51 protein-coding genes, 1 tRNA gene and 3 pseudogenes (2 of these 55 cut by a window edge) are annotated in these 54,615 nt (G+C 71.8%); 16 read left to right on the top strand and 39 right to left on the bottom strand.

Going from position 1 to position 54,615, the window contains the following annotated elements; genetic code table 11:
- Positions 1-187 carry the 5' portion of an FmdB family zinc ribbon protein gene (locus M8J73_RS09290; protein WP_079054728.1) on the bottom strand. The gene continues 38 nt to the left of window position 1, outside the view, so only the first 187 of its 225 coding nucleotides appear in the window; the start codon lies at positions 185-187; its stop codon lies off the left edge, out of view.
- Positions 188-688: 501 nt separating this feature from the next.
- Here M8J73_RS09290 and M8J73_RS09285 point away from each other — a divergent pair.
- The 3 genes from M8J73_RS09285 (at position 689) to M8J73_RS09275 (ending at position 5,403) form a co-directional block, all read left to right on the top strand.
- Positions 689-2,821 (top strand): transglycosylase domain-containing protein, encoded by a 2,133-nt coding sequence (locus M8J73_RS09285; RefSeq protein ID WP_055541953.1) that lies wholly within the window; start codon positions 689-691, stop codon positions 2,819-2,821.
- A 46-nt stretch (positions 2,822-2,867) separates the two neighbouring features.
- Complete coding sequence (locus tag M8J73_RS09280) at positions 2,868-4,157, top strand: polysaccharide deacetylase family protein (RefSeq protein ID WP_055541949.1); 1,290 nt, start codon at positions 2,868-2,870, stop codon at positions 4,155-4,157.
- Positions 4,158-4,263: 106 nt separating this feature from the next.
- Positions 4,264-5,403, top strand: coding sequence for an amidase domain-containing protein (locus tag M8J73_RS09275; RefSeq protein WP_055541950.1), 1,140 nt, complete (start codon positions 4,264-4,266; stop codon positions 5,401-5,403).
- 24 nt (positions 5,404-5,427) lie between these two features.
- Here the strand turns inward: M8J73_RS09275 and M8J73_RS09270 are convergent, their stop codons facing one another.
- The 4 genes and pseudogenes from M8J73_RS09270 to M8J73_RS09255 all read right to left on the bottom strand — a co-directional run.
- Complete coding sequence (locus tag M8J73_RS09270; RefSeq protein WP_055541951.1) at positions 5,428-6,054, bottom strand: DUF4383 domain-containing protein; 627 nt, start codon at positions 6,052-6,054, stop codon at positions 5,428-5,430.
- A gap of 83 nt (positions 6,055-6,137) precedes the next feature.
- The gene (locus M8J73_RS09265) at positions 6,138-7,595 is read right to left on the bottom strand and encodes a hypothetical protein (RefSeq protein WP_249828453.1); all 1,458 of its coding nucleotides are present in this window, start codon (positions 7,593-7,595) and stop codon (positions 6,138-6,140) included.
- A 113-nt stretch (positions 7,596-7,708) separates the two neighbouring features.
- Complete coding sequence (locus tag M8J73_RS09260; protein ID WP_249828452.1) at positions 7,709-8,485, bottom strand: DUF4097 family beta strand repeat-containing protein; 777 nt, start codon at positions 8,483-8,485, stop codon at positions 7,709-7,711.
- 159 nt (positions 8,486-8,644) lie between these two features.
- Positions 8,645-9,256 (bottom strand): annotated as a pseudogene (locus tag M8J73_RS09255) (IS200/IS605 family accessory protein TnpB-related protein); the annotation flags it as partial.
- A gap of 56 nt (positions 9,257-9,312) precedes the next feature.
- Between M8J73_RS09255 and M8J73_RS09250 the strand changes: the two are divergent.
- Positions 9,313-9,384, top strand: a tRNA-Val gene (locus M8J73_RS09250).
- 93 nt (positions 9,385-9,477) lie between these two features.
- On the opposite strand, the gene M8J73_RS09245 is transcribed toward M8J73_RS09250, so the two are convergent.
- The 3 genes from M8J73_RS09245 to M8J73_RS09235 all read right to left on the bottom strand — a co-directional run bounded on the left by M8J73_RS09245 (position 9,478) and on the right by M8J73_RS09235 (position 11,572).
- On the bottom strand, positions 9,478-10,170 hold the full coding sequence (locus M8J73_RS09245) for a hypothetical protein (RefSeq protein WP_249828451.1): 693 nt from the start codon (positions 10,168-10,170) through the stop codon (positions 9,478-9,480).
- A gap of 177 nt (positions 10,171-10,347) precedes the next feature.
- The gene (locus tag M8J73_RS09240; protein ID WP_055541470.1) at positions 10,348-10,701 is read right to left on the bottom strand and encodes a DUF8825 domain-containing protein; all 354 of its coding nucleotides are present in this window, start codon (positions 10,699-10,701) and stop codon (positions 10,348-10,350) included.
- Between the two features lie 79 nt (positions 10,702-10,780).
- Positions 10,781-11,572 (bottom strand): MBL fold metallo-hydrolase, encoded by a 792-nt coding sequence (locus tag M8J73_RS09235; RefSeq protein WP_055541469.1) that lies wholly within the window; start codon positions 11,570-11,572, stop codon positions 10,781-10,783.
- 213 nt (positions 11,573-11,785) lie between these two features.
- Between M8J73_RS09235 and M8J73_RS09230 the strand changes: the two genes are divergently transcribed.
- On the top strand, positions 11,786-12,715 hold the full coding sequence (locus tag M8J73_RS09230) for a LysR family transcriptional regulator (RefSeq protein WP_249828450.1): 930 nt from the start codon (positions 11,786-11,788) through the stop codon (positions 12,713-12,715).
- A 79-nt stretch (positions 12,716-12,794) separates the two neighbouring features.
- Here the strand turns inward: M8J73_RS09230 and M8J73_RS09225 are convergent, their stop codons facing one another.
- The gene (locus M8J73_RS09225) at positions 12,795-13,706 is read right to left on the bottom strand and encodes a ketopantoate reductase family protein (RefSeq protein ID WP_249828449.1); all 912 of its coding nucleotides are present in this window, start codon (positions 13,704-13,706) and stop codon (positions 12,795-12,797) included.
- A gap of 158 nt (positions 13,707-13,864) precedes the next feature.
- Between M8J73_RS09225 and M8J73_RS09220 the strand changes: the two genes are divergently transcribed.
- A complete protein-coding gene (locus tag M8J73_RS09220; RefSeq protein WP_055538912.1) occupies positions 13,865-14,095 on the top strand; it encodes a DUF2277 family protein in 231 nt (76 codons plus the stop codon).
- Positions 14,096-14,184: 89 nt separating this feature from the next.
- Here the strand turns inward: M8J73_RS09220 and M8J73_RS09215 are convergent, their stop codons facing one another.
- From M8J73_RS09215 to M8J73_RS09195, 5 genes are all read right to left on the bottom strand, one after another.
- Positions 14,185-14,796: a DedA family protein gene (locus M8J73_RS09215; protein ID WP_055538911.1), complete on the bottom strand. Its 612-nt coding sequence runs from the start codon at positions 14,794-14,796 to the stop codon at positions 14,185-14,187.
- Between the two features lie 355 nt (positions 14,797-15,151).
- Positions 15,152-15,604, bottom strand: coding sequence for a DoxX family protein (locus M8J73_RS09210; protein ID WP_055538910.1), 453 nt, complete (start codon positions 15,602-15,604; stop codon positions 15,152-15,154).
- An 83-nt stretch (positions 15,605-15,687) separates the two neighbouring features.
- The gene (locus M8J73_RS09205; protein WP_055538909.1) at positions 15,688-17,772 is read right to left on the bottom strand and encodes an FAD/NAD(P)-binding protein; all 2,085 of its coding nucleotides are present in this window, start codon (positions 17,770-17,772) and stop codon (positions 15,688-15,690) included.
- Between the two features lie 167 nt (positions 17,773-17,939).
- The gene (locus M8J73_RS09200; RefSeq protein WP_055538908.1) at positions 17,940-19,580 is read right to left on the bottom strand and encodes an alkaline phosphatase D family protein; all 1,641 of its coding nucleotides are present in this window, start codon (positions 19,578-19,580) and stop codon (positions 17,940-17,942) included.
- Between the two features lie 144 nt (positions 19,581-19,724).
- On the bottom strand, positions 19,725-20,369 hold the full coding sequence (locus tag M8J73_RS09195; RefSeq protein WP_055538907.1) for an HNH endonuclease family protein: 645 nt from the start codon (positions 20,367-20,369) through the stop codon (positions 19,725-19,727).
- Between the two features lie 619 nt (positions 20,370-20,988).
- On the opposite strand from M8J73_RS09195, the gene M8J73_RS09190 reads away from it, so the two are divergent.
- Together M8J73_RS09190 and M8J73_RS09185 are read left to right on the top strand one after the other, a co-directional pair.
- The gene (locus M8J73_RS09190; RefSeq protein WP_055541400.1) at positions 20,989-21,570 is read left to right on the top strand and encodes a TMEM165/GDT1 family protein; all 582 of its coding nucleotides are present in this window, start codon (positions 20,989-20,991) and stop codon (positions 21,568-21,570) included.
- Between the two features lie 167 nt (positions 21,571-21,737).
- A complete protein-coding gene (locus M8J73_RS09185) occupies positions 21,738-22,403 on the top strand; it encodes an HAD family hydrolase (RefSeq protein WP_055541399.1) in 666 nt (221 codons plus the stop codon).
- Here M8J73_RS09185 and M8J73_RS09180 read toward each other — a convergent pair.
- The 3 genes from M8J73_RS09180 to M8J73_RS09170 form a co-directional block, all read right to left on the bottom strand.
- Positions 22,400-22,540, bottom strand: coding sequence for a hypothetical protein (locus M8J73_RS09180; protein ID WP_157873281.1), 141 nt, complete (start codon positions 22,538-22,540; stop codon positions 22,400-22,402). The genes M8J73_RS09185 and M8J73_RS09180 overlap by 4 nt on opposite strands.
- A gap of 49 nt (positions 22,541-22,589) precedes the next feature.
- Positions 22,590-22,931 (bottom strand): antibiotic biosynthesis monooxygenase family protein, encoded by a 342-nt coding sequence (locus M8J73_RS09175; RefSeq protein WP_055541398.1) that lies wholly within the window; start codon positions 22,929-22,931, stop codon positions 22,590-22,592.
- A 552-nt stretch (positions 22,932-23,483) separates the two neighbouring features.
- Entirely contained in the window at positions 23,484-24,485 is a 1,002-nt protein-coding gene (locus M8J73_RS09170; RefSeq protein ID WP_055541397.1) for a peptidoglycan-binding domain-containing protein, read from the bottom strand.
- A 251-nt stretch (positions 24,486-24,736) separates the two neighbouring features.
- On the opposite strand from M8J73_RS09170, the gene M8J73_RS09165 reads away from it, so the two are divergent.
- A complete protein-coding gene (locus M8J73_RS09165) occupies positions 24,737-26,926 on the top strand; it encodes an MDR family MFS transporter (protein ID WP_055541396.1) in 2,190 nt (729 codons plus the stop codon).
- Here M8J73_RS09165 and M8J73_RS09160 read toward each other — a convergent pair.
- Positions 26,883-27,413 carry a GNAT family N-acetyltransferase gene (locus M8J73_RS09160; RefSeq protein WP_249828448.1) on the bottom strand — a complete coding sequence of 177 codons (531 nt, stop codon included), beginning with the start codon at positions 27,411-27,413 and terminating at the stop codon, positions 26,883-26,885. The two genes, M8J73_RS09165 and M8J73_RS09160, sit on opposite strands and share 44 nt — an antisense overlap.
- Positions 27,414-27,887: 474 nt before the next feature.
- Here M8J73_RS09160 and M8J73_RS09155 point away from each other — a divergent pair, with 474 nt between their 5' ends.
- Complete coding sequence (locus M8J73_RS09155) at positions 27,888-28,613, top strand: hypothetical protein (protein ID WP_055542504.1); 726 nt, start codon at positions 27,888-27,890, stop codon at positions 28,611-28,613.
- Positions 28,614-28,618: 5 nt separating this feature from the next.
- Positions 28,619-29,257, top strand: a complete 639-nt coding sequence (locus M8J73_RS09150) for a hypothetical protein (RefSeq protein WP_063799324.1) — start codon at positions 28,619-28,621, stop codon at positions 29,255-29,257.
- Positions 29,258-29,371: 114 nt separating this feature from the next.
- Here M8J73_RS09150 and M8J73_RS09145 read toward each other — a convergent pair whose 3' ends face one another.
- Positions 29,372-29,776: a DnaJ family domain-containing protein gene (locus M8J73_RS09145; RefSeq protein WP_055542505.1), complete on the bottom strand. Its 405-nt coding sequence runs from the start codon at positions 29,774-29,776 to the stop codon at positions 29,372-29,374.
- A 118-nt stretch (positions 29,777-29,894) separates the two neighbouring features.
- Here M8J73_RS09145 and M8J73_RS09140 point away from each other — a divergent pair, with 118 nt between their 5' ends.
- Complete coding sequence (locus tag M8J73_RS09140; protein ID WP_055542506.1) at positions 29,895-30,290, top strand: hypothetical protein; 396 nt, start codon at positions 29,895-29,897, stop codon at positions 30,288-30,290.
- 82 nt (positions 30,291-30,372) lie between these two features.
- On the opposite strand, the gene M8J73_RS09135 is transcribed toward M8J73_RS09140, so the two are convergent.
- Both M8J73_RS09135 and M8J73_RS09130 read right to left on the bottom strand, forming a co-directional pair.
- A complete protein-coding gene (locus tag M8J73_RS09135; protein WP_249828447.1) occupies positions 30,373-31,044 on the bottom strand; it encodes an O-methyltransferase in 672 nt (223 codons plus the stop codon).
- A 152-nt stretch (positions 31,045-31,196) separates the two neighbouring features.
- Positions 31,197-32,477 (bottom strand): DUF2330 domain-containing protein, encoded by a 1,281-nt coding sequence (locus M8J73_RS09130; protein WP_055542672.1) that lies wholly within the window; start codon positions 32,475-32,477, stop codon positions 31,197-31,199.
- 452 nt (positions 32,478-32,929) lie between these two features.
- Between M8J73_RS09130 and M8J73_RS09125 the strand changes: the two genes are divergently transcribed.
- Complete coding sequence (locus tag M8J73_RS09125; protein ID WP_372503920.1) at positions 32,930-34,963, top strand: bifunctional glycosyltransferase 87/phosphatase PAP2 family protein; 2,034 nt, start codon at positions 32,930-32,932, stop codon at positions 34,961-34,963.
- 26 nt (positions 34,964-34,989) lie between these two features.
- Here the strand turns inward: M8J73_RS09125 and M8J73_RS09120 are convergent, their stop codons facing one another.
- The 6 genes from M8J73_RS09120 to M8J73_RS09095 form a co-directional block, all read right to left on the bottom strand.
- Entirely contained in the window at positions 34,990-35,355 is a 366-nt protein-coding gene (locus tag M8J73_RS09120; RefSeq protein ID WP_249828445.1) for a hypothetical protein, read from the bottom strand.
- Between the two features lie 79 nt (positions 35,356-35,434).
- Positions 35,435-36,310 carry a glycine betaine ABC transporter substrate-binding protein gene (locus M8J73_RS09115; protein ID WP_055543307.1) on the bottom strand — a complete coding sequence of 292 codons (876 nt, stop codon included), beginning with the start codon at positions 36,308-36,310 and terminating at the stop codon, positions 35,435-35,437.
- A 67-nt stretch (positions 36,311-36,377) separates the two neighbouring features.
- On the bottom strand, positions 36,378-37,013 hold the full coding sequence (locus M8J73_RS09110; protein ID WP_055543308.1) for a hypothetical protein: 636 nt from the start codon (positions 37,011-37,013) through the stop codon (positions 36,378-36,380).
- A 249-nt stretch (positions 37,014-37,262) separates the two neighbouring features.
- Positions 37,263-37,724 carry a hypothetical protein gene (locus M8J73_RS09105; protein ID WP_249828444.1) on the bottom strand — a complete coding sequence of 154 codons (462 nt, stop codon included), beginning with the start codon at positions 37,722-37,724 and terminating at the stop codon, positions 37,263-37,265.
- 303 nt (positions 37,725-38,027) lie between these two features.
- The gene (locus M8J73_RS09100) at positions 38,028-39,263 is read right to left on the bottom strand and encodes a cytochrome P450 (protein WP_055542342.1); all 1,236 of its coding nucleotides are present in this window, start codon (positions 39,261-39,263) and stop codon (positions 38,028-38,030) included.
- 133 nt (positions 39,264-39,396) lie between these two features.
- Positions 39,397-40,620, bottom strand: coding sequence for an esterase/lipase family protein (locus M8J73_RS09095; protein WP_055542343.1), 1,224 nt, complete (start codon positions 40,618-40,620; stop codon positions 39,397-39,399).
- 371 nt (positions 40,621-40,991) lie between these two features.
- Between M8J73_RS09095 and M8J73_RS09090 the strand changes: the two genes are divergently transcribed.
- Positions 40,992-42,161: a steroid 3-ketoacyl-CoA thiolase gene (locus M8J73_RS09090; protein WP_055542344.1), complete on the top strand. Its 1,170-nt coding sequence runs from the start codon at positions 40,992-40,994 to the stop codon at positions 42,159-42,161.
- Here the strand turns inward: M8J73_RS09090 and M8J73_RS09085 are convergent.
- Together M8J73_RS09085 and M8J73_RS09080 are read right to left on the bottom strand one after the other, a co-directional pair.
- Complete coding sequence (locus M8J73_RS09085; RefSeq protein WP_249828443.1) at positions 42,145-42,435, bottom strand: DUF397 domain-containing protein; 291 nt, start codon at positions 42,433-42,435, stop codon at positions 42,145-42,147. The genes M8J73_RS09090 and M8J73_RS09085 overlap by 17 nt on opposite strands.
- A complete protein-coding gene (locus M8J73_RS09080) occupies positions 42,395-43,243 on the bottom strand; it encodes a helix-turn-helix domain-containing protein (RefSeq protein ID WP_055542345.1) in 849 nt (282 codons plus the stop codon). Before M8J73_RS09080 ends, M8J73_RS09085 begins: the two co-directional genes overlap by 41 nt.
- 93 nt (positions 43,244-43,336) lie before the next feature.
- On the opposite strand from M8J73_RS09080, the gene M8J73_RS09075 reads away from it, so the two are divergent.
- Complete coding sequence (locus M8J73_RS09075) at positions 43,337-43,771, top strand: ATP-binding protein (RefSeq protein ID WP_055542346.1); 435 nt, start codon at positions 43,337-43,339, stop codon at positions 43,769-43,771.
- Positions 43,772-43,965: 194 nt separating this feature from the next.
- Here the strand turns inward: M8J73_RS09075 and M8J73_RS09070 are convergent.
- From M8J73_RS09070 to M8J73_RS45220, 5 genes and pseudogenes are all read right to left on the bottom strand, one after another.
- A pseudogene (locus tag M8J73_RS09070) lies at positions 43,966-44,148 on the bottom strand (Fic family protein); the annotation flags it as partial.
- A gap of 308 nt (positions 44,149-44,456) precedes the next feature.
- Positions 44,457-45,170 carry a hypothetical protein gene (locus M8J73_RS09065; protein ID WP_063799313.1) on the bottom strand — a complete coding sequence of 238 codons (714 nt, stop codon included), beginning with the start codon at positions 45,168-45,170 and terminating at the stop codon, positions 44,457-44,459.
- 114 nt (positions 45,171-45,284) lie between these two features.
- Complete coding sequence (locus tag M8J73_RS09060; RefSeq protein WP_249828442.1) at positions 45,285-45,992, bottom strand: hypothetical protein; 708 nt, start codon at positions 45,990-45,992, stop codon at positions 45,285-45,287.
- A 205-nt stretch (positions 45,993-46,197) separates the two neighbouring features.
- On the bottom strand, positions 46,198-46,890 hold the full coding sequence (locus tag M8J73_RS09055) for a response regulator transcription factor (RefSeq protein WP_249828441.1): 693 nt from the start codon (positions 46,888-46,890) through the stop codon (positions 46,198-46,200).
- Complete coding sequence (locus tag M8J73_RS45220; protein WP_249828440.1) at positions 46,878-48,638, bottom strand: sensor histidine kinase; 1,761 nt, start codon at positions 48,636-48,638, stop codon at positions 46,878-46,880. The genes M8J73_RS09055 and M8J73_RS45220 overlap by 13 nt, the downstream gene beginning before the upstream one ends.
- Positions 48,639-48,925: 287 nt before the next feature.
- Between M8J73_RS45220 and M8J73_RS09045 the strand changes: the two genes are divergently transcribed.
- The gene (locus tag M8J73_RS09045) at positions 48,926-49,375 is read left to right on the top strand and encodes a hypothetical protein (RefSeq protein ID WP_249828439.1); all 450 of its coding nucleotides are present in this window, start codon (positions 48,926-48,928) and stop codon (positions 49,373-49,375) included.
- A gap of 242 nt (positions 49,376-49,617) precedes the next feature.
- Here M8J73_RS09045 and M8J73_RS09040 read toward each other — a convergent pair whose 3' ends face one another.
- The 5 genes and pseudogenes from M8J73_RS09040 to M8J73_RS09020 all read right to left on the bottom strand — a co-directional run.
- Positions 49,618-50,070 (bottom strand): aggregation-promoting factor C-terminal-like domain-containing protein, encoded by a 453-nt coding sequence (locus M8J73_RS09040; protein ID WP_055542260.1) that lies wholly within the window; start codon positions 50,068-50,070, stop codon positions 49,618-49,620.
- A 308-nt stretch (positions 50,071-50,378) separates the two neighbouring features.
- Positions 50,379-51,191: pseudogene (locus M8J73_RS09035) on the bottom strand (ECF transporter S component); the annotation flags it as partial.
- A 335-nt stretch (positions 51,192-51,526) separates the two neighbouring features.
- On the bottom strand, positions 51,527-53,335 hold the full coding sequence (locus tag M8J73_RS09030) for an ABC transporter ATP-binding protein (RefSeq protein WP_249828438.1): 1,809 nt from the start codon (positions 53,333-53,335) through the stop codon (positions 51,527-51,529).
- Entirely contained in the window at positions 53,332-54,576 is a 1,245-nt protein-coding gene (locus M8J73_RS09025) for an energy-coupling factor transporter transmembrane component T (RefSeq protein ID WP_505016637.1), read from the bottom strand. The genes M8J73_RS09030 and M8J73_RS09025 overlap by 4 nt, the downstream gene beginning before the upstream one ends.
- Positions 54,569-54,615 carry the 3' end of an SCO2322 family protein gene (locus M8J73_RS09020; protein ID WP_055540342.1) on the bottom strand. The gene runs 688 nt beyond the window's last position, so only the last 47 of its 735 coding nucleotides appear in the window; its start codon lies off the right edge, out of view; the stop codon is at positions 54,569-54,571. The genes M8J73_RS09025 and M8J73_RS09020 overlap by 8 nt, the downstream gene beginning before the upstream one ends.

Genomic DNA, 54,615 nt, shown 5'->3' with positions numbered 1-54,615 from the left:
CGCCGCCGCCCGCCCGGGGCGCGGGGGCGGCAGCGGAGGCCGAGCCGCCCACCGCGACCGTCGACAGGAGCTTGACCGTGTCCTGGTGACCCGAGGGGCAGTCCGCGGGGGCGGACGACTCGGCCATCGGGCGGCTCAGTTCGAAAGTGTCGCCGCAGGTCCGGCAGCGGTATTCGTAGCGAGGCATGTGCTCAGGCTATCCGGCGGCGGGCCGCCGTCAGCAGGACTTGTTTTCGACGGGTCGGTCACACTGGCCAAATTTTCACGCTGCCGACCGGGGCGGTTGTGAAAGTGACTGATAATTTGTGGTCGCTGTGTGGAGACCGGACGGCCGGGGGACCGGGGGACCGGGGGACTCACAGCCGCGGGTGTGGCGGCTGTGACGGTCCACGCGGGCGATGCCAAGTGGGAGGGGGGACAGTCATGACCGCTGTCCTGTGTCGATCGGGAGCCACGTCCCCCGGTCGCTATGTCGCCGTGGGCGGGCGAAAGGTTGCCGCGTTCCGCCGGATCGTCGCCGCGCAGCACATGAGCCGTCCCCGCAGCGGAGCGCGCCATGGGCAGCGCTGAAGGAGAGGGTCGTATGCGCCGCCGCCGGGGAGCGGCACACGAGCGCCGGGAGCAGGGGCTCCCGGAGTCCGAGTTCACGATGGAGCTGAAGGCCCCGCCCCCGCCGGCGGACGAGACCATGGAGCTCAAGGCACCGCCGCCCCCGCCGGCCGACGAGACCATGCAGCTGCGCGTGCTCGAACCGGGCATGCTCGACAGCCGGCCCGAGCAGTCGGCGACGGGCGGCAGGCGGGACAGGCGCAAGGCGGCCCGGCCGTCGTTTCGCGCCAGATTCCTGGCCGCCGTGGGCCCGCGCCTCGCCCCCTTGGCCCCGTATGCCCGCCGAATACGCCCGCAGTACCCGCGCCCCGGCCGTACCGACTGGCGACGCTGGGTGCCGTCCTGGCGGCAGTCGCTGGGCGCCGGAGGGCTCGCCGTGGGGTTCAGCACCATGCTGCTGACCATCGCCTACGCCGCCACGGACATACCCGAGGACCTCAACACCTTCGCCACCCAGCAGGACAATGTGTACTTCTGGTCCGACGGCACACCGATGGCCCGTACCGGCTGGGTGCGGCGCCAGGCGATGCCGCTGAAGGACGTCCCCGAGGATGTGCGCTGGGCGGTCCTCGCGGCGGAGAACGCGAGCTTCTACTCCGACCCCGGCATATCCTTCAGCGGTATCACCCGGGCCCTGGTGCGCACCGTGGGTGAGGGCGACACCCAGGGCGGTTCGACGATCACCCAGCAGTACGTCAAGAACGTCTATCTGACCCAGGACCGCTCGCTCAGCCGCAAGTTCGACGAGGCGATGCTCGCCCTCAAGCTCGACAACCAGATGAGCAAGGACGAGATCCTGGAGGGCTACCTCAACACCAGCTGGTTCGGCCGCGGCACCTACGGCATCCAGCGGGCCTCCCAGGCGTACTACGGCAAGGACGTCAGCGAGCTGAACGCGAGCGAGGCCGCCTTCCTCGCCTCCCTCCTCAAGGGCGCCGGCCTGTACGACCCCTCCCTCAGCCGGTCCAACCACGCCCGGGCCGTCGTGCGTTGGGAGTGGATTCTGGACCGGATGGTCGAGCTCGGCAAGCTCTCCGAGAGCGAGCGTGCCAAGTACCAGAAGTTCCCCGAGCCGCTGAAGCAGTCGAACCAGTACGACACCGGCAAGCAGAGCGACTACCTCGTGGAGCTGGCCGCCCAGTACGCGAAGAAGGCCGGGAACATACCGGACCAGGAGTTCGACATGGGCGGCTACCAGATCTACACGACCTTCGACCGCAAGCGGCAGACCGACCTGACCGCCGCCGTCACCAAGGCCCGCGAGGGCGTCGCGAAGGACAGCCCCAAGAAGGCGAAGTCCGCCCACTTCGGAGCGTCCTCCGTCGCCGCCGACGGACGGATCCTCGCCGTCTACGGCGGCCCCGACCACCGCAGACAGGGCTACAACGAGTCCAACTCGACCACAGTCCCGTCCGGTTCGGCGTTCCTGCCGTTCGTCTACGCCGCAGCCCTGGAACACGGCGTCGTCAAGGAACGCGACGGCCGGTCGACACCTGTCACCCCGCAGACGCTCTACAACGGTGACGACGGAGTCGTCATCACCACGCCCGAGGGCCCCTACTGGGACCGCAACGGCAAACGGGTCCGCGCCCGCAACGACGGCAAGCGGTCCTACGGCCGGATCACCCTGCACGACGCGCTCGCCAAGTCCGTGAACTCCCCGTTCATGCAGCTCGGCATGGACACCGGTCTGAACAAGGTGCGCTCCACCGCCGAGGCGGCCGGACTGCTGCCGTCCAGCTTCGGTGCGCAGGTGCCCGCCCTGTCCGTCGGCAGCGCCACACCCAGCGCGATCCGCATGGCCAGCGGCTACAGCACGTTCGCCGCGGACGGCCGCCACACCGAGCCGTACTCGGTGCGGAAGATCACCCACAACGGATCCAAGGTCGGGATGTCCACACCCAAGCGGAAGCGGGCGGTGGGCGCGGCGGTGGCCCGGCAGGTCACCGAGGCGCTCACGGACGCCTTCCGCAGCGACCACCCCGCCTCGCCCGGCGCCGCCTCCTTCGAGGTCGCGGGCAAGGGCGGGACGACCCAGGACGACAAGGCCGCCTGGTACGTCGGCACGGCGGAGAAGGTGTCGACCGCGGTCGTCCTGTACCGGATCGACCTGTCCAAGAGCCTGGAGCCGTTGCGGCTCGACGGCATCGCCGGAACCCCGGGATCCGGCGTGCCCTACGACATCTGGTCCCGTGCGACGAGCGTCGGCTGACGCCCGATGAGGACCCGACCCGCCACCCTCGCAGAATGAGCCGCACATGAAGCCTGGCAGCAAGTCACACAAGGGCCGCCGCCGCAAAGCACGTCAGCCCCGTCGCACCACCCGGCCGCAGTTCCTGACCCTGGCCGCGCTGCTCGTCGTCGCCTCCCTCGTCGGCGGCTACATGGTGCTGAACCGTACGACCAGTACCGCGCCGACCGCGTCGTCCTCCGGTGGCAGGGACGGCAAGGGCAACTCCGCCAAGAACGCCGAACCGAAGTGGGACGGCAGGACCAAGGTCATCGGGGACGGCTCCACGTCGTACACCGGCCCGCAGAAGGGCCAGTTGAAGGCCGTACCGCTCAAGCGGGGTGAGAAGCCCCCGCAGTTCGTCGTGTTCTCCTGGGACGGCGCGCTGGCCGGCGACGACAACCTCTTCGATCACTACCGGCAGATGGCGAAGCGCTACAACGCGCACATGACGTTCTTCCTCACCGGCATCTACCTGCTGCCGAAGGACAAGCGGAACCTCTACGACCCGCCGCAGCACGACAAGGGCTCCGCCGCGATCAGCTACGCGACCGACGACCACATCCGCACCACCATCGAGGAACTCGGCGAGGCCTGGCGCGAGGGCAACGAGATAGGCACCCACTTCAACGGCCACTTCTGCGGTGCGAAGGGCGGCGGCGACTGGAGCGTCGCGGAGTGGAAGCGGGAGATCGAGGAGTTCAACTCCTTCCTGGAGAACTGGAAGACCAACACCGGCTTCACCGACATGGACCCGCTGCCCTTCGACGTCAAGGCCGTCACCGGCGGCCGCGCGCCCTGCCTGGAGGGGCAGAAGAACCTGCTGAAGGCGGTCAAGGGCTTCGGCTACCGCTACGACGCCAGCTCCCCGGGCGCCTACCAGGTGTGGCCCGCCAAGAAGGAGGGCGTCTGGGACTTCCCGCTGCAGATGCTCCCGTTCAACGACGAATACCAGGCGCTGTCGATGGACTTCAACTTCCTCTACAACCAGTCGGACGGCAAGACCGACGGTGACCCGGCGATGTACCAGACCTGGCAGAGGGAGACCATCGACACCTACATGTCCGGCTTCAACCGCGTCTACTACGGCAGCCGCGCACCGCTGTTCATCGGCAACCACTTCGAGCAGTGGAACGGCGGCATCTACATGAACGCCGTCGACGAGATCATCAAGAACGTCTGCACCAAGAAGGACGTGAAGTGCGTGTCCTTCCAGGAGTTGGCCGACTGGATGGACGTACAGAAGCCGTCGACCCTGGCGAACCTGCGCAATCTGGACCCCGGGCAGTCGCCGGACTGGGCGACAGTGGTCAAATAGTCTTCCCGTTCTCCGACTTGTTATTCCCCCCGACCTACTTCGCTTGAGGAGGTCATGTAAAGATTCGGACCCCGGGTACGACCAACTCGGGGGCAAGGAGAATGCAGTGAGATCAAGGACGTTGAGCCTCGCAGGCTCGACCGTCGCGGCGGCCGTACTGGCCACCGCGCTGCTGCCGATGACCGCCGCGCAGGCCGCCGGGTCGACCCCCAAGGTCACGAAGGCGACCAAGGACGCGTTCGGGCGGGTCGCGGACAACGTGATCACCGACCGCACGGCCGTGCTCGTCGGTGGTGGGGCGGCCCGCAAGTCGCTGAAGCCCACCGGTGGCGTCAAGCTGTCCAGCGCCCAGAAGAAGGTCGAGGACGGCAAGCTGAGCGCCCTGCGCGCCACCAAGGCGCGTCTCGCGGCCCTGGGCGAGGCCTACACCTCGGCCGACACCGCGGTCACCGTCGACAGCACCAAGGTCAAGGGCACGAAGGCCACGGTGAAGATCACCGAGCGGACGAGCCTCAAGTACAAGAAGATACGCGGCGACGAGCCCGCCTCCACGGGCTTCGAGGCGCACCACCAGCTCACCTTCACGGCGTCCGGTGGCACGTGGCAACTGACCGCCATGAAGGGCACGGACGGCGGCGCCCAGCGCATCAACGACCCCGTCGCCCCGGCGGCGGACGCCAAGCTGAGCCGTACGCCCATGGCCGTCCACCAGGCTCCGAAGGCCGCCACCAGCTGGCCCGCTCCTGCCGCGCCGAAGACGATCAACGGCGGGAAGTACAACTACCAGGCGATGGTGGCGTACACCGAGAAGTACTGGAAGAACTACAACCCGGCCTACCGCAAGTACAACTCGATGGGCGGCGACTGCACCAACTACCTCAGCCAGGGTCTCCTGGCGGGCGGCTGGCAGCAGATCTCCAAGGTGACGCCCGAGGAGTACGACACCTGGTACTACGCCTCGAACGGTACGGCCGACGCGTGGATCGGTGTCAACGAGTGGTCCTGGTTCACCCAGACCGCGAAGCGCACCACCCCGCTGGCGAACGTCTACCAGCTGGACCTCGGTGACGTGCTCCAGGTCGACTTCAACCGGGACGGCGACAAGGACCACTCGATGATGGTGACCTTCCGCAGTTCCAGCGGTGTGCCGTACCTGACGTACCACGACGCGGACACCTACCGCCGTTCGGTGGCGAGCATCATCGCCTCGTACCCGAACGCGTACTACTACGCGTACCGCACCTGATCCGGCCGACTCCCGTCGGGCCTCTCAGGAGCCCGTGCCGGCGCCCTCTCCGCCTTCGGTGAGGGCGCCGGCCCTTTTCCGCCTGCCCTCCTCGGTCTCGGCCCGCACCCGGCTCTCCCGCTCCGCCTGGGCGGGATGGCGGGCCCGCCAGTACGGGCTCTCGTGCGGCAGCGCCGAGCCGACCCTGCCGTACATCCCGAACGTCATCAGCAGGACACCGACGACAAAGCTGAACAGGACGTTCTGGATGCGGAAGGCGAGGAAGTTGGAGTCGGTGTCCAGCAGCGCCATGTTGCCGAAGCCGCTCAGGATGAACAGGACGCCCAGCGTCATGTTCAGCGTGGAGGCGAAGTTGCCGCCGATCACCATGCCGACGAGCAGCAGCAGCCCCACCGCGATCGACAGGACGCTCAGCGTGCCGTTCGTGTTCAGCCCCGCGACCTCGTCGCCGTGCGTGTCGAACCAGCCGACCTTGTCGATCAGGCCGAGGATGCCGAAGGCGACCAGGAACAGACCCATCAGGCCCGCCCCGACCCGGTAGACCCGGCTCAGCCGGTGGTCGACGGGCAGATGCTCGTCGATCTTGATCCGGCGCCGGGGACCCGCGTGCTTGCCCTGGGACCGCAGGGAGTGCGTGGCATGCGTGGCCATATCCGCCTCCTAGGCGTGAGCGGAGGCCTCCGTACCCCTTCAGCATCCGCCGGGGTGCCCCGGCGGGCAAACCGGCCCCGCCGTCAGGCGCTCCCGCCGCGCTCCTTGCGGATCTGGTCGACCACATGGGACACCGTCTGCCGCACGGACTCCGTCTCGGTCAGGAAGTGCCAGTAGTCGGGGTGCCGGCCCTCCAGCGTGGCGACCGCGCGGTCCAGCCGGGCCACGGAGTCGTCGAGCGGGCGGGCGTGCCGGGGATCGGGCGTGGAACGGCCCGCCATGGCGAGCCGCTGCGCGTCACGGATGGCGAACCGGGTGCGGTCGATCTCCTGCTGGGGGTCCTTCTGCACCGCGTTCAGCCGCCGCAGCCGGTCGCCCGCCGCGGAGACCGCCTCGTCCGTCCGGTTCAGCAGCGCCCGCACGGTCGACAGCAGCGCCGTCGCGTCCGGCCAGCGCTGCGCGTCACGCGCGGCCCGCGCCTCACGCAGTTTCAGCTGCGCCTGCTCGACATCGGCCGCGGCCTGGTCCGGCACCTGCTGGAGGTCCTGCCAGCAGGCCGCCACGAATCTGCGCCGCAGCTCGCTCAGCATCTGCGGCACCTGCCCCGCCCGGGTGCCCAGTGCCTCCGCGCGGGTCCGCAGCGACACCAGCCGGTGGTCGATCTCGGCGGCCTTCTCCGGCAGCCGCTCGGCCTCCGCCCGTACCGCCTCCGCCTCCCGCACGACCCGGTCGGCGCGCTCCAGCGTCTCCGCCACGCCATGCCGGCCGGCCCCCTGGTTGAGCTTGGTCAGCTCCGGGGCGAGCGCGGCGAGCCGCGCGGCGAGGTCGTCCGCCTTCAACCCCGACTCCCGTACGGCGTCCAGGGCGTTGGAGGCGGCGAGCAGGCCCTGCCGGGCGCGCTCCACGGCCGGGGCGAGCCGGGCCAGCTGTGTCTCGGCCTTGCCGAGCAGCGGGCCCAGCCCCTCGGCGAAACGGTCCAGCTCCTGCTTGACCCGCCCCAGCTCGTCCTTGGCGGCGGTCAGCTCGGTCCGGGCGCGGGCGGCGGCGGACGCCTCCAGGTCGTCCCGGTCGAGATCATGGGCGTCGACGGCGGCGATGTACCGGCCGCTGACCTCGTCGATCCGCCGACCGAGCGCCTCGAAGCCGGAGACCGCCTGGCGGGCGGCGGGGGAGTCGTCCACCGCGGTGATGGTCTCCATGGAGATCCGCAGGTCGCGTTGGGCGGTGTCCAGCTCGTAGAACGCGGCCGCCGCCGCGTCCTTCGCCGCCTGCGCCTCGGCCCGCTGCCCTTCCGCCCGCCCGCCGAACCACCGCCGGGTCCCGCCCCCGGCGAACGCGGCGGGCAGCGCCAGCGCGGCGAGCAGGGGCAGACCGAGGAGCAGGAGGGAGTCGCGGGCGGCGGAGCGCCGGGGGGCGCGGGGGGAGCGGGCGTGGCCGGGCCGCTGACGCGAGGGGCCGGCTGCTCGTCGTGGTGCACGGCTTTGGGGTTGTCGTGCGCTGGGCGCAATCGGCGTGTACGGCTCTGCTGGTGTCGCCGTCACATCCCTCTCCCGTGCTGTCATCCGCCCTGACCGGTGCCATTCTCCCACCGGTCAAGGACGAAAACACGGGCTGATCGGTTCAGGGACGAAATCGCCGGGGCGGGGGTGGGTGATCAGCCGGCGTTCCGTACGGTGACCGAGCCGTCCTCGGTGTGGGCCTTCACCACATGGGTGCTGCCGGAGTCACGGGGCACGGACACGGCCACGGAACCGTCGTCGCTCCCGGTCGTCACCCGGTACGCGGCCTCGCGGGGCAGCCCGATGGTGATGGAGCCGTCGTCGCTGCGGGAGTCCACCAGGTCGGGCACCGCGCCGAGTTCGAGCTTGACCGAGCCGTCCTTGGTGCTGGCCCGGACGCTGCGCGACTCGACGCCGAGCGCGTGCACCGAGCCGTCGTCGCTGTGCATCTCCAGCGGACCGCTGCTGTCGCTGACCCGCACCGCGCCGTCGGCGGTCCGGATCTTCAGCGACTGGGTGAACCCTTTCGCGCGCACGCTCCCGTCCCCGTCCTCCACGACGACGGCCACGCCGCGCGGCACCTCGATACGGTGCCTGGCGGAGCAGTCCGCGACGATGCCGGAGCACTTCAGCCGCAGCTTCAGCCGGTCGTCCTTCATCTCCCACGTCACCCGCGGGTCACCGCCGACCACGACCCGGCCCTCGAACCACCGGGTCACCTCGACCTCGTCCACGTCCGCCGCGACCAGTTCCAGCGCCGAGTCGTCCGAGTCGACGGTGAGCGTACGGCCCTGAAGGGCGAAGGCCCGGTGCTCCGGCTCCCGGTCGTCCCCGGCGTCCGCCCCGCACGCGGCGACGGACGCCATGAGCGCGACGGCGAGCCCGGCGACGGCCACCGTTCCCGTGCGTGACCTACGAGCCGTACGAGCCATGACGATCTCCCCCCGGGGCCGGTCTTTCCCATGTCCGCCGGCATCCGCCGAGCGTGCTTCGACCGTACGGAGCGGGGGTCTTCGGGCGGATCCGGGCCGCTCCCGGATCAGGGGTGGGGATAACCGTTCCTAAAGACTGAGCGGGAGCGGGTCCTGTTGTCAGGACTGATGCTCAGCCGGACGCCCCGAACGGTGTTGGGTGTCATGGTCGCCCGCTTTCGCTCCGCGTCCGGCGCGCACGGATCGTGTCCGTGGTCCGGGAACGCGGGGGCGGGTTCCCTCACACCCCGGGACACCTGGTGGGGCCTGGACGGTCCGATGCCCCGCACGATCACTCCGGTCGTGTGGGGGCGGTGCCGTCCGTCGCCGGACCGGGTGTCCCAGGGCGCGCCTTCCGATCGCCACGGCTGCCGCGTCGTGGCGGGTGGTCTTCCTGTTCGCAGTGGTGAGGGGTTGTTGCCAGTGCTGGGCGCCCCAGCGGCTGGTGTAGGCGGGATCGACGGCGACGACGGGAATGCCGAGTTCCGCCGCCATCGACACCAGCCGGGCCCGCAGCCTGGCCACGGGCATACCGGAGATCAGCCTGCGGAACCGCTTGCGGCGGCCGTGTTTCTCACGGGTCGTCTCGCCGGTGAAGTCGAGGTCCTCGACGGCGATGGCGAGGTGATGCCGGCGGGCCCAGTGCAGCAGGCGGATCAGCGCGTGCCGGACCTGGGCGTCGCGGTGGGCGGCGCTGCCGGAAAGGTCGTAGCCGAACCGTCTCGGTGCGCCGGGTTAACGGTTTGCGGGGCACGGCCCACGGCAATGTAGGCTGTCGACTCGTACTCGGGTGCGTAGCTCAGGGGTAGAGCGCCTGCCTTACAAGCAGGATGTCGGCGGTTCGAAACCGTCCGCGCCCACCGACCGGCAGGACCGGTGGACGGCTGTGCGACGGCCCCTCGAAGACTCTTCGAGGGGCCGTTCTCATGCTCGGTCCGTGGGGTGTGCCTGTGTCAGTCCCAGCCGCCGAGAAGGCCGGCGTTGGCCTGCGCGTGGCAGATGTTGTAGTCGCCGGACGCGTGCGCCTTCTCGGTGTGCCCGTCGACGGTGACGGAGCAGTTGATGTCCCCGGAGCCCTGGAGCTGGGCCATCACCGTGTAGTACAGGGCCTCGTCGTCCAGCGGAAGGGTGGCGGTGAACTTGCCGTTCTTCCAGGTGCCGGACCGGCTGTCGCTGTCGGACCCGTAGGTGATGTCGAGCGGGCCGAGGACGCCGTCGGGGGCGGTGCCCCACACCTTGAAGGTGACGACCTGCTTCTTCGGCTTCGCGGGCTTGTCGGCCTTCTTGGGTTCCTCCGTCTTCTCGGATTTCTCGGACTCCGGGGTCTTGCTCGGCTCGGGGTCGGCCGCGGGAGCGTCGTCCTTCTTCTTCTCGGCCTCGGTGCCCTTGTCGTCGTCGGTGCCGACCGTCGTGCCCTTGCTGGTGCTGCTGGAGTCGCCTCCGACCATCGCGCCGATGGCGCCGAGGATGACGAAGAGGACGAAGACGCCGAGACAGCCGAGTCCGACGATCATGCCGACGGGCGTCTTCTTCGGCGGCGGAGGCGGTCCGCCCCATCCGGGCTGCTGCGGGTACTGCGGTTGTGGTGCTCCCCAGCCTGGCTGCTGCGGTCCCCCGGGTCCGGGCTGCGGGTACTGCTGGCTCATCTCGCCCCCCTGGCGTGATTTGTGCGTGAGGGGCGAATGTAGTTGATGTGTGAACGGTGTAAAGGCTTCGCGATCATTCTGTGACACATGGGGTGACCCGGAATGGCGTAGGCCCGCGCGGTGGCGGGCCTTGGGTGGATCGCGACAGGGTGCGGGAGTTGTTCGAAGTCACCGCTGTCAGGCTCCGTCCTCCGGGGACTCCTCCCTCGTCTTGCGGGTGTGTTTCAGCAGGCTTCGGGCCGTGACGCGTTCCTCTGTGGCCAGCTCTGCCCAGAAGCGGTGGCAGCTGACGAACACCGCCAGTTCTCGTTCGCGTTCGCGGAGCTTCTCGACCTCGGCCTGTTCGTCGGGTGTCCAGCCGGGGGAGGCGGGGCGCTCGATCTGCCGCCAGCCCTTGTCGTCGCTGAAACCGTCCAGGGGCTCGACGGACCAGGGCAGCCGCTTCAGCAGTGCCAGGAGCTCGGCCCGGACCTGATGCAGCTCCTCCTGGCCGGCGAGGAGGTCACTGGGGAAGTCATAGGTCTTAGCCACACGACAATGCTACGCCTGTTCGATTTTATGATGCGAGTTCCTTCTTCCGCTTCGAGGGCGGTGTCATTCGAACGGGTGACTACACACTGATCTCGGCAGCCGTCCCCAGGGGCAGCCAGCGGAAGCGGTCGCGCACGTCGGCCGGCGCCGAGGCCAGATGCCGTTCGATCGCCGCCCGGTTCTCCCGGAAGTGGTGCCAACCCTCGTAGTGGACGGGGAGGACCGTGCGCGGTGTGAGGCGACGGCACAGCTCCACCGCCTGAGCGGCCGTCATGCTGTAGCGGACCGGGCCCGTCAGCGGGAAGCGCACGCCGCCCAGGTGCAGCAGCGCGGTGCCCACCTTCAGGCGTCCCGCGACGCTCCGTACGCCGTCGTGGAGGACGGTGTCCCCGGAGATCCACAGCACGCCGTGCTGCTGGCCCGTCCAGTGCAGGGCGAAGCCGGTGACCTCACCGGTGAGCGGTCGGGACAGCGGCGGTCCGTGGCGGGCGGGGGTCGCGGTGACGTCGATCGTCGTGCGTCCCGGCCCCTGGAGGCGGGTGGTGCTCCAGGGCGCCAGGCCGCGGGCGTTGCCGCCGAGTCGTCGCGCCCCGGACGGCGTGGTGAGCACGGTGCCCGCGGCCGGCAGCAGGGCGCGTCCGGCCGTGTCGAGGTTGTCGCCGTGGTGGTCGTGGGTGAGCAGGACGGCGTCGACCGGCGGCAGGTCCGCGGCGGCGAGGGCGGGGCCGGCCGTCTTGCGGGAGGAGGTTCCCCAGCCGAACGAGTAGCGGCGCCCCGGCGGATCGAAGGTCGGGTCGGTCAGCAGCCGCCAGCCCCCGGCCTCGATCAGCGCGGTCGGGCCGCCGATGTGCGTGACGCGGACGTTGGTCATGCGGGGATCCTTTCCTCTGTGGGCCCTTCCGGCTTCCCTACCGGTGTGGCCCGGGACGGCCGGCACGGCGACCGTCCCGGCCGTCCCGGGCGGGTCGGCGGCGGATCGTACGTCGCCGCCGCGGGCCCGCCCGAGGAAGCCGGGTCCGCGCGGGGTGCGGCGGTGCGCGGTCCCCCAAGCTCTCCCTTGGGTCTCTTCGGTATCTTCCCCTCCATGACCCTCGATGATCTGCGTGTCTTCGTCGCCGTGTGCCGGGCCGGGAGCCTCAGCGCGGTGGCGCGGGAGCTGGGCTGTACACAGTCGGCGGTGAGTCAGCATGTGCGGCGACTGGAGCGCGAGGTGGGGGTCGGGCTGGTCGAACGGCAGGCCCGCGGTGTCGTGCCCACGCGGGCCGGGCGCGTGCTCCAGGAAGCCGCGGCCGAGGGGATCACCGGGCTCGATCTCGCCCTGCGGCGGCTCGCCGAGATGGTGCGGGGCGACGGCGGCGTCGTACGGGTCGCCACCGGCGGCACGACCGTGCGCCACTTCATGGCGCAGGGCATCGTCGACTTCCGACGGTCGTACCCGGACGTGGGACTGGAGTTCCAGACCGTACGGTCCAGCGCCGGCTGCGTCGACGCGCTGGGCGATCCCGCGCGCGACCTCGACCTGTCCTGGGTCACCCTCGGGCCCGCCGTCCGCGGCATCGAACAGCGGGCCGTCGTCGAACTCCCCTGGGTGCTCGCCGTACGCGCCGACGACGAACTCGCCGGGCGGGAGCGGATCGACGCCGGGGAACTGGACGGGATGCGGCTCATCGGGCTGCCGGAGAACTCCACCTCCTACGCCCATCTGGACGCCGCGTACCGGGAGTTGGGCATAAAGACCGGCCCGTCCGGTGCCGGGGTCGCCGACTGGGACACCGCGATCCTCCTCACCGAACTCGGGGTCGGCCACGCCGTCGTCCCCGCCCTGCCCGGCTGGACCGGCCCCGGCCACCCCGGCCTGCGCTTCGTCCCGGTCCCCGATCTGCCGCCGCTCACCGTCGGCTGGGCGGTACGGCGGTGGGACGCGCTGTCGCCCCCGGCCCGGGCGTTCGCCGACACGGTCGCCCGGCACGCGGTGCGCGTGGGAGGAGCGGTGCGGCCGGCGTCCGAGGGGTGAGGGGGGAGAACTCGGGGGCAGGGGTGAGTGGCGGGCTCACTCATGCTCAGTTCACAGGAACGGTGAGGTGGTGGGTGGCTCAGTGGCCCGCCGCCCTCAGGTCCGCCACCACCCTTGCCGCCACCGGGGCCGGTACGCCGTGGCGTTCGGCGGCGCGGAGCAGTGCGCCGCCGATCGCGTCCAGTTCGAGCGGGCGCCCGGACTCGGCGTCGCGCTGCATCGACGACTTGGTGCCGGGCGGGAAGGCGTCGTAGCGGCGTACCGCCTCGGCCGGGTCCACGGGCGCGCCGACCGCCGCGCTGACCGCCGCCGTCTCCTCGACCAGGGCGGTCAGCTCCTCGCGGTGGCGGGTGCGGATCTCGCCCAGGGGCAGGCCGTAGCGGGTGGTCAGCAGGGCGAACGGGGCCAGGAACGACATCTTCGACCACAGCACCGCCGTCTCGCCGCGCAGCAGCCGGGTGCTGATGCCGGACCATTCCAGGGCCCCGGCAAGGGAGTTGAGGCGGTCGGCGGGGGCCTCGTCGCCGGTCAGGTCGACCTCCGCGAAGGGGCTGCCGTGCGCGATGACGCCCGGCGTGACCCTGGTCGACTCGACACGGATGGTCGCCGGGGCGATGGGGACGGTGTCGCCGTAGTGGGCGCGCAGGGCCGCCGGGTGTTCGACGCCGTTCAGGAACGGGACGACGAGGGTGCCGGGGGTCAGGGACGAGGCGGGGAGGCGGTCCAGGGCGGGGCCGAGCGTGGTGTGCTTCACGGTGAGGAGGGCCGCGTCGACCGGTTCGCGCAGTTCGGCGGCGGTCTCCACGCGGGCGGTGAAGTCGCCGAAGCGGGCACTGGTGACGCTGATGCCGTCCTTGTCCAGGACGCGGGCCGTCTCGTCCCCCGCCAGGCAGATGACGCGGTTGCCCGCACGGGCCAGGAGCGCGGCGAGCAGGCCGCCCACCCCGCCGGGTCCGAGTACCGCCACGGTGAGCCGTTCGTTCGTCGACATGGTCCCCTCGTCTCTGCGTCGCCCTCGTCGGTCGGCCGGCGGCCTCCGTGATGATCACAAGGGGGCAGGGTGGAGTCAATCCTCGGGGAAACTTGCCGATACCCAAGGATTTGCTTGATGCCGAGGTGGGAGCGGGGCGGGCGCGGGAGACTGGGCTCATGTGCCGAAGCATCAAGACTCTGCGACCGCCCGCGATCCCCGAGGAAGCCACCGAGGACGACATCCGGGCCGCCGCCCTGCAGTACGTCCGCAAGGTGTCCGGTTTCCGCGCGCCCGCCGCCCACAACCGTGAGGTGTTCGATCAGGCGGTGGAGGCCGTCGCGGCCGCCACGGCGGAGCTGCTGGCCGGGCTGGAGGTACGGGGCGCGGCGGCCCGCCGGGCCGGGTAGGTGCGACGGGCTGGGTAGGTTCGGCGGACCGGGTAGGCGTGACGTCCGCACCACGGCGGGCGCCCTGACCCGCTCGGGTCCGCCGGCCCTCAGCCGGTGGTCCGTGGCTGCCGCATGAAGTACGCCGCCGCCGCGCCCGCGCCGAAGAGGGCGGCCAGGGAGACCGCCGCCGCGAGCCAGGTGGGACCCAGCCAGTGGGCGCCGAGGTAGCCGAGGGCGACGCTGTAGCCGGCCCACGCGAGGCCCGCCAACGCGGACCAGGGGAGGAAATCGCGGGCGCGGTGACGGGCGGCGCCCGCGCCGAGCGAGACGACCGAGCGGCCCGCGGGGGCGAAGCGGGCGATGACGACCAGCAGGCCGCCGCCCCTGGCGAGCGCCGCGCCGAGACGTTCCTGCGCGGTGGTCAGGCGCCGGGAACGGGCGATCGCGCGGTCCAGGCGCGCACTGCCCGCCCAGGCCAGGCGGTACGCCACGAGGTCGCCGAGGACGGACGCCGTGGCCGCCGCGAGCATCAGGACGAGCACGTCGGGGACGTCACGGGGCATCGCGCCCGCCGCCGTCTCCGCCGCGGCAGCCGTGGCCGCCGCGACGACCAGGACACCGCTCGGCAGGACCGGCAGGAACACGTCCAGCACGATGGACGCGGCCACGACGGCGTAGATCCATGGGCCGGCGGTCAGCCAGCCCAGACTCTCAAGCACCGAGCACTCTCCTGTTGTCCCCCGACATCACGGTGATCCCGTGATAACCGAACAGCGTACGCCCCGCGTACGACAGAGGGCCCACAGGGGCTCGTGTGTCCGTCATGGACGGTTCATCAGAGTCGGTGCGTACGACCGGAAGAAGCCGCGGACGGGCCGGGGGAGGAGAGGGGGGCGCCGACTCGGGAGTGCGTGCGCGACCGCCGGGGGCGTGTCGCGCCCCCGGCGGTCCGGTGCTGCCGTGGCGGTGAGGAGACCGGTGCTCTCCGACCCGACTTCGTGCCTCACGGCTCGGTGTCGGTGTCGGCCTCGGTGTCCGTGTCCGTATCGGTGTCGGCCTCGGAGTCGGTGTCGGTCAGGCCGCCACCGGCTCCCGCTTGCTCGCCTCCCCGTTCTGGGCCGTCGAGCGCTTGGCGATGAACCTGTCCAGGCCGAGCGCGCCGGAGCCGGTGAAGATCAGGAGGAACATGGCCCAGCAGTAGAGGGCCGAGAGCTCGCCGTTGTTCTGTACGGGCCACAGGGCCTCTGGCTGGTGGACCTTGAAGTACGCGTAGGCCATGGCGCCCGAGGCGATGAACGCGGCGAAGCGGGTGCCGAGGCCGAGGAGGACCAGGCTGCCGCCGACGAGTTCGATGACGGCCGCGTACCAGCCCGGCCAGGATCCGGTGGCGGCGGTTCCGCCCTGGCCGTCGACGCCGCCGAGGACGCCGAAGAGGCTCTTGGCGCCGTGGCAGGTGAACAGCAGTCCGACGACGATGCGGAACAACCCGAGGACGTATGGCTGGGCGCTGTTGAGGCGTCCGGTCATGGGGGGTGACTCCTTCGGTATCACCCGGTCCGGAGGGACCGGTGGGGACGGGATTACCGGCGGGTCACTCCAGTTATGCACTGCTACTCGATAGTTACAAGTTCAACATCTGGCCAGGTCCTTACCTCCGCTTGGTCGGATTTTCCCCCCGTTACCGCGCGTAGAACGGCTCGTGCCACCGCATCCGCGTCCGAAAGAGTGACCGAATCCACGCCAGGTCGGGCTCCCGCGGCGGTCACCCAGTGCACCCCCTCCGTCGGCACGCCGAGAGCGAACCGCCTCTCGTGCGGCACCCCATGACGGTCTATCAGGTGATACGGGCGGGATGTCACGTCCAGCCCGCCCGTCTCGTGCCCGTCCACCCGGTGCGGGCGGCACGCGCCCTCCCGCAGCAGCCGGGCGAGCAGTTCGTCGGCCGTCCGGCGCACGTCCGGTTCGGGCAGCCGTGCCTCGATGAGCGTGGTGACCCGGACGTCGGAGCCCGGCACCTCGGGGGAGTGGGCGAGCCAGCCCCCGTCGTCCTGCCGTACCTCCAGGCCGGGGCCGAGGACCGTCAGGACGCCCGCCTCGATCAGCGCGGTCATCTCCTCGATACGGCTGCGGGGCGGGCCGATGGAGAGGAAGGCGTTCAGGGGGGTGTACCAGCGGTCCAGGTGCTCCCGGCGGGAGTCGCCGGTCAGTCCGCCGTGGTCCACGATCAGCCGCAGCTCGTTGCGCAGGTCCCGCAGCACGTCCAGCGCGGCCTTCTCCGGGCCCGCCACATTGCCGAGCGCGGCCCGCGCGGCATCCTCGCGGAGGTGGGCGAGCAGCCAGGCCCGCCAGGCCCCCGCATCCGGGAACGCGAGCCCCGCGTAAGGGCGCGAGACGCGCTCCCAGGACCAGCGGTCACGCTCGGGCACCCCGAACTCGTCGAGGACGGCGGCCTCTTGGCGGCTGCGGTGCGGAGCGGCCAGGAACCGCTCACGGAAGGTGTCGTCGCCCGCGGTCCGCTCGCCGGAAGCCTGCTCGCCCGCAGTCTGTTCACCCGTCGCCTCCTCGCCCAGGCGTCGCCTCAGCGCCTCGTAGTAGACCGTCTCCACCTCCTTCGCCACCAACGGCCATATCTCCGCGAGGAAATCCGGTGCCTCCCCGGAGTCGGCGCGCTTGCGGAAGCCGGCGATCACCTCGGGGGTCAGGACCAGCGGCACATGGCGGCCGTAGGGGCCTTTGGCGTTGTCGCCGCGCGCCTGGTAGGGCACTCCGCGCCGGGAGCCGGCGTAGAGGCGGGGCTCACGGCCCGAGGGGAGGTAGCGCGGCGACCGGGCCCGCCGGGCGCCCGGCCCCAGCTCGTCCTCGTCCCGCACGTCGTCCTGCTCGTCGTCCCGCACGTCCTCGTCCCGGTCGTACACGAAGCGGCCGCCGCGGCCCGTTGTCAGCAGGGCCATGTGGTCGAAGAAGTTGAGGCCGAGTCCGCGCAGGAGGACGGGTTCGCCGGGGGCGAGGGAGGAGAGGTCGAGGTCGGCCGGGTTGGCGGGCGGGAGGTGGCGCAGACCGTGCCGGGCGGCGTACGCGGTCGTACGGCGCTCCTCCTCGTCCGGGACCGTGGGCAGATGGCCCTGGGCGAGGACCACGGCGGCGAGGTCGGTGAGGACGTGACCGGTGGCGAGGGTGAGGCGCTGGCTGCCGTCGGGCGCGTCGTCGAGGCCGACCGCGCGGGTCCGGTGCGTCCGGATCCGGAGCGCGGGCGGCGCGCCCCGCACCACCTCGGCGAAGACCCACTCCAGGTAACGGCCGTACTGGGCGCGGGTCGGATAGTCGTCGGGGCCGGGCGCGGGCGGGCCGCCGGGGTCGGCCCGGCCGGCGGCCCACTCGTAAAGGCTCGGCCCCGGACGTATCGGACCCGAGCAGTCCACGCTCTCGTCGGTGAACAGGGTGACCTGCGAGGCCACGGTGTTCATCAGCAGCCGCGGGGACTGGGCGGTGCGCCACACCTGGCCGGGGCCAGGCGGGGCCGGGTCGACGACATGGACGGTCAACCGGATCCCGGGGCGCAGCAGTTCGGGTGCTGAGGCGCAGAGCCGTTCCAGGACGCTGGTGCCGCGGGGGCCGGCGCCGACGAGAGCGACGCCGATGTCACTGATCCCTGGCAACTCGGACAAGGGGGGAACTCCCGTGCATGTGGGGCGCATCGTGGGGCGCGGTGCGGCGGACCGCCCGACAGGAAGCGGACGGTCCGCCTCATCATGCCGCCGGACGGCACGCGAACGGAGCACTGAAACCCTTCAGGGCACCGGGTGTGGGATGCCTCACGCGCATCCCGGACAACAGGGGTGGCAACCGTGTCCAATGGCGGTATTCAGGGTGTGAGTGCCGACTCCGTGACCGTCTCCAGACGGGCCTTCCCGCCCCGTCGGGCCCGTGCCTGCTCGAACCGCAGCCGGGCCGAACGGCCGCGCAGGGTCAGGGTCATGAGCTGGTTGCCGAACCAGGGGCCGCCCGCCTTGTGCCAGTCGATGGACGGCCGCCGGCTCCGCCCGTGCCGTCCGAGCCACCGGCCGATCGCCCGGCCCTTCCGGCTCCAGCCGAAGTGGAAGCCCAGTTTCATGGACAGTGGGACGGAGTTGTGGACCGGGGAGCAGGTGAGCTGGAGGACGCGGGCGTCCGGAACGGCGGGGGCGTCGGCGGGCCAGGACGGCTGGGCGATGTAGGCGTGGTGCACGTCCCCGGAGAGCACCAGGACGGTCGCCGGGGCGCCGTCCCCCGAGCCGGCCTCGGCCGTCAGCGCGGTCAGCTCCTCGAAGGATTCCGGGAACGCGGCCCAGTGCTCCAGATCCGCCGCCCGCCGCACCTTCTCCCCGAACCGCGCCCAGCGCTCCCCGCGCACGCCCTGGCACAGCGCCGCGTTCCACGCCTCGGCCCCGTGCACCAGGTGCGGCAGCAGCCAGGGCAGCGAGGTGCCGATGAGGAGGTGGTCGCACGAGCCGGGGTCGTCCAGCGCCTGCTCCCGCAGCCAGGCGGCCTCGCCCGGGTCCAGCATCGACCGGTTCGCCTCGTCGAGGACCCGCGCGGCCCGGCTGTCGAGCATCAGCACGCGGACGCGCCCGAAGTCCCGCCGGTAGCTCCAGCGGACCGAGGCCGGGTCCCGGTCCGCCTCGGTGGCGTGCGCGCGCAGGATGTCCGTACCGTCCGGGACGGCGCGTACGGCTGCGTGGACCGGGTCGGCGGCCAGTTCGGCGGGGGTGAGGTTCCCGAGGTGCTGGTGGACCCAGTACGACATCAGCCCGCTCAGGATGCGCTCCTGCCACCAGGGGGTGTTCCGCATGTCGGCGAGCCAGGAGGCGCTGGTGTTCCAGTCGTCGATGACGTCGTGATCGTCGAAGATCATGCAGGTGGGCACGGTGGACAGCAGCCAGCGGATGCCCGGGTCGAGCCAGGACTCGTAGTAGAGGTGGGTGTACTCCTCGTAGTCCGCGACCTGGGCGCCCGGCGGTTCCCGCAGGTCGCGGCGGGAGGCGAGGTAGGCGCGGGTGGCCTTGGAGGTCTCGTCCGCGTAGACCTGGTCGCCGAGGAGCAGCAGGACGTCGGGGCGCTCGTCGCCGGCGGCGATACGGGAGGCCAGCGCGTCCAGGGCGTCCGGGCCCACCGGGTCGGGGTCGCCGTGGGGCGGCGCGGCCCAGCGGCAGGAACCGAAGGCGACGCGGACCGGGTCGCCGCCGACCGGGGTGTGGATCTCGGAGGGCGGGAAACGGGAGTCGGGCAGGGGCCAGACCGGGGAGTCGTCGAGGAGGACCTCGTACGACGACACCGTGCCCGGGGTCAGGCCCGTCACCGGCACCAGCGCGTAGTGATGGCCGGCGATCTGGAAGGTGCGGGCCGTGCCGCCCCCGCCGCCGGCGCAGCGCACCTCGGCCGTGCAGGGGCGGCTCGTCTCGACCCAGACGGTCGCGGTCGAACCGTCCACGTATCTCAGCAGTGGGCCAAGGCGCAGCTCCGCCATCGGCGATCACCCGCTCCCTCTCTGGTCGGAGGCCCCTGGGGACGCCTGTGTCCCTGCGGGCCACCCTCCTCCGTCGCCCCGTACGGTACGGAACGACGGGGGAGGCCGGGGAGGTTCCGGGTCACCTCGAGCGCGTCGGGTATGTCAGCAGTTCGCGAGGTAGCCGGTGAGGGCGCTCTTCTCGGCGGAGTCCACCGACAGGTCGTAGTAGTACTTCACCTGGACCCAGGCGCGGACGTACGTGCAGCGGTACGCGGTGCGCGACGGCATCCAGGTGGCGGGGTCCTGGTCGCCCTTGGCCTGGTTCACGTTGTCCGTGACGGCGATGAGCTGCGGGCGGGTCAGGTCGTTGGCGAACTGCTGCCGCAGCGAGCTGCTCCAGTTGTCGGCCCCGGAGTCCCACGCCTCGGCCAGCGGCACGAGGTGGTCGATGTCCAGGTCGGAGGCGGCGGTCCAGGTGGCGCCGTCGTACGGGGAGTACCAGCTGCCGCTGGTGGAGGCGCAGGCGGAGTCGGTGACGACGTTCGAGCCGTCCCGCTTGAGGACCGTCTCGCGGGTGTTGCAGCTGCCGCTGATGGTGATCCAGTGGTTGAACAGGTCCCGGCTGTAGCCGGTGCGGTCCTCGGTGGCCACGGTGAGGCTGGCGAGGTAGCTGCGGGCGGTGGCGCCGCTGACCGGGGTGGGCAGGGCGGCGGAGGCGGTCGGGGCGTTGAAGAGCGCGGCGGAGGCTATGAGTCCGCTGAGCGCGGTGAGTATGCTGAGCCGTCGACGCGCGTAGAACCTGCGCATGGGAACTCCTTGTGGGGCCGGGGGGTTGGGGCGCGAGCGATTGAAGGGTCGCGGTGGTGCGTTACCGGCGGATGAGCGTCGGGTGAGAAGTTAATGACGTGCGCATGACACAACAAGGGGTTGGGCCGGGATTGATGCGGGGGCGCCTTCCAGCTCGGGGGTGCGCCTGTTGTTGGCGGGTGCGGGTGCGTCGTGGTTTCTCGCGCAGTTCCCCGCGCCCCTGAAAAGCGACCGGGGCTGCGCCCCGTGCTTTTCAGGATGAAGGGCGGGCCGCAGGCCCGTTCCGGCGCGGGGCGTGACACATGCGGCTCTGCCGCGTGGGCGCGACAAGCCCCCGCCCACCCGCACCCGAAAGGCGGCCCCCGAAGCCCCCGCACCGCGTCGCGTACCATTGGCCGCGCAGAAGGGGAGTAGCTCTTCGCCGGACCGTCGACATACTGCTCAGCTCGTCTGAGCCGGCGCCCGGAGCGGGTCCATCGACAAGGGGCCCGCCAGCGAGACCTTCGGCAAGCAGTGCACACCCGTGCGACCCCGCACGGGTGACCGTGTGCTGCCGTGCCGAGGTGTCGCGTCAGTGGACGGTTTCTCTCGGTGGGGCAGCCCGACCGATTGAGGACCCTTGATCAGCTTCAGTGTCACGGCGCTCGTCTTCGGCGTCGTCTTCCTCGCCGAGCTCCCCGACAAGACCGCGCTCGCCGGCCTCGTCCTCGGCACCCGTTACCGCGCCTCGTACGTCTTCGCGGGCGTCGCCGCGGCCTTCGCCGTGCACGTCGCGCTGGCGGTCGCCGCGGGCAGCGTCCTCACCCTGCTGCCCCAGCAGATCGTGCACGCGCTGACCGGCGTGCTGTTCCTCGGTGGCGCGGCGGTGCTGCTGATGAAGAAGGACGAGGACGAGGAGGAGGTCCGCAGCCCCGAGAACCAGAGTTTCTGGAAGGTCTCCGGCGCGGGTTTCATGCTCATCCTCGTCGCCGAGTTCGGTGATCTGACCCAGATCATGACGGCGAACCTCGCGGCGCGGTACGACGACCCGCTCTCCGTGGGCCTCGGGGCGGTCCTCGCGCTGTGGGCCGTGGCCGGGCTGGGAATCGTCGGCGGCCGGGCGCTGATGAAGAAGGTGCCGCTGAAGCTGATCACGCAGATCGCGGCCGTGCTGATGACGGGGCTCGGTGTGTGGAGTTTGTGGGAAGCCGTGACGGGATGACGGAGGGGGTGGCGGTCGACCCCGTTGTTTTGTACCGTGGAGGAACAAAGTGGCTCCCGCCCGCATTCCCTGACCGGCGGGCGGGGCCGCCTTGTCCTTCACGGGGCCGTACCGCCGTCTCCGGACATCCGGCCCCTTCCCGCGTTCCCGCGCCCTGGAGCTTGCCGATGCCGGCCACGACCGTTCTGACCGCCCGCGCCTTCCTGCTCGACATGGACGGCACCCTCGTCAACTCGGACGCCGCGGTCGAGCGGGTCTGGCGGCGCTGGGCCGAGCGGAACGGGCTCGACGGCACCGAGGTCATGCGGGTGGTCCACGGACGCCAGGGGTACGCCACGATGGCCGTACTCCTGCCGGACCGGCCCATGGAGCAGAACTACGCGGACAACGCGCGGATGCTGGAGGAGGAGACGGCCGACGTGGACGGGGTCGTCCCGATCCCCGGCGCGCCGGAGTTCCTCGCCTCCCTCACCGCCGACGGAGTGCCGCACGCACTGGTGACCTCCGCGAACGTTCCCCTCTCCACCGCGCGGATGACCGCCGCCGGACTGACCCTGCCCGGCGTCCGGGTCACCGCCGAGTCCGTCGGCGCGAGCAAGCCCGACCCCGAGGGCTTCCTGAAGGGCGCCGCCGAACTGGGTATCGCCCCCGAGGACTGCGTCGTCTTCGAGGACTCCGAGGCGGGCATCCAGGCGGGCCACGCCGCCGGCATGCGCGTCGTCGGCATCGGCTCGCGCGCGGCCGCCCACGGGCCGGACGTCGTGGTCCCCGACCTGCGATCGGTACGGGTCGAGACGGGCGACGACGGGCTGGTCCGGCTGCACATCGGCTAGAGCGACCGCCGGGCCACCGCCTGGAGCGACCGTCGCGCCATCGCCTGGACCGACCGCCGGGCCACCGCCTGGACCGACCGTCGCGCCATCGCCTGGAGCGACCGCCGGGCCATCGCCTGGAGCGACCGCCGGGCCATCGGCCGGTGGTGGCCGTTGCGCCCCGGGCGGGGCGCGGGGCGGTGGCTGTCAGGCTCCGGTGTTCTTCGGGCCCGTCTGCTGGACCACCTCGAAGGACCAGACGGTGGAGGCGGACGCGGCCGGCTTGGGGCGGTCGGCCGGGGGCTGGTCGCCGCCGCCCTGGTGGGCCTGCTTCATCGGGCCCTCCATCCACGCCTCGAACGACGCCTCGTCGCGCCACCGGGTGTACACGAGGTAGTTGTCGGTGCCGTCGACGGGGCGCAGCAGCTCGAACCACTCGAACCCGTCGGAACTCTCCACCACCCCGGCACGAGAGGCGAACCGCTTCTCCAGCACCTCGCGCTGCTCCACGGGGACGGTGAGGACGTTGATCTTTACCACGCTGGGCACATGACACCTCTGAGCAAGAGGGCGCCGGGCTGGCGCCTGGACCTGGACGACGTGCGAGCAGTCTCCTACATCGCGGGCCGGGCCCCGGACGTCGACCCGTCCCGATGACTCGCCGCCCGGGTGACGGGCGGCGCACCACGCCGGTGCCCTCGCTGTCGAGGACACCGGCGTGGCGACTGTCAGCCGTTCATGCCCTTGTCGCCCTTGTCGCGGGAAGGTGAAGTTCTGCAGACCCCACTTGGCGTGGAGGCCGCCCTGCTTCACGAATTCCGTGCCTTCGGTGGTGCCGTCGGTGGTGAGGATGCCGATGCGGTCACCGGACAGGACGAGTGAGGTGACGGCGTCGGCCTCGTCGACCCGGTTTCGGGACGCCGAACGCCCCGCCGCAGCCTGTGTGTTGCCCGTCCCGGCTGCGGAAAAGCGCTGCTCGTCCCGCAGGGGGTCGGCTGTCGTGCGGCAAACTGTTGCCGCCCACCGTGACGTTGCCGGTCGGCCGTCGTGCCGGGCGGGGTGTCGGGAGGGCGGCGGGTCCCCCGGTTGAGGCGAACCTGGTCAGGGTTCCTCGGTCTCCGCTTCCAGGCGGGTTCGGGTCGCGAGGCCGTAGACGCCGGGCTCGTCGTCCTTCGAGACGGCGCGTGTCGTCTGGTAGTCGATGACGGCCTGTTCGACCTCGCGGTCGAAGTTCTGGTCGATGTCACCGTTGTAGAGGCCCAACTGGCGCAGCCGGAGCTGGAGTTCGGTGACCTCGGGGTCCTTGTCGCCGAGGCGGAGCGTCTTCGGGGCCTCCAGCCGACTGTCCCCCTTGTTCGCGTCGTCGGCCGTCGACTTGTCCGAGGCTCGGGCGCTGGGCGACGCCTTGCTGGGGCTGGGTGACGGGGACGCCGACGGTGACGCGGACGACTTCGAGGGGGAGGGGGACGGGCTCCCGGAGGGCTTCGCCCGTCCGGCGCCGCCCGGCGGCGGGGCCGGTGCGGGCGCCCCGCCCTCGGTGGCCTCCTCGGGTGTCCGCACCGGCGTCTTGTCGCCGTCCACCGTGGTGTCCGGCGCGCTCGCCCGCACGTCGTCCGGGAGTGCCCCGTTCCGCTCGGGCGCCTCGTAGGAGAACAGGCCGCTCATGAGGCCGGCCGCCGCCATCACCCCGGCCGCCGCCGTGCCCCCGAGCGCGACGATCAGCCCCGTACGGCGGCGACGGCCGGCGGAGCGGGGGCGTGCCGGCGTCGAGGAGCGGCCGGAGGAGGAAGCGGGTGGTGGGACCGTGAGCGGTCGGGTGTGGTCGTCGGCCGGTGGGGTCGTGCGCGGGGCCCGGAAGGCCGCCAGCCGCTTCGTCGCCGCCTCGGCGGGCTCGGCGTGTCCGGGGCCGCGTGCGTGCCCCCGGTCCCTGAGGGGGCCCGTGTCGTTCCGCTGTCCGTGGTCGTCCCCGGCGTCGCCCAGTTCCACGTACGGGCGGATGCGCAGCGGGTCGAAGTCCTCGGCTGCCGCGGCCTCGGCCGTGCGGGTTTCCAGGAGTGCCTCGGCGGCGCGGCGGCCACAGCCGCAGGACGGGCTTCCGTCCATGGCCCGGGGAGCGAAGCACTCCGGGCATATGTGGCTGTTCGGTTCACTCACGTGTGGTCCCTCCCCCGCGAAGACTCCCGAGTTTATGCAAACCGTCGTCACACAACCTCCCGATCGTCACAGGAGTGACATGCGCCGCAGCGGTTCGACAGGCCATAACCGGTCACACCGCCCACGATGGAATGAACACCGGAGGAATGAGGTAACCGGGGACGCCGTACGAGGCCCTCGGAGGCCCTCGGGAGGTCCGCATGACCGACGACACCGCCCACGACGACGGGGGCGGCCGCGCGACGGGGCACACGGCGGGAGTTCCGGCGGGAGATCCGGCGGAGGGCGTGACCTCCCTGGGTACCGCCGGTTCGCCTGGCCCGGCGGATCCGTCCGGCGGCCGTCGTCGGGCCGCGGGCCCCGCCGAGCACGTGGGCGGTGGGGTCATGGTGTCCATCGGCGCCCTGCTGCTCGGGATGCTGCTGGCCGCGCTGGACCAGACGATCGTGTCGACGGCGCTGCCGACGATCGTGAGCGATCTCGGCGGGCTGGACCATCTGTCGTGGGTCGTGACCGCGTACCTGCTGGCCGCGACGGCGGCGACCCCGCTGTGGGGGAAGCTCGGCGACCAGTACGGCCGCAAGCGGCTGTTCCAGACGGCGATCGGGATCTTCCTCGTGGGGTCGGCGCTGTGCGGAATGGCGCAGGACATGCCCCAGTTGATCGGGTTCCGGGCGCTCCAGGGCCTGGGCGGCGGCGGGTTGATGGTCCTGTCGATGGCGATCGTCGGGGATCTCGTCCCGCCGCGTGAACGGGGGCGCTACCAGGGGCTGTTCGGGGCGGTGTTCGGTGCCACCAGTGTGCTCGGGCCGCTGCTCGGCGGGCTGTTCACCGAGCATCTGAGCTGGCGCTGGGTGTTCTACGTCAATCTGCCGGTCGGCGCGGTCGCGCTGATCGTGATCGCCGCCGTCCTGCACGTCCCCCGCAAGGCCGAGCGGCACGTCATCGACTACCTCGGCACCTTCCTCATCGCCTCCGTCGCCACCTGTCTGGTCCTCGTCGCCTCCCTCGGCGGTACGACCTGGGACTGGGGCTCGCCGCAGATCGTCGGTCTCGCCGTGCTGGGCGTGGCGCTCGCCGTGGTCTTCGTGGCCGTGGAGCGGAGGGCGGCCGAACCCGTGCTGCCCCTGAAGCTCTTCCGCGTCCGCACCTTCACCCTCTCCGCCGTGATCAGCTTCATCATCGGCTTCGCGATGTTCGGGGCGATGACCTTCCTGCCGACGTTCCTCCAGGTCGTGCGCGGTGTGTCACCGACCATGTCCGGTGTGCACATGCTGCCGATGGTGTTCGGCCTCCTGCTGTCGTCGACGGTGTCCGGGCAGATCGTCAGCCGTACGGGCCGCTGGAAGGTGTTCCCCGTCGCCGGGACCGCGGTGACGACGCTCGGCCTGCTGCTCCTGCACCAGCTGGACGCGCACAGCGGCGACGGCGAGATGAGCGCGTACCTCTTCGTCTTCGGGCTCGGGCTCGGCCTGGTCATGCAGGTGCTCGTGCTGATCGTGCAGAACGCCGTCCCGTACGAGGACCTGGGCGTCGCCACCTCCGGCGCGACCTTCTTCCGGTCCATCGGCGCCGCGTTCGGGGTGGCCGTCTTCGGCACGGTCTTCGCGGGGCACCTCGGGGACAAGCTGGCGAGCGCCCTCGCCGGTGCCCGGCTGCCGGCCGGCGTCAGCGTGGACGGGCTGAAGGCGGACCCGAGGGAGATCGCCGAGCTGCCGTCCTCGCTACGTCCCGCAGCCCTCGACGCCTACGCCGAGGCCATCACCGACGTCTTCGTCTACGCGGCCCCCGTCGCCCTCCTCGGCTTCGTCCTCGCCTGGTTCCTGCGCGAGGACCGGCTGCGCGCCTCGGTGACGGCCCCCGACGGCACGGAGACCTTCGCCAGCAACCCCGTCGAGCGGTCGTCGTACGACGAGGTGTGCCGGGCGCTGTCCCTGCTCGGGTCGCGGGAGGGCCGGCGGGAGATCTACCGGACGATCACCGCGCGGGCCGGTTACGACCTGCTGCCCGCCGCGAGCTGGCTGCTGCTGCGGATCCGGCGGTACGGCTGGGTCGAACCCGCCGAGCTCGCCGACCACAGCACCGTGCCGCTGGATGTGGTCATGGCCGCCTCGCGGCAGGTCGAGGAGCGCCGGCTCGCCCGCCGTGAGGGGGTCGACCTCGTGCTGACCGGCACGGGCCGCGCGGCCGCCGATCGGCTCGCCAAGGCCCGTGAGGAGTCCCTGGCGGAGCTGCTGGGCGACTGGTGGGGGCCCGACCGGCCGACCGATCTGGTCCGTCTGGTCGAGGAGCTCACCGACGAGATGTGCGGCTCGGACGCCGAGCGCCCGCACGACGACCGGCCGGTCACCCGCTCGTCGCAGCCGCCTGCCGCGCCAGTCTCTTCGTGAACCAGTGGTCCGCGTACGGGTCGTCGTTGTGCGGCTCGCTCTCCTCGTAGCCGAGCCGTGCGTACAGGGCGCGGGCCTCGACGAGGTCGGCGCGGGTGTCGAGCACGATCCGCTCCGCGCCGAGGCGCCGGGCCTGGTCCTCGGCCGCCGTCACGAGCAGCGCGGCGCCGCCCCTGCCGCGGGCGTCCGTGCGGAGGAAGACCCGCTTCAGTTCCGCCGTGGTCGCGTCCACCATCCGGATGCCCGCCGTGCCGGCCGGTTCGCCGGCGTACCGCGCCACCAGCAGCACCCCGTACGGCGGCGCGAGCCGGTCCCCGGTGTTCGCCGCGATCTCCCGCTCCAGCTCGTCGGGGTCGGTGGCGCGGCCCTCGTGCAGCAGGTACCAGCGGTCGCTGACCTCTGTGTAGTACGCCCGCCAGAGCGCGGCCGCGACGGGCGAGTCGAACGGTTCGGGGGCTATGGACCAGGCGGTCGTCGTGGAGGCCATGGCGGGGATTGTCGGCGATCGGGGGAGGCGGACGCGAGTGGGTTTCGCGCGGCGGGGGCGGGCTTCGAGGGGCGGGCGGGCGCCGGTCGACAGGAGCCGTCCGTTGCGGCGCCGGCAGCGGCGGGGGTCGTGCCGGTCCGGCAGCGGCGGGGGTGCCGTCTTGGTCCGTACCGGCGGTGGTGGGCGCCGTGCCGGCCCTGCGCGAGAGTCGGTCGACAGGAGCCGTCCGCTCCGGCATCGGCAGCGGCGGGGGTGCCGTCCTGGTTCGCACCGGCGGTGGTGGGCGCTGTTCCGGGCCGGGGGCAACGACGGTCTCCCTGGGGCCACTTCAGGCGCCCCGGGGGCCGCGCCGGGTGCCGTCGTGCCTTCCGGTGGCCCGTCGTCGCCGTTTGAACGAAACGGTTCGGGCAACCCGGTGCGAGAGACGGCCCGCCGAGCCGAGAAGCCCTGGGCCGACGAACCTGGAAGGCACTCATGTCCACAGGCGTGATCATCGCTTTGATCGTGATCGTGGCGGTCGTGGTCGTTCTCGCGGCCGTCCTGACCCTGCGCGCCCGCGGCGCCTCGAACGGCGGCGGATCGCTGAAGCGGCGTTTCGGGCCCGAGTACGACCGGACCGTGGCCCGCCATGACGGCGACGAGCGGGCCGCCGCCCGTGAACTCGCCGAGCGCGTGAAGCGGCACGGCTCCCTGGAGCGCCGGCCGCTGCCGAGCGCGGAGCGCGAACGGTACGAGGCCCGCTGGGCCGCCGCCCAGGAACGCTTCGTCGACTCGCCGCGCGAGGCGGTCGTCGAGGCGGACCGGCTGATCGCCGACCTGGCCGGTGCGCGCGGCTTCCCCGACGGGGGCCGCTACGAGATCCAGTTGGAGGCGCTCTCCGTCCACCACGGCCACCATGTCCACGGCTACCGCCGGCTGCACCGTGCGGCGCAGGGCGGTTCCCCGGACACCGTCACCGCCGCCGACGGCCGTTCGGGCGCCGGCACCGAGGAACTGCGCGAGGCCATGATCGAGGGCCGCGCCCTGTTCGAGGACCTGGTGGCGCCCGGTCGCCGCGACACGCGGGCCGACCGTGCGGCGGGGACGGAAACCGACCGTACGGCGGACGACCGCCGCCACACGACCACCGCCGCCGCTCGCTCCGACGGCCGACACCATCTGCCGTGGGGTCTGACCAGGCGTCATGCGAAGGGGAGTTGAGGGGGATGACCGAGAACACGACGACAGGTGACGGCAACACCCGAGGGCGACGCGAGCAGCGCCCCGCGGCCACCGGCACCGCCTACACCACGGCCGCCACCGGAACCAGCGGCTCCGACATCACCAAGGGCGCCGTGGACCCCAACCGCACCACCGGTCCCAACGACACCATGGGTGCCACTGGTTCCACCCACACGACCGGGCCCGCCCACACCGCCGGCCCCAACGACACCATGGGCGCCACCGGCTCCCAGGACACCCGGGCACCGCTCGTGGCGGGCCATGAGGGCGAGGGCACGGTCGAGGGCCGCACCGAAGGGCTTACCGAGGGCCGTTCGGGAGGCCGGGCCACCGGATCCGCCGGGCATTTGCTGCCGCACGAGGAGACCGACAAGCTCAGTCTGCGGTTGCAGCACGCGGTCGGCGGCTTCGTCGACGGGCCCCGGACCGCTGTGGAGGAGGCCGACCAGGTCCTCCAGGAGGCGGCCTCCCGCTTCACCGACGCGATCAATCAGCGGCGCCGCACGCTGCGCTCCAGCTGGCAGACGGCGGACGAGGAGCGCGCCTCCTCCTCCGACACGGAGCAACTGAGGCTGGCCCTGCGCGACTACCGCGAACTGACCGAACGACTGCTCCGTCTGTAGCGGCGCCCCTGAAGCGGAGCCCCTGTACGAGGCCGCGTCCCCGGTCGTGCCCGGGGACGCGGCCTCCCGCGTGCGCGGCCGCCTGCCCGCGCCCGATGACGGGCCCCGATGACGTCAGCGGTTCTGCCGAGCGGCCCGCCACTCCTCGACGATCGCCTCGACGTCGTACGGCTTCAGACCCAGCGGCGGTCCCGGCGGCGGGCGGAACATCATGGCGCGGATCTTCGTGTTCACATCGGTGATGATCTTCCGCACGGCCCGCTCGGACGGGGCCCGTGCCGCGGCGGCAAGGGCGTCCTCCGCCTCCTTGCGCAACTCCAGCGCGGGCGGCAGCACCGACAGCCCCTCACGGGCCATCTTCCGCCTGATCCACCACAGTTCGTCGTACGTCGTGTCGTCCCCGTCGAGCGGTCGTCCCGCTCCGGGGAGGTGGGAGAAATCGCCGCGCTCCTCCGCGTCGCGGATCTGTTTGTCGACGAAGGACTCGAAGCTGACACCCGGTGGCTTTCGCTCGGTCATACGTCCATTGTGCCGGACCCCGCACAAGCGGACGATCCGGCGATTTATCATGCGGCGGCGGTGCGTCGAGCGCGCCGTGTCCAGCGACAATCGGAGTTTGACCCGTTAGGAGCGGTACGTGCTCGAACTCACCATGGCCTCGGTGTCCGAGGCGGACGCCGGGGCGACGGCCGGCATGCAGATGGCCGACGCGCCCAGCGAGCCGGGCGCCGTGCTCCGGGTGGGCCGGGACCGGGCGGTGTGCCGTCTCGCGACCCCGGACGACTGGCTGTTCGTCTCCCGTGTGCACCTGGAGTTCCTCTGCGGCCCCGACGGCACCTGGCAGGTGACCTGGCTGCGCGGTACGCACGCCGAGCCCTCCTCCGAGGTGCGCCTGGTCCTCCAGGGCCACCCGCCGCAGCCGCTGCCGTACGGCGGCACCGCGAAGCTCCCGCACAACGGCTCCGGCGAGCTCGTCATCGTCGACCGCACGGGCCCGCGCAGCGTGAACGTGGGCTTCTACCACGAGCTCTGAGACCGCCCCCGAGGGCGGCGCCCCGGCCCCGGCCCCGCCGTCCTCGGTTCAGTCCACTCGGTCCACTCGGTCCTCGGTCCGCTCAGTCCACGACCCGGGCCAGCGCGAACCCGTCGTAGCCCTTGGTGCCGACGGTCTGGATGGCGGTGCCGTCCAGTTTCGGGTGGGTGGCGATGAGTTCGATGGCGGCGCGGGTGCCGACGACGTCCGGTTCGGTGCTGTCGGCGTCGGCGACGCGGCCGCCCCGTACGACGTTGTCGACGATGATCAGGCTGCCGGCGCGGGTCAGGCGCAGCGCCCACTCCACGTAGTGCGGGTTGTTGGCCTTGTCGGCGTCGATGAAGACCAGGTCGAACGGTTCGGGGTTCTCGTCGGCCAGCTTGGGCAGCGAGTCCAGGGCCGCGCCGACCCGTACCTCGACGAGGGGGTCCAGCCCGGCGCGCGCGATGTTGCGGCAGGCGACCTCCGCGTACTCGGGGCTGTACTCCAGGGAGATCAGCCTGCCGTCGGCGGGCAGCGCGCGGGCCAGCCAGATCGTGCTGTAGCCGCCGAGCGTGCCGATCTCCAGGATGCGGCGGGCGCCCTGGACGCGGGCGAGGAGCTGGAGCAGCTTGCCCTGGTTGGGGGCGACGTTGATGTGCGGGAGCTCGTTGGCCTCGCTGTCGCGCAAAGCGGCCTCCAGGGCCGCGTCGTCGGGGGAGAGGTGGGTCGTGAAGTAGGTGTCGACGTCGTCCCACGTCTGCGAGCTGCTCATGGACCTGCGCCCTTTCCGATAGCTAGTTAGATCGGCTAACTAGTTGCGCTAACGAATGGTAGGCGCAGGTCCCTTCGCTGTCAGGCGTTTCGCGTGCGTGTTTCGGCCGTTCGAACTCGGGCGCCCGGACAGGTTCAGACGCCCGGACAGGTTCAGACGCCCGGACCCGGCTTGTGGTCCGTCGGCGGCGTGGGAGCGCCCGGCGGCACCGGAGCGCCCGGCGGCACGGGCGCGCCGTGCGGGTACCCGGCGTGCGGGCCGCCCGGCGGGACCCACGGGCCCGGCGCCATCGGGGGCAGCGGCGGCTGCTTGCGGGCGTTGCGGCGGAGCACGATCACGACGGCCACCGCCTTGATCGCGAGCACGGCGATGCCGAGCCCGAAGGTGAACAGCCAGCCGGGGATGCCGCCCACGGTCCACATCTCGTCCACGTAGATGACCTTTCGATAGGGGTCGTCGGCCGCCGTCCGCCGGAGCGTGTGATCGCCGGAGATCCGCGACGGCTGAGGGAAGTTCTGCTCGACGGCGGTCAGGAAGTCCGTGCCGCCGGCGGCGAGCTCGCCGAGCGGACCGCCGGGCGCGCCGATCCGGCCCGCGAAGGTGACCTGCGGCTCCTCCCCGCCGATCGACGAGCCCGGCTCCATCCGGTGCCCGGCGAGGACGTACAGGTCGAGGGCCTGCGGGGTGGTGGCGAGCTTCGACAGCCGCATCGGGTACACCGGAGCGTCGCTGGCGAAGGTGAGGTGCAGCGGGTCGAGGGTGCCCCCGAGCGGGACGTCCCCGGCCGCCTCCTCCGGCGCCAGCTTGATCGCCACGTACTCCCATTTCTGGCGGACGTACGGCTCCAGCGCGGTCTCCAGGCGGTCGGGCAGCGCGAAGCCGTTGTCGTCGAGCCAGTCGCCGAGGGCCCCGGAGTCCGTCGCGGTCAGCCGGGCCACGTCGAACGGGCCGAGCCGCTCCCGGCCGACGACGTCCACCGCGCCGTCGCCGGGCGCCGCTCCCGCCGAGCCGTCCTCCTCGAACCTGTCGAACGGCCAGTCGCTCGACCGCGGCCAGAAGTACTCCCGTTCGCGGTACTCGGGCGCCGTCTCCTCGGCGAGCCGGTCGAAGAGGGCCGCATCCCCCAGCTCCACTGTCGCCCGGTTCGGCACCGGCATGATCCACGCGGCCGTCCGGGCGTCCCCGGCGACCGTCAGACGCATCACGATCTGCTCCTCGCGGCCGTCCCAGCGCACCACGGACGTCTCACGGTTCACATACACACTGCGCTGCCCGTCCGGCACCATCGCCCCGCACCCGCAGGCGTACGCCGGGGCCACCAGCGACGCCAACTGGAAACCGAGCAGCGCCAGGACGAGGACCGTCAGCCGTCCCCGCGTCCCGCGTGCCGGGCGTGTGCGCCCCTGTACGAAGCCGTTCGTGCCCCGTGCCATCCCCCGTCGCCCTTCCCTCCGTGCGTCCGTGCAAGGGCCCATGCTCCCAGGTGATTGTCCGTGGCCGGTCACAACCCCGGCCGCGATGTGCATCCGTGATCCCCGTCGTGCCCTTGAGCCCTTCCACGGCCCAGAGCGGACTATCGTCTTCCGGACGAAACACGGGCGGCCGGAGGGTGACGCCGAAGTTGCCGGTGTCTCACCACCAGGGTCTGTCGTTTGGATCATGCCGGCTTCGGGTCACGGCACCTTGATGGCTGCCGGTGAGTGGGGCTAGGTGCGTGCAGCTGCAAGGCGGAGGAGGGCGTCAACGCGGAGCGTTGGCAACCGACGACAACGCCGCAGATGTGCGTGCCAAGCCCCACGGCCCAGGCGTGATCCAAACGACAGACCCTAGGGCGGTGCGAGGCCTTTCCATGGGACGGCGAACGGGACGGGAGGGACGACAGGGCGTGGCGAACGCGGAACAGGGCGGGCCGGGCGGTGCCGTTGGCACGGGTGGGGCGGCGGCCCGTTGGGGGACGGTGTGCGCCGTGCTGTGGCTGATCGCGGCGGTCCTGGCGGTGCGGCAGGTCGCGGTCGTCCTGCACACGCCCAGGAGTGAGCGGCTGACGGACCTGGAGACCTGGGTCGGACCCGACGGAGTTCTGCACGTCACGGGCTCGCTGTACGACTCGACGCGGTTCACGGGTACCCCGTTCGGCGGACTCGTCCTCAAGCCCCTCACCCGTGCGGCCGAACAGGCCCTCGGCTGGGGCTGGACCTTCGGCACGCTGTTACTGGTCGTCGCCCTCGGTCTGGTCGCCGCCCGCGCCCTGCCGCAGCCCGTCACCCGTCGAACAGCCCTGCTGGCGGCGCCCGTCGCGGTCACCCTGCTGATGCTGTCGCTGCCGGTCCGCAACACCCTCTACCTGGGCCAGACCAGCATCATCCCCGTGCTGCTCGTCCTCGCGGGCTGCTTCGCGGTACGCGGTGAGCGCGCCAGCGGTGTCTTCATAGGGGTCGCCGCGGCCTTCCAGCCGGCCCTGTTGCTGTTCGTGCCGCTGCTGTGGTTCACCGGCCGCCGCCGGGCCGCCGCGAGCACCGGTGGCACCTTCGCCGGCGCCACCGCTCTCGCCTGGGCGGTGATGCCGCACGACTCGTACGCCTACTGGGTGCACCATCTGGCGGGTGTGGGCCTGGGCGGCCGGGCGGACGACCTCGCCAACCAGTCGCTGCACGGGGCGCTGCTGCGGCTCGGCCTCGAAGGCCCGCTGGAGATCGCGGTCTTCTTCACGCTGGCCACGGCCGTCGCCGTGTTCGGCATGCGCCGCGCCATCCACTACGCCCGCGACGGGCAGTTGCTGCTCGCCGTCGCCATCACCGGCTGCGTCGTGGTCGCCGTCTCGCCGACGTCCTGGAAGCACCAGCTGCTGTGGGTGCTGCTGGCGGCGGTCGGCCGGGTCGGCAAGAAGGCCTCCGCGCGGTACGTGTGGCCGGTCGCCGTCGTCCTGGTGATGACGCTGCCCGCGAAGATGATGGTGCCGAACGTCGGTGTCCTGCACCCGGCGCGGGACAACGTCGTCCTGTTGGCGGCGCTCGCCTCGGCGCTGGTGGTGCCGTTCCTGTCCCGCACCTCGGAGTACTACCGGCACCCGATTCCGACCGTGTACGCGCCGAAGGCACAGACCCGCTTCAGCTGGGCGCCGCTGCTGCGCCGGGTCGCCACCCGCCCCAACCTGCTGCTCGAACTGCTGCTGATCCGCGTCACGTACGCCGCCTACCAGCGCACCCGGCTGGAGGCGGCCGGCAGCCGTGCCGTCGCCGAGGAGCACGCCCGGCAGATCCTCGGGATCGAGAAGGCGCTGTTCATCGACATCGAGCACTGGGTCAACCACGCGGTGGTCCAGGTCGGCTGGCCGCGGACCTTCTTCGACTTCTACTACACGTCGTTCCACTTCGTGGCACCGCTGACCGTCCTCGGCATCCTGTACTGGCGCCGCCCCGCCGACTACCGCTGGGCCCGTACGGCCCTCGGCTTCACCACGCTCCTCGCGCTCGTCGGGTTCTTCTTCTACCCGCTGGCGCCTCCCCGGCTGATGCCGGGCCTCGGCATCATCGACACGATCCACGGCGTCCAGGACTTCTCCAAGCCGGACTACGGCACGCTGACCCAGCTGGCCAACCAGTACGCGGCGATGCCCTCGCTGCACTTCGGCTGGTCCCTGTGGTGCGGGCTGACCATCGCGATCGTGGCCCCCCGGTGGTGGATGAAGGCCCTCGGTCTGCTGCACCCGACGTTCACGGTCGCGGCGATCGTCGCGACCGGCAACCACTGGGTCCTCGACGCGGTCGGCGGCGCGGCCGTCGTCGGCGCGGGCTTCGCCCTCACCCACCTCCTGACGGGACCGCGGGTGGCACCGGGCACGGACGAGGACGACGGGAAGACGGACGACGGGGCCCCGCAGACCGCCACAAGCGGCCCACGGGACCCCGTCCGTGGCTGACCGTCAGCTCCGGCGGCGGCTGACCGTCAGCCGATCCACAGGTCGTACGTGGCGCCGTCCCTGGTGTCGTTCGCGGAGATGAGCCGGGGCTCCCACCGCCAGCCCGTGCTGGGCTTGCGGTGGTGGAACTCCACCGAGCGGCCGGCCACCCACCAGTAGCCCTCGGCCGTGGTGCAGCCCTTCGGCGCGATCTCCCAGAACCGGGAGCCGACCCAGTCGCCGAACTGGTTCTCGCCGACGAAGAAGAACTTCACGGTCTCGTTCGAGCCGCTGCAGATCCGGAGCTGGACGTTCTTGGTGCCGGCGAAGGCCGTGCCCGGGATCGCCAGCGTGCCGAGGACGGTGCCCGCGACGAGTGCCGCCGCAGCGAACTTGCGCTTGAGGCTGCGCATGGGAGGACCACCATTTCTGAGTGAGCGGGAGCTCTGAGTGAGCGGGGATGAGGAGGGACGAGGGGGGAGGACGGGGGGATCAGCGCAGCAGGCCCTGGGCGCGCAGCCAGGTCCTGGCCGCCTTTCCGGGAGCCCCGCCCGCCTCGACCGAGGCGGCGAGCGTGGCCAACTGACCTGTTGTCAAGAGGTCGTTGACGCGGGCGAGGGCCGCCCTGCCGGTGGCGTCCACGGCGGGTGCGCTGATGAGCGGGAAGACATGCTCGGGCGGGACGACGGACTCGGGGTCGCCGAGGACGACCAGTCCGCCGCGGGCGAGCGCGGGGTCGCTGCTGCGCAGCACCAGCACGTCCGCCGTCCGTGAGGTCCCCGCCGGGGCGAGGGTGACGCCGTACGCCTTCTTCACGGAGGCGGCGGACGGGGCGCCGGGATCACCGGAGGCGGGGCCGCCGAGGGTCAGACGGTCCTTCACCGCTCCGAGGTCGTCGAGGCCGAGCAGCCCGTACCGGTCGGCGGTGGCCTCGGTGACCGCGACGACCAGCCCGCGCTGCGCCGCGGCCGCAGGCAGGGCGACGATCCCGGGAGGCAGCGCCATGCTCAGCGTCGCCTCCATGTTGCCGGGCAGGGTCTGGCCGCCCGGCAGGGCGCGCAGCATGGTGCTCTCGTAGGCGGGCGCGATGCTGATCTCCCCGTCCACCACGGCCTGGGCGGTGTGGGCGGGGGACACGTACGCGGTGTCCGAGGTCCGCGCCTTCTGCCCGGCGGCCGCGAGGAGTTCGCGGTAGATCGCCGCGACGACCCGGCTCTCGGCGGAGCCGTCGGTGCCGATCACGGCCGGCTCGCGCTCCGCGTGGCCGGCGCGGCTGCCGCCGGCCGGCCCGCCGGCGCAGCCGGAGAGCAGCAGGAGCGAGCAGACCGCGAGGGCGAGCATTCCGAGCGGGGAATGAATTCTGTGCATTCTTGATATCACGGAAGAATTCCTCGCATCACGCATGATCATTCCTACGACGAGCCGTGCCGCCCGTTCAGCAGTGCGCGCCGATTTCGGCGGAGGTCATCTTCCGGTCCTTGAAGTTGACGTATCCGTAGCTCGGGTTGTCCTTGTTGAAGCCGGACTGCTGGAAGTCGTAGATGTACCAGACGTAGTGGTCGTAGTACTTGTTCTTGAACTGGATCTCCCACCAGCCCTTTGCCTGCTGCTTCGAGGTGCCGCGTTCCAGCCAGCCGACACTGCGCGGCGAGATGTTGATGGTGTTGGACTCGGTGTCCGTGTGGGAGTTCTCCCAGGTGTGGCTGTAGCTGGTCTCGACGGAGGCCTCGAAGACCAGCGAGAACTTGTACGACGCCGAGACGGAGACACCGACGGTGTTGGCGGCGGTGGTGGTGTCCGACCAGTCGATGCGGTGCTGGTTGGTGTTGGTGCCGCAGTTGTAGGCGGTGCTTCCCACCTGGTGTTTCGGGCCGGTGTAGCCCCAGTAGCTCTGCGGGTGGAAGTTGCAGAGGCTGGCCCAGTCGCACGCCTTGAGGAGTTCGGCCTGGGTGGGGCCGGCGGCGAATGCCTGGGGGGCCGCGAGCAGGGAGGCACCCATGGTCAGAGCTGCGAGGGTCCCGGCAGTGCGGAAACGCCGAGTCGAACCGTTTCCGCGGTGCGCGAATGCCATTGATTGCTCCATGAGGAGGGGCGGAGTTTTGGGGGATGTCCGCCGACTGCGCCGTATGTTTTCAGTCCTCCCTCAGAGTCCGGTCAGAAAGGCATCGGAGGCGGTTCACAGTTCGGGGGAGGAATCGTGGTCGGCAGCGAGTCCCGGTACGCGACAAGGCCGCCGCCCGTCCTCGGGGGACGGGGGGCGGCCTTGCGGGGTGCGGTCACGGCGTGGGGCGCCGGTGGGGTGCCCCGTCGTGGGGGTGGGTCAGTCCACGTACCACTTACCGCACTTGGTGATGCCGTCGAACTCCCCGCAGGCGCGGGCGGCGTAGTTGGAGTTGTAGACGGACTGGGTGCGGCTGCCGGTGTAGGGGCCGCACATCTTCCAGCCGTCGCGCTTGGCGTTCTGGTCGCTGACGATGCCCTTGAAGTCGGGGAACGAGCGGAAGCTGCGGTCGACCCACAGCCGGTCGCCGGACTGGCGGCCGGACTTGATCTCCGCGCGGCTGTAGCGGTCGAGCGCCGACTCGTTCTGCAGCTCGACGCGGCGGCCCCGGAAGTCGAACGAGGCACCGGACTCGACGGCCCGGAAGCGGCCGATGACGGCGATGCCGTCGCAGTCGTCCTCGGTGGCCGAGGCCGCCGACGCGGGGACGAAGACGATGGCGCCGCTGCCGATCAGCACGGCCGAGGCCGCGATCGCGCGGCCCATGCGGGACTTGTTCACGAGGGTTCCTTCGGTGTGTGACACATGAACGGGTGGGAGCCGGCGCCGTGCTGGACAGGGCCGGGCCCCCGGTGAATGAGGCGCGCCGTCGTCCGTGTCGTTCCGACGGCGGCGGCGACGTCCACAGATTCAGGCAGCCGGGAACCCCCGGCAACAGCGGCCGCCGCGCCGGGACGGTGGGACCGTCCCACCCCCGCTGACCTGCGCGAACGGGGGGCCTCTGGGACGCCGTTGGGACGCGCGGGCGCGGGGAACGGGCCGACGGCGCCGGGAGGCCGTCGGCCCGAGTCGGGGGCCGGGGTGTCAGCCCGCGCTGACCTGGAGGTGTTTGACCCCGTTGATCCAGGCCGAGCGCAGCCGGTCCGGGTCGCCGACGAGCCGCAGGTTCGGCAGGGCGTCGGCGACCGCGTTGAAGATGAGGTCGATCTCCAGCACCGCCAGGGACTTGCCGAGGCAGAAGTGCGGGCCGCCGCCGCCGAAGCCCAGGTGGGGGTTCGGGTCGCGGGTGATGTCGAAGGCGTCGGGGTTCTCGAACACCTCGGGGTCGTGGTTGGCGGAGGCGTAGAAGATGCCGACGCGGTCGCCCTTCCTGATCCGCTTGCCGCCGAGTTCGGTGTCCTGGGTGGCGGTCCGCTGGAAGGAGTTGACGGGCGTGGCCCAGCGGACGATCTCCTCGGCGGCCGTCGCCGGACGCTCCCGCTTGAACAGGTCCCACTGGTCGGGGTGGGTGAGGAAGGCGTGCATGCCGTGGGTGATGGCGTTGCGGGTGGTCTCGTTGCCCGCGACCGCCAGCATCAGCACGAAGAACCCGAACTCGTCCGAGGCGAGGCTCCCCTCGTCCTCGGCGGCGACCAGCGTGCTCACGATGTCCTTCGCCGGGCACTGCTTGCGGTCGGCGGCCATGTTCATCGCGTACGCGATGAGTTCGGTGGCCGACTCCTGGCCGACCTCTTCGGTGATGGCGTACTCCGGGTCGTCGTACGAGATCATCCGGTTCGACCACTCGAAGATCTTCGCCCGGTCGTCCTGCGGGATGCCGATCAGCTCCGCTATGGCCTGGAGGGGCAGTTCGCAGGCGACCTGGGTGACGAAGTCGAAGGGGCCGGGCTGGGCGAGCGCCTCGCGCGCGATGGCGTGGGCCCTCTCGCGCAGGTTGTCCTCCAGGGCGCGGATCGCCCGCGGGGTGAACACCCGCTGGACGATCTGCCGTACCCGGGTGTGCTCCGGAGGGTCCATGTTCAGCAGGATCAGCCGCTGCGCGTCGATGGCGTCCCGCTCGATGTGCTCGTTGAACCGGATGATCGCCGTGTTCAGGAACGACGAGTACAACTCGGGGTGGGTGGAGACGTACTTGACGTCCGCGTGCCGGGTCACGGCCCAGTAGCCCTCGTCGCCGAAGCCCGCGAGGCCCGGCGCCTGCGGGACCCAGTGGACCGGTTCCGTGCGGCGCAGCTCGGCGAACTCGGGGAGGGGGACACGGTGGTGGAGCAGATCCGGGTCGGTGAGGTCGAACCCGTCGGGCAGCGCTGGACAGGGCATGGTCGACTCCCGTCGCTCAGACGGTCTCCGACGGACCGTCCCTGACGGTCCATCAGTTATCCGGGTCGCCGTGACCGTAGTAACGCGTTCTACAAGTCGCAAGGGCTACGGCGACCCGAATCCGTCGGGCGGGTCAGTCGGGCAGCCGGTCCAGCAGCCACGCGCCGAGCTCCGGGGTGATGGCGGTGTGCGCCGTGGTCTCCGAGGAGCAGAGGAAGTCGTCGGCCTCGGACTCGTCCGGGTCCAGGTCGTCGACGGCCGCGTACAGGTCCTTCTGCTGGTCGAGGTCGCGGATCGCGAGCGCGCTGACCGTGGGGACGAAGCAGATGTGCTCGTGCCGCAGATCGATGCCCGCGCCGAACCTCCTCAGCATGTCGGCGAGGATGCCGTACGAGCGGAGGGTGCCGCCGGGCGCGCCGTCGAACTCAGGGAAGTCGCTGGTCAGTATGGTCCGCTCGGTCGGCGGGAACCGTCGTTTCAGCTCGGCGACGACGATGTCCTTGCCCTGCGCCTGGGTGTGGAAGGCGGTCCCCGGGAAGATCCGCTCCACCTTCAGCGCGGTCTCGCCGGGCGGGATCGCGAGGCCCGTGCCGTCCCCGCGCCCGTTGGCGAGCGCGAGTCTCCTCGGCACGGTGGGCCAGCCTCCGACCTTGGACAGCGCGGTCAGGAACTGTGTGCGCTCGACGGCGATGGCGGCGTCACCGGTCACCGGGTTGAAGTGCCGCCACAGCATCTGCCGGGCGGCCGGGCTGTTCATCTGCCGGGCGAAGGAGTTCGGTGCCGGGATGAAGTGCGAGAACGCCTGGAGGCCGACGGGGACGACGGCGCCGCGGTGCGGGGTGTCGTACGAGAAGTACACGGCGGTGCGGTGGTCCATCCGCTGCGTCTCCAGCTTGGCGAGGGCGTAGCGGGTGACCAGGCCGCCCATGCTGAAGCCGCCCACGGTCAGCCGTGTGTCACCCGACTGCTCGGCGCGGGTCCGCAGGATCGCGGCGATCGCGGCGTCGGCGTTGTCCAGCAGGGAGGCGCTGCGCTCGTCGAAGCCGAGCAGGATGACGTCACGGCCCCGGCGGCGCAGTTCGCTCAACAGTGGGTAGGCGCCGCCGTCGAGGCCGGCGTACAGCCACTCCAGTTCGCTCCTGCCCAGGTTGAAGCCGTCGGCCATGACCACCGGCCGGGTGATCGCCTGGTTGCCCTCGCCGTGGAAGACGTGCGCGAAGCCGTGGGGCAGCTGCCACCGCGCGTCCGGTTCGGGTGCCGTGTACGTCCGGGGTGCCGTCGGTTCGGCGCTCACGGGGGCGGCGAGGGTGAACTCCCCGACGCTTCGCTCCGCCTGCTCGTGCTGTTGCTCGGACAACGTGGTCGTCTCCTAGTGCGGGGGGCACGGACCCCCACATCGCAGCAGCGCCACCGGGGGCCTGCCACGCGACATCGGGCGCTTCATCCGTACGAAGGGAGTGGGAGCGAGAGGCGATTACCTTCGCGGTGTCACCCCCGTGGCCCAGTGACGCGCCGTGAGAGCCGGGGTGACCTCCGGCTTCCCGCGCGCGTGGTGCGCCCGCGCACGGAGGAATCCGCCCGCGGATCGCGTGTGCGCCGTGCACGACCCTTGCGGCGATGTGTGTCACGTCGGCACGCTGTCAGGAGAACTAGAACGCGTACTAGTTCTGCGTGGCGGGCCGGGCCGGGACGCCCCGCGCCGCGCGGGTAACCGTTGAGAGGATCCCCATGGCCGCGGAACCCGTGATCGTCGAAGCCGTACGCACCCCCATCGGCAGGCGCGGTGGCGCGCTCGCCAATCTGCACCCCGCCTATCTGCTGGGCGAGACCTACCGTGAACTCCTCGGCCGCACCGGCATCCCCGCCGACTGCGTCGAGCAGATCGTCGGCGGCACGGTCACCCATGCCGGCGAGCAGTCCATGAACCCCGCGCGCACGGCCTGGCTGACCATGGGCCTGCCGTACGAGACGGCCGCGACGACCGTCGACTGTCAGTGCGGCTCCTCGCAACAGGCGTCGCACATGGTGGCCAACATGGTCGCGGCCGGGGTCATCGACGTCGGCATCAGCTGCGGCGTCGAGGCGATGTCCCGTGTGCCGCTCGGGTCGGGCTCCAAGCACGGCCCCGGCAAACCGTTCCCCGACGAGTGGAACGTCGACCTCCCCAACCAGTTCGAGGCGGCCGAACGCATCGCCCGCCACCGGGACCTGACACGGGAGGACGTCGACGCGCTCGGCCTGCTCTCGCAGGAACGGGCGGCAGTCGCCTGGGCCGAGGAACGCTTCAAGAAGGAGACGTTCGCGGTCCAGGTCCCCACGACCGAGGAGGAACAGGCCGCCGGGCAGGGCATGTGGCGCCTCGTGGACCGGGACGAGGGCCTCCGGGACACGTCCGCGGAAGCGCTCGCGCGCCTCAAACCGATCATGCCGACCGCCGTCCACACCGCCGGCAACTCCTCCCAGATCAGCGACGGCGCGTCGGCGATCATGTGGGCGTCGAAGCGGATGGCGAGGGCGCTGAAACTACGGCCGAGGGCGAGGATCGTCGCCCAGGCCCTCGTGGGCTCCGACCCCCACTTCCACCTCGACGGCCCGATCGACGCGACGAAGGCGGTGCTGGGCAAGGCGGGGATGTCGCTCCGCGACATCGACCTCGTCGAGATCAACGAGGCGTTCGCATCGGTGGTGTTGAGCTGGGCGCGGGTCTTCGAGCAGGACCTGGGCAAGGTCAACGTAAACGGCGGTGCGATCGCGTTGGGTCACCCGGTGGGGGCGACGGGAGCGCGGCTCATCACGACGGCACTGCATGAACTGGAGCGCACGGACAAGGAGTTCGCCCTGGTGACGATGTGCGCCGGGGGCGGACTCGCCACCGGGACGATCATCCAGCGACTGTAGAGGCCCAGTCCAGGAAGGTGGTGAACGCGGCGGGACCCAGGGTGAGATGGGGTCCCGCCGGGTTCTTGGAGTCTCGGATGAGGAGGGTGGGGGTGGGGGAGGAGGCGGGGGTCGCGGCGATCTCTACGCAATCACCGCCCTGGTCGCTGCTGTGCGACGACTTGCGCCAGGAGAGGGGGCCGAGGGGGGCGCATTCGACGCAGGAGCCGCCGGTGTCCGTGCTGTAGCTCGACTTACGCCATTGGGCGCTGGTCAGGCGAGGGATGCTCCCCATAGCGTTCCTCCATCACGTGCCGGATCAGCTCCACCGAGTCCTTGACGGACAAAGCGGCAGCTTGCAGATGATCGTAACGGAGCATGCGGTTCTCGACCGCGTCTGGATTGGCGGTCGCGTGGCCCGTTTCGTAGTCCTCGCTGTACACGATGGTGGGGTCGTTCGAGAAACGGAAGACGTCGAACGCTCCTGGGAAGCCGGCGTGGCTTCCGGCGGCGAACGGTAGTACCTGGATGTTGACGTAGGGGTTCTTCTCGCAGGCCAACAGTTTCAGCAGTTGGCCTCGCATCACGTCAGGACCGCCAAGCCTCTGGTAAAGCACGGCCTCGCCGAGTACCGCCCAGAACACCGGCGGCTTGTCCTTCTCGAAGATGCGCTGCCGTGCCATCCGAGCCGCGATGCGATTGTCCAGGTCACGGTCGTTCACAGCGCTGAACACGGCACCCGCGTAGGCTTCTGTCTGAAGCAGGCCATGCACAAGTTGAGGTTGGAAGACGTGGATCGCTGTGGCTCGTGCTTCCAGCTCCGCCACCTGTTGGAACCAGCTCGGGAGTTGGCTGCGCATCACCAGCGTCAGGAGGCGCGACAGCAACCCATCGGTTCCCAGCGCCACGTCCGCCCGTTCGCTGAACTCCAGCGTCGGAACTTTCCTCGCCGTCTCGATCTGGCCGATCAGCGATGCCGTATAGCCCAGGATGCTCCCCAACTGCTTCTGTGTCAGGCCCGCGGCCTCCCGGCAGCGCCGCAGCTCGTAGCCGTAGTAGTCGAGCGGTGAGGCGCCGGGGTCGAGGGTGTTGATCTGGGTCATGGTGCTGTCCCCTCGTTGAAGCTTGAACTCACTGTTGAACAGGTTGTGTCCGTTCTGTCGCCGACAGTAGTTGCGCCAGGTCACCCTTGTGGGGTGAACGGATACATTCCCCCCATCGTGCTGGGCGCTCGTCCCGCCCAGCACCGGATGTGCTTCACCGTCGGTGAGCACTCCGCGCACCACATCCGCCGCATCGTCCGCTCCTACCTCGACGAGTGGGAGATGCCGGAACTGACCGACGCGGTGGAACTCGGGGTCACGGAACTGCTCGCCAACGTCGTACGGCACGTCCCGGACCGCCGCTGCGCCCTGCTGTTGCTGCGGTCGCCGGGCGGGGTCCGGGTGGAGGTGACGGACGGGTCCGAACAACTCCCTGTTCTGCGCACCGACCTGTCGCCCTACGCGGACGGCGGCCGGGGTCTCGTGCTGGTCGACGCCGTGGCGGACAAGTGGGGTGTGGGCAGGTGGCGCGACGGCAAGACCGTCTGGTTCGAGTGCCGGTGCGGCGGAGAGGAGCGGTCCGCGTGAGCGGCACGACGGGCGGTGCCCGAGATGAGTACGGCGACGAGGTCGGCCAGGGAGAGCGCGCCGCCGGCGTCGTCGGCACGGCGGGGCACCCGGCGTACGGGCCCCACTTCGTCCAGCGCGACCCCGTCCCGGGCCAACACGTACGTCAGCGTCAGGAACGCGGCGCGGGCGTTGCCGTCGTCGAACGGGTGGAAGAAGCACACGTCGAGGTAGGCGCGGGCGGCGCGGGCCGGGAGCGCGAGGGCCGGTTCCGCGCTCTGCGCGAGGCAGTCGGCGAGGCGGTCCGGAAGGTCGGCGCCGGTGCCGTAGCGTTCGCGGCCCTCCTTCGCGTACGCCGGGTCGGTGCGGAACGCCGGGCGCGTCGGCAGGCCCAGCACCTGGCGCTGCCAGGCGGCGAGACGGTCGAAGGTGAGGGGCAGTCCGGAGGCGGCGTCGGCGCGGGCCAGGTCGAGGGCGGCGCGCAGGCGGACGGCACGTACCGGGGACCGCTGGTGGTCGTGGGCGTGGATGTCCTGCACCGCCCCGTCTTTTACCGGGGTGACCTTTACGACTGGGAGGCGTTCGTGCGGGCCGGCGGGAAGGAGCCCCGGCACGGTGACTGCACGTGTGCGATGCCAGGGGACCGTCTCGCGGAGGGCCTGCCATATCCGTAGGTGGTCCGGGGCGGCGGCCGGGCGGGGCGTGCTCAGGAGTCCGCCTCCAGGGAGGTCGCGAGGCGTTCCGCCACGTCGTCCACGAGGGTGCGCTCGGGCGCGCTCCAGCTGAGGAAGCGACCGTCGATCGCCTTCTCGACCTGGGCCCGGGCGGTCTCCTCGGCCACGCCCCAGCGGGTCAGGAACCAGATGAGGACCTGCTCGCAGTGGCCGTACCAGCCGCTGCCGCCGCCCGTGCGGTCCACGACCTGGGTGACCAGGCGGACGGTGGCGCGTTCCCAGGCGTCCTGGCGGTCCTCGGCGGGCATGCGGTCCAGCGGGTAGTGGTCGAAGCGGTCGGCCGTGTCCTCCAGCCAGTTCCGCCACTCGCACAGCGCCTCCGTGATCCGGTCGAGGGTCTCCTCCGGGTCGGTGGCGCTGATCGAGTCGCGGGTACAGCACCAGGCGCCGACCGGGCCGCCGTCGTAATCGCCCTCGTCGGGGGACCAACGCCAGCCGACGGTCCAGCGGCCCCACCGCTCGACCATGGCGAGGGTCATCTCGTCGGCCCAGTCCCAACCCGCCTCGAGGGACCACCGGATGATGTCGTCGTACGCGGCGTGGCCGGCCGGGCGAAGAGGGGTGCGGCGCGCGGGGGCCAGGGCGCGGACCGCCTCGGCGGCCTCGGCGGCGTCGAACGGATGCCGACGGGGATCGACGTCGTCCCAGGTCAGGTTCCTGGGGTTGAGCAGAGGGTTGAAAGCCATCGCGCACATGTTCTGCCGCGACCGGCTTCCCCTCAACCCAATTTCCGGGCGGCGCGCCGTGTGAGGGGCGGACCTGTGCGCGGGGCCCGCCCCCCTTCTGCCCGTACGGCGGTGTCAGCTCCCGACGGTCCTGAACGTCGTCGCCGTGCCGTGGTCGCCCAGGCCGGTCAGGACCTGGAGCTTCTTGATCGGCTTGGTGCCCGCGCTCTTGAACCGGGGCGTGGCGGTCCAGTTGGTGACGGCGTCCAGCATGTTCGCCTCGGGGGCGAGCTGCGTCGCGCCGGCCTTGACCGTGAACGCGGCGTTGAAGTTGGTGCCTTTGTGGCCCGACTTCTCGCTCTTGCCGGTGATCAGGCCGTCCTTGCCGGTCTCGTAGGACAGCGTGGTCGTGGCGCTGGTGACCGGGATGTCGAAGATCCGCTCGGTCGCCGTGACGGACAGGCTGATCGTCTTCGTGGACTTCGCCGTACGGGACGCGGCGACCGTGGTGCTCGTGAAGGTGACGTCCTTGTTGTAGCGGACGGTCTTCGTTTTCGCCTTGCTCGGGATGTCGCCGGTCTGCGTGACACCGAACGCCTTGAACACGCGGGCGTTCTGCAGATAGCCGACGAACGCCCGCTGCTTGGGCGCGGGCAGCCTGCTGAAAGCCTTGAACGTGGGGCCGCCGCCGGGCGCCCTCTTCAGCCACGTCTTGTAGGCGTCCACGGTCAGTTGCGACGGCGCGGCGGGCGCGGTGTCGGCGGCGAGCGCCTGGCCGGAGCCGCCGAGCAGGGCCACGGAGGCCGCTGCGGCCACGACGGTCACGGTGATGCGGTTGCGCACGGTGGGATCTCCTCGTCACACGGGGTCGCCGCACAGCCCGCACGGGTTCATGCCCCATGCGGGGTACGGCAGTTGCCCGGAAGTCGTCCTGGGGTCGCGACGAACGTACGGGCGGGCGGGGAGGGCGCGGAATTGTCTCTTGGGGCAGCGTCCGGAGGGGCAGTGGGCCGGGCGGCGGGCGGTGCGTGACGCCGGTGGCGGGGCTTCAGGCCGGTGACGGCGGATCCGGTGCGGGGCGGGTGCTGCGGAGGTAGGCCAGGACGGCCAGCACCCGGAGGTTCACATGGGCGCGCTCATGGCTCTCGGGGTGGGGCAGGCCCAGCTTCTGGGAGATCGCCGTGACCCGCTTCTCGACCGTCTTGAGGCTGTAGCTGAGGCGGCTCGCGATGGACGTGTTGGAGTGGCCCTCCGCCATCAGCGCCAGCACCTGCCGCTCCACGGGGACCAACGCGGCCAGCGGATCGGTCCTGCGGGGGCGGGTCAGCACACGCCGCACCACCTCGGGGTCGACCACGACCTCCCCGGAGGCGACCCGCTTGATCGCGTCGACGAGCCGGTCGGTGTCCCGCACCCGGTCCTTGATGAGGTAACCCACCGCCTGGTCCGCCGTCTTGAGCAGCCGCATCGCGTACGACGTCTCCGCGTAGTGGGACAGCACGAGGAGCCCGGTGCCCGGATGGTCGGCCCGGATCCGCTCGGCGGCCCGCAGCCCCTCGTCGCGGTGGTCGGGCGGCATCCGGATGTCGAGGACGGCCACGTCGGGCGGGTCCGCCGCCACGGCCTGCAACACCTCCGGCAGGGTGCCCGCCTGCCCGGTGACCGTGAAGCCGCGCGCGGTCAGTGTCTCGGCCAGCATGTGCCGCAGTAAGCCGGAGTCCTCGGCGATCACGATCCGCATGGCAGCTCCGCGACCAGCCGCGTACCCGCACCGCGCGGGCTGTGCACGCGCAGCCGCCCGCCGAGGGCGCCCACCCGGTCCTCCAGCCCCCGCAACCCCGTGCCCCCGGCGGGATCCGCGCCACCGGTGCCGTCGTCGGTGACCTCGATGACCAGCAGACCCCCGGCGCCGTCGTCCACCCGGACGCGTGCCTCGGTCGCCTCCGCGTGCTTGTACACGTTGCTCAGCGCCTCCGTGACGATGAAGTAGGCGGTCCGTTCCAGGTGTTCGGGCAGCCGCCGGTCGGGGATGTCCGGGACGACCGGCAGCGGCGCGCGCTCGGCGAGGACCTCCACGGCCGCCGCCAGGCCCTGCTCGGCGAGGGCGGGCGGATGGATGCCCTCGGCCAGGGCCCGCAGCTCGTGCAGCACCTCGGTCAAGTGGGCGGAGGCGGCCGCCAGATCGGACTCCTCCGGCCCGGACGGGCCCTGCCCGGTCGACTGGGCCCCCGAGGCTCGGGCACGGTCGACCAGCATCGAGATCACCAGCAGCTTGTGCTGCACCCCGTCGTGCAGATCCCGCTGGATGCGCCGGCGTTCGGCGTCGGCCGCCAGCACGATCCGCGCCCGTGAGGCCCGTACCTCCGCCAACCGCGCCCGCTGCGCGGCCAGGAGGCGCGCGTTGTCGAGGGCGAGCCCGGCCGCCGCCAGGACGGTGTCCACCAGCGGGCGCTGCTCGCGCAGGGCCGGATCGTGGACGAGGAGCGCGAGCAGCTCGCCGCGCCGGACGACCGGGGTGACGCAACTGCCTTCACGAGCGGGACCGTCGGTGTCGGTGTCGGCGGCGGCGACACCGTCCGCCCGTACGTAACGTGCGGCCGGGGCCGTCGCCCCGTCGCCCTCCTGCGCCGACTCCCCGCGCGGGAACCACAGTTCGAGCCCCGGATCGCCCAGCGCCTCCGCGAGGGCCTCCTCCACATGCGCCGGTTCCGCGGACTCCTCCAGCCGTACGACGAGGTCGGCCACCCGGACCCGGGCCATCCGGACCCGCACCAGACCGGCGACGAGCGCGACCGGTGTGACGATCAGACCCAGCGCGTATCCGAGGAGCGCGAACCGCTGGATGTCCGGTGCCGCCCGCAGCATCGCCGCACCCGCGCCGAGCACGACCACACCGCCCAGCGCGAGCATCGTCAGCCACACCGGCGCGTAGGCCCGGCGGACCGGCCGCCCGGCCGTGGACCAGCGGCGCACCACCAGGGCCGCGGTCAGCACGGTGAGCGCGGCGACGGTCACACTGCCGATCGGCGACCACACCGAGTGCGGCGCCGACGGGTCGCCCCACTGTTGCGGCTGTGGCGGGTACTCGGCGGCGTACCGCACGATCTGCGTCCCCACCGACGCGAGGTACAGCAGGGCGACGACCGGTCGTTCGTGGCGGTGGTAGAGCCGGCCTGCGGGCAGGGCCAGCACAAGGTGGCCGATCGCGGCGTACGTGAGGTGGTAGCAGCAGAAGCCGATCGCGAACAGGGTCCGGCTGTCGGCGAGTTGGAGGTCGCCGAGGTACCAGGTGAAGCCGACCAGCATCATCAGCCCGCCGGTGCCGTTCGCCGGCCGGCGCACCCGCAGGACCGCCCCGCACACCACGAACGAGGCGCCCGCCGACTGCACCGGCAGCCACAGCCAGAGCGGATACGGGGCGCGGTGCCAGGTGGTGACGATCGCCGTCCAGGCGACCAACACGCCGGCCACGCCCAGCACGAGGGGCACGAGGGGCACAACCGGTCGGCGCGGCCGGTCCGGATCCCGGCTGTCGCTCCCCCGTGGCCAGGAGGGGACCGGTGTCGGAACGACTCCTGCCGCTGGCATAACCCCATTGTGGCCGCCCCCGGCCCGCCCTGTCCGCAGAGAGGAGGGAAAACCCGCCGCGGGAAGGAGGGTTCACCCCGCAGTGCGACGCCGGTGCCGCTGCGAGCCTGGAGTGCGGAGGGGAGGGGAGGGCGGGGGACGACGGGGACCGGTGCGCTCCGCGTACCGCGTATCCGGAAGGCGGACCGATGCCAGAACCGCCGGTGGAGGACCCGAGGAGTGGTCCCGGTGGCCCGCGAGGGGAGCGGGGCGCCGGGTTCAGGGAGCTGCTCGCTCCGGTCCTTCGAGGCGGGGAAACCGTGCGGGCCTGCTGCCAGGGGGAGTGCGGCGGGTTCGCGGGGCGGGGGAGCCGACCCGTCGTCGTGGCGCTGACGGGGCGCAGGCTCATCCTGCTCCACCTCGTGCCGCCGGGCTCGGAGAGTGGCCCCGGCACCGGCGCGGGGTGGGCCGATCCGGTCGGCCGTGTCGTCGTCGAGTCGTTCCGTCAGGGGCGGAACGGGTCGAGCAGGCTCCGGCTGCGACGGCTGGCCGTACCGGATCGGCTGGTCCGGATCAGGGTCGGGGAGCAGTGGCGTACGGAGGTGGCGCTGATCGCGGCGGCACTTCCCCGGGCGACGCCCTTCACCCTGCCCGACTGATTCGGCTGATCCGACCGATCCTCCGGCTGATCCGCCCGATCCTCCGGCTGATCCGGCTGATCCGGCTGATCCGGCGGAGAGAACGAGGGAAAGGCGCGCGGGGACGGGGGAAAGCCACGGGGCCGGGGGAAGGGCGCGGGGGGACGGGGGAAGGCGAAGGCGGCGGCCCCGGGGATCGGGGGGCCGCCGCCTTCAGCTGTGATCCGGCTGGTCGCCGTGGCGGGTCAGTACCGCTTGGCGTCTCAGTACCAGTTGTTGGCCTGCCAGAAGGCCCACGCGCCACACGGGCTGCCGTAGCGGTCCTTCATGTAGTCCAGGCCCCACTTGATCTGCGTGGCGGCGTTGGTCTTCCAGTCGGAACCGGCGGAGGCCATCTTCGAACCGGGGAGAGCCTGGACCAGGCCGTAGGCACCGGAGGACGCGTTCGTCGCGTTGGGGTTCCAGTCGCTCTCGTGGTCGACGATGTTGGAGAAGCAGGTGTACTGAGCGGAGTTCGCGATCATCTTCTTCGCGGTCGCCTGGGCCTGCGCGGCCTCCGAGGTCGCGGCCTGCGCGGGCACGGCGGCGAGCAGCGCACCGGCGGTGGCGGCGGCGACGGCGGTACCGGCGAGGGCCTTCTTCGGGGAGGCGATGCGGCGGAGAAGGGTGCGAGTCACGGGGAACCTTTTCTTCGGGGACGTTGACGTCGCGGGCATGCCTTCACCACATGCGATGCGGTGGGGGCGTACGTCGGCGCCGAGCCCGTGTGGGTGGTCGGCGCCGTGCGACTCGTCCACAGAAGCAGCCCGGGTGGTCTGTCCGCAAACACCCCTTTTGCTAGTTGTGGCAGTATGCGGGTGGAGAGCGTGCTCTGTGACGTGGCTCTCAATTCGCAGGTCAGAGGCCATTACGGCGTGGGCATGCCACCGCTTTTGATCTACGGCCCCGCTTCGTATGTGACCTGCGCCCTGTGGGGTGGTTCACCGCGCACGCAACGCTCCGCGCACGAGGCCGGACTCCGCGTTCAGGGAGCGGGCGGGTCGAATGTGACCGCGCTCTCGAAGGCGGCCCGGCGTGTGGCCCGCCGTAGTGCCCGCAGCACCGGGGTGCCGAGCGTGAGGGTCAGGGCGACGGTGACCACGGCCCGGCCCAGGTCCCAGCCGAGGGAGGTGGCCAGGCAGTACGCGAGGAACCGGGCGAGGTTCGCGGCGGGGGAGGAGTCCGCGTGGAAGGCGATGTTCGAGGCGAGCGCGCCGATGAAGGGCCAGCCGTAGAGGTTCATGACCGTGCCGTAGGCGAAGGCCGCGACGAAGCCGTACGCCGCGAGCAGCACGAGTTCGGCGCGGCCCCGCAGCCGCCGGGCGCCCGGCAGCAGCCCGGCGCCCATCGCGAACCAGCCCATCGACAGCATCTGGAACGGCAGCCACGGCCCGACACCGCCGGTCAGCAGCGCCGACGAGAACATCGTCACCGCGCCGAGCGTGAAGCCGAAGCCCGGGCCGAGGACGCGGCCGCTGAGCACCATCAGGAAGAACATGGGCTCCAGCCCCGCCGTCCCCGCCCCGATCGGGCGCAGCGCGGCGCCGGTCGCCGCGAGCACCCCGAGCATCGCCACGGCTTTCGCGCCCATCCCCGCCTCGGAGATCGTCGCCGCCACGACACCGACGAGCAGCACGAGCAGCCCGGCGAACAGCCAGGGGGCGTCCTGCGCGTGCGCGCCGACCTGCGAGTCGGGGGACGCGAAGAAGGGCCAGGCGAAGGCGGCGACACCGACGAGGCTGACGAGCGCGAGGGCGAGGAGGGAACGGGGGGAGAGGGGAACGGGGCGGGGGCGCGGCGGGTGGGGGTGGGGGTTTCGGACGTGGGCGGGCTGGGGGGTGGTGCCGGATTCAGTGGTGCCGGATGCAGTGGTGTTGGCCGGGTCGGTCGGGTCGGTCGGATCGAGGGGGTCGGTCGGATCGAGGGGGTCGGCTGAGTCGGTCGGGTCGGTCGGGTCGGTCGGATCGGCGGGGGCGGTCGGATCGGCTGGGTCGGCCGGATCGGTCGGTTCGAGGGGGTCGGCGGGGGCGGCCGGATCGGCTGGGTTGGTCAGGTCGGCGGGGTTGGTCAGGGGGTCCGCGGGGGCGGTCGGGGCGGTCACGTCGGTCGGGTCGGTCGGGGGCAGGGGGTTCGTCACGGTCGCTCCCGCTCGGCTGCGCGCAGGGTGGTGAGGGCGTGGCTCACCTGGGTCGTGGTCAGCCATTTCTGCGGGGCCAGGATCTTCGTGACCTGCGGGGCGAAGGACGGGGAGCCGACGACCACCTCGGCGGTCGGGCCGTCGGCGACCACCTCACCGTCGGCGAGGATCAGCACGCGGTCGGCCACCTCCGCCGCCAGCTCCACGTCGTGCGTGGCCAGCACGATGGCGTGGCCCCCGGCGGCGAGCCCGCGCAGGGTCGAGACCAGGCGGGCCTTGGCCGCGTAGTCGAGCCCCCGGGTCGGCTCGTCGAGGAGCAGCAGCGGGGGCCGGGCCGTCAGTACGACCGCGAGGGCGAGCGCCAGCCGCTGGCCCTCCGACAGATCACGGGGGTGCGTGGCGTCCGTCACCCCGGGCAGCAACTCGTCCACCAACCGGCGGCAGGTGCCCGGCTGCGCGCCCGCGTCCCTGTCCGCCGCCGCGCACTCGGCCGCGACCGTGTCCGCGTACAGCAGGTCCCTCGGCTCCTGCGGGACGAGACCGACCCGGCGTACGAGGTCCCTCGGCGCCGTCCGGTGCGGTCGCGCCCCGCCGACCTGCACCGAACCGGCCGTAGGGGCCACCAGGCCGACCAGTGCGGACAGGAGGGTGGACTTGCCGGCGCCGTTGCGGCCCATGAGGGCGAGGGTCTCGCCGGGGGTGACGGTGAGGTCCACGCGGCGGAGGGCGGGGACGCTGCCGCGCCGCACCGCGAGCGAGGTGACTTCGGCGAGGGGGGCCGGCGGGGTGGCTTCAGGGAGGGCTGAGGGGTCTGTGGGAGCGGTGGCCGGCTCGGGTGGGCTGATCGGATCCGGGGCCGGTGTGCGGGAGAGGAGGCGGCGGAGTCGGGGGAGGGTGGGCTCGGCCGTGGTGTGCCGGGTGCGGGCGGTGGGTGGCTGGGCGCGCAGTTCCCCGCGCCCCTGGGCGGGGGTGGTGCGGGGCGGGGTGTGGGAGGCCAGGCGGGCTCGTAGGGGCGCCGCCCTGCGGCGGGCGTCCCGCACCGTCAGGGGGAGCGGCGTCCAGTCGGCCAGGCGGCCCAGGGTCACCACCGGGGGGTGGACCGGGGAGACGGCCATCACCTCGGCGGGGGTGCCCAGGACGGGGCGGGCGCCCGGCGAGGGGAGGAGGACGACCTGGTCGGCGTACTGGATGACGCGTTCGAGGCGGTGCTCCGCCATCAGCACCGTCGTGCCGAGGTCGTGGACCAGACGCTGGAGCACCGCCAGGACCTCCTCCGCCGCCGCCGGGTCCAGCGCGGAGGTCGGCTCGTCCAGGACCAGGACATCGGGGTGCGGGGTCAGCACCGAGCCGATGGCGACGCGCTGCTGCTGCCCGCCGGAGAGCGTCGCGATGGGCCGGTCGCGGAGGCCGGCGAGGCCGAGGAGGTCCAGCGTCTCCTCCACCCGTCGCCGCATCACGTCCGGAGCCAGGCCCAACGACTCCATGCCGTACGCGAGTTCGTCCTCGACGGTGTCCGTGACGAAGTGAGCGAGCGGATCCTGGCCGACCACGCCCACCACGTCGGCGAGTTCGCGCGGCCTGTGCGTACGCGTGTCCCGGCCGGCCACCGTGACCCGGCCGCGCAGGGTGCCCCCGGTGAAGTGCGGCACGAGTCCGTTCACCGCGCCCAGCACGGTCGACTTGCCGACGCCGGACGGCCCGACCAGCAGGACGAGTTCACCCTCCGGGACCTCGAAGTCGACGCCCTGGACGGAGGGTTCGACCGCACCTTCGTACGTGACGGACACGTCCTCGAAGCGGATCATGCGTCTTCCTTGCTGGGGGCGGTGACTGTGGGGGCGGTGACTGTGGGGGTGGGGGCGGTCGTGGAGATGGCGGGCGCGGGGGCTTTCGCGGAGGTAACCGGGGGCGGCGGACCGGGCGCCGCGAATGCCGGCAGCAGGCCCACCAGGAGCGCGGCGGCCGGCCACAGCGGGAGCTCCGGCGCGGTGAGGGGGACGACGGTGGGGTGCAGGGCGGCGGAGTCGTACGCCCCGCAGAGGACCAGGAGGACGGCGACGGCCGCGCCCGACGCCCCCACCAGGGACGCCCGTACGCCCCACGGGTCCGGCCGGTAGCGGGTGCGGGGCGAGCGGCGGCCGCCCAGACGCAGGCCCGCGAGGGCGGCGGCGAGGCCGGTGAGCAGGACGGGGAGACCGTAGGCGCCGCCGGCCGCGGTCAGGACGCCGTACGTTCCCGCGCAGACCCCCAGCAGTCCGCCGAGGGTCAGTGCGGCTGTCGTACGGCGGACGCGGGCCGGGACCTCGGCGGTGCGGCCGTACCCGCGTGAGTCCATCGCGGCGGCCAGGGCCACCGACCGTTCCAACGCGCCCTCCAGCACGGGCAGCCCGACCTGGAGCAGCCCGCGGATGCCCCGGTCGGGGCGCCCGCGCAGCCGCCGGGCGGCCCGCAACCGCTGCACGTCCGCCACCAGATGCGGGGCGAACGTCATCGCCACCACCACCGCCACGCCCGCCTCGTACAGGGCGCCCGGCAGCGACTTCAGCAGCCGGGCCGGGTTGGCGAGGGCGTTGGCGGCACCGACGCAGATCAGGAGCGCGGCCAGGCGAAGCCCGTCGTACAGCGCGAACAGCACGCCCTCCGCGGTCACCCGGCCGCCCAGGCGGATGCCCTGCGCCCAGTCGGGCAGCGGGACTTCGGGGAGCGTGAGGAGGATGTGCGTGCCGGGGACCGGCGAGCCCAGCACCACGGCGAAGGCCAACCGGATGACCAGCACCGCCAGGCCGAGCTTCACGAACGCGGTGTACGAGCGGGCCCACGGGGCGTCGGTGCGGTGCGTCGCCACGACGTACCCCGCCACGGCTATGAGGAGGGCCAGGAGGAGGGGGTTGGTGGTGCGCGACGCGGCGGTAGCGAGCCCGAGGGCCCAGAGCCACCAGGCGAGGGGGTGCAGGTGGTCGGCCCGGTGTCCGTGGCGCGGGGGATCCGTGGGGTGAGTGCCCTGCGTATCCGCCGCACCGCGGGCCGGCGGTCCGTGGCTAGCCACGGCGGCGTCTCCTGGCCTGCCACACCGCCGCCGCGCCGA

The organism is Streptomyces neyagawaensis, assembly GCF_023516595.1.
GTDB lineage: Bacteria > Actinomycetota > Actinomycetes > Streptomycetales > Streptomycetaceae > Streptomyces > Streptomyces neyagawaensis.
The sequence above is the reverse complement of the archived record's forward strand: the minus strand, read 5'-3'. Positions and strand labels throughout refer to the sequence as shown.

What these genes read in the sequence shown, in the direction of transcription:
- M8J73_RS09195 (WP_055538907.1), bottom strand. Translation starts at nt 20,369, where the DNA reads ATGCGCAGGTTCTACGCGCGTCGACGGCTCAGCATACTCACCGCGCTC.
- M8J73_RS09280 (WP_055541949.1), top strand. Translation starts at nt 2,868, where the DNA reads ATGAAGCCTGGCAGCAAGTCACACAAGGGCCGCCGCCGCAAAGCACGT.
- M8J73_RS09135 (WP_249828447.1), bottom strand. Translation starts at nt 31,044, where the DNA reads ATGAGCAGCTCGCAGACGTGGGACGACGTCGACACCTACTTCACGACC.
- M8J73_RS09160 (WP_249828448.1), bottom strand. Translation starts at nt 27,413, where the DNA reads ATGGCCTCCACGACGACCGCCTGGTCCATAGCCCCCGAACCGTTCGAC.
- M8J73_RS09100 (WP_055542342.1), bottom strand. Translation starts at nt 39,263, where the DNA reads ATGCCCTGTCCAGCGCTGCCCGACGGGTTCGACCTCACCGACCCGGAT.
- M8J73_RS09230 (WP_249828450.1), top strand. Translation starts at nt 11,786, where the DNA reads ATGACCCTCGATGATCTGCGTGTCTTCGTCGCCGTGTGCCGGGCCGGG.
- M8J73_RS09110 (WP_055543308.1), bottom strand. Translation starts at nt 37,013, where the DNA reads ATGGCATTCGCGCACCGCGGAAACGGTTCGACTCGGCGTTTCCGCACT.
- M8J73_RS09260 (WP_249828452.1), bottom strand. Translation starts at nt 8,485, where the DNA reads ATGGCTCGTACGGCTCGTAGGTCACGCACGGGAACGGTGGCCGTCGCC.
- M8J73_RS09210 (WP_055538910.1), bottom strand. Translation starts at nt 15,604, where the DNA reads ATGACCGGACGCCTCAACAGCGCCCAGCCATACGTCCTCGGGTTGTTC.
- M8J73_RS09150 (WP_063799324.1), top strand. Translation starts at nt 28,619, where the DNA reads ATGACCGAGAACACGACGACAGGTGACGGCAACACCCGAGGGCGACGC.
- M8J73_RS09120 (WP_249828445.1), bottom strand. Translation starts at nt 35,355, where the DNA reads ATGCGCAGCCTCAAGCGCAAGTTCGCTGCGGCGGCACTCGTCGCGGGC.
- M8J73_RS09115 (WP_055543307.1), bottom strand. Translation starts at nt 36,310, where the DNA reads ATGCACAGAATTCATTCCCCGCTCGGAATGCTCGCCCTCGCGGTCTGC.
- M8J73_RS09080 (WP_055542345.1), bottom strand. Translation starts at nt 43,243, where the DNA reads ATGACCCAGATCAACACCCTCGACCCCGGCGCCTCACCGCTCGACTAC.
- M8J73_RS09145 (WP_055542505.1), bottom strand. Translation starts at nt 29,776, where the DNA reads ATGACCGAGCGAAAGCCACCGGGTGTCAGCTTCGAGTCCTTCGTCGAC.
- M8J73_RS09270 (WP_055541951.1), bottom strand. Translation starts at nt 6,054, where the DNA reads ATGGCCACGCATGCCACGCACTCCCTGCGGTCCCAGGGCAAGCACGCG.
- M8J73_RS09155 (WP_055542504.1), top strand. Translation starts at nt 27,888, where the DNA reads ATGTCCACAGGCGTGATCATCGCTTTGATCGTGATCGTGGCGGTCGTG.
- M8J73_RS09180 (WP_157873281.1), bottom strand. Translation starts at nt 22,540, where the DNA reads ATGGCCCGGCGGTCGCTCCAGGCGATGGCCCGGCGGTCGCTCCAGGCG.
- M8J73_RS09185 (WP_055541399.1), top strand. Translation starts at nt 21,738, where the DNA reads ATGCCGGCCACGACCGTTCTGACCGCCCGCGCCTTCCTGCTCGACATG.
- M8J73_RS09165 (WP_055541396.1), top strand. Translation starts at nt 24,737, where the DNA reads ATGACCGACGACACCGCCCACGACGACGGGGGCGGCCGCGCGACGGGG.
- M8J73_RS09235 (WP_055541469.1), bottom strand. Translation starts at nt 11,572, where the DNA reads ATGACCAACGTCCGCGTCACGCACATCGGCGGCCCGACCGCGCTGATC.
- M8J73_RS09130 (WP_055542672.1), bottom strand. Translation starts at nt 32,477, where the DNA reads ATGGCACGGGGCACGAACGGCTTCGTACAGGGGCGCACACGCCCGGCA.
- M8J73_RS09085 (WP_249828443.1), bottom strand. Translation starts at nt 42,435, where the DNA reads ATGGGGAGCATCCCTCGCCTGACCAGCGCCCAATGGCGTAAGTCGAGC.
- M8J73_RS09040 (WP_055542260.1), bottom strand. Translation starts at nt 50,070, where the DNA reads ATGCCCGCGACGTCAACGTCCCCGAAGAAAAGGTTCCCCGTGACTCGC.
- M8J73_RS09245 (WP_249828451.1), bottom strand. Translation starts at nt 10,170, where the DNA reads ATGAGCCAGCAGTACCCGCAGCCCGGACCCGGGGGACCGCAGCAGCCA.
- M8J73_RS09065 (WP_063799313.1), bottom strand. Translation starts at nt 45,170, where the DNA reads ATGGCTTTCAACCCTCTGCTCAACCCCAGGAACCTGACCTGGGACGAC.
- M8J73_RS09055 (WP_249828441.1), bottom strand. Translation starts at nt 46,890, where the DNA reads ATGCGGATCGTGATCGCCGAGGACTCCGGCTTACTGCGGCACATGCTG.
- M8J73_RS09170 (WP_055541397.1), bottom strand. Translation starts at nt 24,485, where the DNA reads ATGGACGGAAGCCCGTCCTGCGGCTGTGGCCGCCGCGCCGCCGAGGCA.
- M8J73_RS09220 (WP_055538912.1), top strand. Translation starts at nt 13,865, where the DNA reads ATGTGCCGAAGCATCAAGACTCTGCGACCGCCCGCGATCCCCGAGGAA.
- M8J73_RS09285 (WP_055541953.1), top strand. Translation starts at nt 689, where the DNA reads ATGGAGCTCAAGGCACCGCCGCCCCCGCCGGCCGACGAGACCATGCAG.
- M8J73_RS09045 (WP_249828439.1), top strand. Translation starts at nt 48,926, where the DNA reads ATGCCAGAACCGCCGGTGGAGGACCCGAGGAGTGGTCCCGGTGGCCCG.
- M8J73_RS09030 (WP_249828438.1), bottom strand. Translation starts at nt 53,335, where the DNA reads ATGATCCGCTTCGAGGACGTGTCCGTCACGTACGAAGGTGCGGTCGAA.
- M8J73_RS09225 (WP_249828449.1), bottom strand. Translation starts at nt 13,706, where the DNA reads ATGTCGACGAACGAACGGCTCACCGTGGCGGTACTCGGACCCGGCGGG.
- M8J73_RS09205 (WP_055538909.1), bottom strand. Translation starts at nt 17,772, where the DNA reads ATGCGCCCCACATGCACGGGAGTTCCCCCCTTGTCCGAGTTGCCAGGG.
- M8J73_RS09090 (WP_055542344.1), top strand. Translation starts at nt 40,992, where the DNA reads ATGGCCGCGGAACCCGTGATCGTCGAAGCCGTACGCACCCCCATCGGC.
- M8J73_RS09200 (WP_055538908.1), bottom strand. Translation starts at nt 19,580, where the DNA reads ATGGCGGAGCTGCGCCTTGGCCCACTGCTGAGATACGTGGACGGTTCG.